The following is a 57,671-nucleotide window of genomic DNA, read 5'->3' on the forward strand; positions in this document are numbered from 1 at the left end:
ACGTAATATCTTTTTGGTTGGGCCTATGGGCGCTGGTAAAAGCACCATTGGTAGACACCTAGCAGACGAACTTCACCTAGACTTTTATGATTCCGATCAGGAAATAGAGCGCCGTACTGGGGCTGATATTGCCTGGATTTTTGATCTAGAAGGTGAAGACGGGTTCCGCAAACGTGAAGAAACCGTTATCAATGACCTAACCGATAAGCAAGGTATTGTGCTTGCTACTGGTGGTGGCTCGATTGTAACGAAAGCCGTGCGCAATCGCTTGTCTGCTCGTGGTATTGTGGTTTACCTTCAAACGACTATCGACAAACAAGTTGCTCGTACACAGCGTGATAAGCGTCGTCCATTACTGCAAAATAACGATCCTGAACAAGTACTTCGCGATCTTGCAGACCTTCGTAACCCTTTGTACGAAGAAGTAGCAGATTATGTCGTGGATACCGATGACCAATCCGCTCGCGCTGTTGCGAACCAAATCATCAGTAAAATTGGTCTTTAATTAGCTAACAAAAATATTTTTAGGAGGTGCTGCGCCCATGTCAACCTTAACTGTGGAACTTGGAGAACGTAGCTATCCTATACATATTGAGGCTGGGTTGTTATCGCAATCCGGCCTTTTTGCGTCGTACATCAAAGGGCCTTTAGCCGTCATCGTCACAAACGAGACGGTTGCGCCTCTCTATTTAGAAAAAGCCAAACGCGCTTGCGGTGACGTTCGGGTTGAAACCATCGTGCTTCCTGATGGCGAACAGCACAAAAACCTCGCTCAGTTTGAAGTGGTCATGACGCGATTACTAGAACTCAACGCTGCCCGCGACACCACGCTTATAGCCCTTGGCGGCGGTGTTATAGGGGATCTTTGCGGTTTTGTGGCAGCGACCTATCAACGCGGCGTGCCTTTCATCCAAGTTCCCACCACCTTGCTATCCCAGGTCGACTCCTCTGTAGGCGGGAAAACCGCAGTCAATCACCCGTTAGGCAAAAACATGATTGGCGCCTTTTATCAGCCGGTGTTTGTGGCAATTGACACAGACTCTTTAACGACCTTACCCGAGCGAGAGTTTGCCGCCGGCATGGCTGAGGTGATTAAATACGGAATTATTTACGATGCCCCATTCTTTGCATGGTTAGAAGCGCACATCGACGCATTAAAAGCGCTAGACACCCATGTATTAAGCGACACCATTAAACGTTGCTGCGAGATAAAAGCAGAAGTGGTAGCCAAAGATGAAAAAGAAGGTGGGCTGCGCGCAATTCTAAACTTAGGTCACACTTTTGGTCACGCCATTGAAGCTGAACAGGGCTATGGCAACTGGCTTCATGGCGAAGCGGTAGCAGCTGGTACTATCCTTGCTTGTTTAGCTGCAGAGCAGTTAGGTTGGTTTACATCGTCAGAAACCCGTCGCGTACGTACCTTGATGAGTGCATTTTCGTTACCTGTTGAAGGGCCATCCAATATGGGCATGGACGACTATGTTAAGCACATGAAACGGGATAAGAAAGTAGAGGCGGGAAATATTCGCTTTGTACTTCCTAAAGGCATGGGCACTGCCGTAGTCACAAAAGACGTGACCAACGACATACTGGCCAACATTCTCTAATTCAAGCCTAGCGCTTGAATTAGCGCACTTTTTCTAAGGTTAGCACTTGGCTAATGAACAACGGGGCTTTACGACATGCAAAGTGAACTGCATGAACGTCTTGAATATCTGGTTAACTATTCATCACAACTGATTTTTATCAGTGGTGATTCTATTGCTGAACAGCAGAAAACCTTAGAAGCCTTCGTTTTTCAACAACACGACGATACAGAAATTGCCTACCTCACCGCCGACGCAGACATGGACATTTCTGACTATCGTCGCCAACTGTGCCGTCAACTACTCGGCCAGGTGGTAGGAAGCTTTGTTCGCCCATTGAATGAATTGCTTTCGTCACTCAATGATTTCGACGGCCCCATATTGATTGCCATTACACAAGCACAGCACATCCCTGACAAATTGCTGCAAGAGCTATGGGACCTGGTCTTGCAAAGTCGCTTTGCGGGCAACAAACAGCATTTGAATGTTCTGCTATTTGCCCAAACCCAGTGGGCAGAAAAAGCAAAGCAATGGCTACCCGCCAAAAACACCCAAACACCCTTGTTAATTAGCAGCCAATCCATTTCGTTAGAAAAACCCGCGTCTGAACTAGATCAAATGATGGCTGAGCGACGAGCGGCCTTTCAAGCGCATTTAGATAAACGCAAGATCCCCTTGGCCGCAGCAACCAAAAATCCGCTGTCATCCCCTTGGCTATATATTGCGTTGGGCATTGTTTTTTTACTCACTTTTGGCGGGCTAGTGGCCTGGCAATATGGCGGTGCAATTTCCTCTTTGTTTGAGCCCATCGAAACCACGTCGTCGCCTAAAGCTCCTATGGTGGCTCCCGGTTCCGCTTATGATAAATTAGCCCCCCTTGCGAATGATGAGCTCGATGAAGTCAATCCCCAAGCATCGGAAACCACAGACGGTTCACCTTCACAGCCGGCATCCCCGTTAATTACTGACTGGCAGCAAGCGCTTGGCAACCTAAATGCTCAAACTGAAAGCTCAACCACAGAAATAAAAGGTGACGAGCAAGTTACCTCGGATACGCAAGAAAACCCAGCCTCTACGGCTAGCGCTCCAAAGACGCCAAAGGTTACCTCTTTTGAAGAACCATCAGACATTGTCGCTGGCGACAATGATAATAGCGCTACCCATAGCGCTCAGTACCCGTCGATAGTCCAATGGCTTAAGCCCGAACACTACGTGGTACAAATGATGGGAATGGCTGACAAAGCGGCCATAGAAAACTTTATTGACGCGCACCAACTTACTGACATTACCCATGTCTACACCACACAACGCTACGGTGGCAACTGGTATGTGATGATTTTTAATCGGCCATTGAATAGCCTTGCTGAAGCCAGAGAATCCATGAGAAACCTGCCTGATTACCCTACCAAAAGTGACGCCTTCATTAAGGGTGGCGCACAAGTGCTAGAAGAAGTTGCTAAAAGCACTCAAGGTAGCAATACGCCATAATTGCACTCGATGTCATCGACTTTAGAACCCGCCTTAGATAAAAGAAAACCCCTCTCGAACGCTATTCTAGGTTGTTCCTAGTAGCGCGGGAAGATACAATCTATGTTTAGCGTGGCACTGCCAGATTTGGCGCCATTCCTCAGAAATTCGCCAATCTAGGCATGAAACGGAGAGACCTTTCGTCGATTTCCGTGCAGGTAGTAACGTTTTAGCATGATGCAGAAGAAAAACCGGGCATTTTTAAAGTGGGCCGGTGGCAAGTACAGCCTGGTAGAGCATATTCAGGCCAGGTTACCGCAAGCTAACAAACTCATTGAACCGTTTGTGGGCGCGGGATCCGTGTTTCTAAATACGCAATTTTCGCGCTATTTGCTAAATGACATCAACCCAGATCTCATCAACCTGTACAATTTATTAAAAGCGCAGCCTGACGCGTTAATTAACGACATAAGCACGTTTTTCTCTCCCCGTTACAACGAAGAGGCCATGTATTACAGCTTGCGTGAAGAATTCAACGCCACTCAAGACGAATATTACCGCGCTATTTTGTTTGTTTATTTGAACCGACATGGTTATAACGGCTTGTGTCGCTACAGTCTTGCTGGCAAGTTTAATGTTCCCTTCGGGCGATATAAAAAACCCTATTTTCCCGAACACGAGATGTTTTTCTTTGCCGAAAAATCTCAAAAGGCCACCTTTACCTGCCTGCCTTTCGAAAAAGTATTTAGCCGTGCCCGCAAAGGAAATGTTATTTATTGCGACCCTCCTTATGCGCCTATTAGCAAAACGGCCGCTTTTACCAGCTATGCCGCACTAAGTTTTGGGCAGCCATCGCAAGAAAAATTAGCTGAACTGGCGTTGCAAACATCGAAAAAGCGTGGCATTCCCGTACTTATTTCAAACCACGACTTACCTTTTACTCGCCACCTCTATAAAGGGGCAGACTTCAGTATGTTGTCGGTAAAGCGCTCAATCAGTCAAAACGGTGCTACCCGTAAGCCGGTAGATGAAATACTCGCATTTTTCCCGCCAAGCGCAATGAAAACCGCCGGTAATCCCGTAGGAAAAGTAAAATCAAAAAATGCGATAAAAGTGATGGGACATCACAAAAAAGAACAAAGCATTAAGCCCTAACCGAGTCAAGCTTGGGATACGTGTGCTAATAAAAAACTAGCCGCTAAAAACAAGGGAATCTAGGCACCAACCAGCCACTTAACCAAGGCAAGTAAACCTACAACAAAAAGCGCAACGAGTATTACGCCTATCACAACAAAATGAATGAACCGCCCCTGAGAGAAGTCTCGTTGGTAGTTCGCACTACTCTGTACACCGAATAAACTCGCAAGCACACTGACAAACGTATTCACATACCCTGTAGATGACTTGGTCAGGTTCGCCATTTAGTTGTCGCTAGACGAGGAAGAGAAATCGCCAGCACCATCATCATTATGAAGAAGTTCTAGCAAATCCAAAAAATGAAATTGAAAAGAGGGAGATTTACCCGCTACCCAAGAGAACCAACTGACTTCTGTAACGCCTTCTCTAGCCCGGGCGCATTGGTTTTGAATGTGACTAGCAGGCAACTTGGGGTTAAATTCAGTAACAGGCTGAAATTCACACACAGAAGCATTGACGCTGCCGCGAGGCGACAAGGCGACACTTAATAAAGCAACCACGCCACATAGTGCGAAAAAAGGGATAACTTTCATCCTGAAATCTCTAAACCCGTTTAAAATTTAATCTCATTATAACCAAAGAAACATGAGTAACAAGTAAAAAATGCCTAAGGTGACGTTCACCTTAGGCATTGTACTCAACGTTAATGGTTAAAGGTAATAAAACCCTTACAGTTCGAAGTCTACTGCGTAACCCACGGTAAACTTGATTGAATCGTTGTCGTAAGCATCAGCACCAGAGTCATCTAAGTCTGTACCTGTAATCGCGAAGCTGAAACCGTCTTTCGATAGTGATACACCGTAATCTACATAGCCATCTGGTACACCGTTGAAGTCTTCAGCGAAATCACCTTGATGGTAGCCAGCGTGAATACCCACTTCTGCACCATTAAGCACTGGGAAGCCATAATCTACAGAGATGTAAGACGCTTGACCGAAACCATAGTCACGACCTTCGCCTTCATCAGCTTCTGTGTGTGCAAGCAATGAAAGTGTGACGCTTAAGCCGCCAAAGCCGACTGAGCCATAGACTTCCGCGAAATCGAACTCTGCTTCAGCATCGTAGTTGTAGTATAGGTAACCTACGTCATAGCTGATATCGCCAGACTCACCTGAGAAACCAAAATAGAGGTCGTGCTCGTAAGAGTAAACATCGTCGGCACCATAGTTTACGTTTGATACCCAAGTACCTGCGTAAAAGCCGCTTTCGTTTGCGTAGTCGATACCGCCTTGAACCGCTGCATCGTTTGTTGTTTGTGTAAGACCACGCCAGATATAGTTGCTTGTTACACTTGCGTTAGCCGTAATTTCTGCATACGAAGGTGCAGCAGCCGTTAAGCCTGCTGTTGTTAATGCTACTGCGATTAAGGCTTTTTTGAATGACCCTTTCATGTGTGTTCTCCAGTCTATTTAAACTTGTTGTTGACGTTTTTCTGTCTTGTTTTTCTTATATTTAGCTAGAGAAGAGCAAATCTGATGCCCATTTATGGCGCTTAGACCAGTTTGTTAAAAATAATGTTAAACAATTGAATTTACGGCATTATTATTATCGGTCAAATAGAGACTTCGGAAATAAGACGCAAAATGAGTGCATAAAAATGCACCATAAATGAGCGCGCTCACCATCTTAGGGCAGGCTTTCTCTGTGCCACAAAGTAAACCTAGAGCTATAGGAATGATGCGAGGCAAAACAAAGGAAAGGAATAAAAGCCTCTCGTTTACTTTTTTCACTGCAGGTAATTCGGTAAACTCCCCATTCTTGTTACATCGTCGTGTGCACCATGCACTAAGGAATAAGAATGAAACCCTATTGGATAGCGCCTTCTATTTTATCTGCTGACTTTGCGCGCTTGGGCGAAGAGGTAGAAAATGTGCTTAACGCTGGTGCAGATGTTGTGCACTTTGATGTAATGGATAACCACTATGTGCCAAACCTCACTTTTGGCCCTATGATTTGTGAAGCACTACGTAACTACGGCATTAAAGCCCCTATCGATGTTCACCTTATGGTAAAACCCGTTGATGATCTTATTAGCAAATTTGCTGATGCCGGGGCCAGTTTTATTAGCTTCCATCCAGAAGCTTCAGAACATATAGACCGTTCTTTACAACTTATTTTAGATGCTGGGTGTCAACCTGGGTTAGTCTTTAACCCCGCTACCCCCCTTCATTATTTAGATCACGTCATGGATAAACTGCATCACATTCTCATTATGTCTGTGAATCCGGGGTTTGGTGGGCAAGCATTTATTCCCAGTACCCTAGACAAAGTGAGAGCCGTTAAGCAGCGAATTAACGAAAGTGGCAGAGACATTCGAATAGAAATTGACGGTGGCGTAAAAGTCGATAACATTCGTGCCATAGCTGAAGCGGGTGCAGATATGTTTGTGGCAGGCTCTGCCATTTTTTCCCAACCCGATTATCGCCGCGTGATTGATGACATGCGCGCAGAATTATCTTGCCTTAATAAGGCCTAATTTTTTACAGGTAAATGTTATGAGTAATAAACCCGTTGTATTGAGTGGCTGTCAGCCTTCTGGACAATTAACCCTGGGCAATTACATGGGTGCACTTAAACAGTGGGTTTCCATGCAAGACGACCATGAATGCCTTTACATGCTCGTTGATTTACACGCGATTACAGTAAGACAAGATCCTAAGCAGTTATACGATGCGTGTTTAGATGGCCTCGCGCTTTACCTCGCTTGTGGTATCGACCCACAGAAAAGTACCCTGTTTGTCCAGTCTCACGTGCCCGAGCATGCACAGTTGTCATGGGTATTAAATTGCTACGCGCAAATGGGCGAACTTAACCGCATGACGCAGTTTAAAGATAAATCAGCCAAAAACGAAAATAACATTAATGTGGGGCTATACAGCTACCCCGTATTGCAAGCCGCAGATATCTTAATATATCAAGCGAACAAGGTGCCTGTGGGTGAAGACCAAAAACAGCATTTAGAACTCACCCGGGACATCGCCACGCGCATGAATAACCTTTATGGCGACGTGTTTACCTTGCCTGAGCCTTACATCCCAGAATTTGGTGCGCGCATCATGAGCCTTCAAGAGCCAGAGCGTAAAATGTCTAAGTCGGACACTAATCCCAATAACTTTATTGGTTTGCTCGAAGATCCTAAGAAAATCACCAAGAAGATTAAACGTGCGGTGACTGACTCAGATGAACACGCTAACATTTACTTTGATCCAAAAGAAAAAGCTGGTGTTTCAAACCTATTAACCTTGCTCTCTCTATCGACGGGTAAATCTATCGATAGTTTGGTGCCAGAGTACGAAGATAAAATGTATGGGCACTTAAAAGGCGATGTTGCTGAGGCGGTGGTTTCTCTTATTACCCCAATTCAAGAAGCTTATGCCGATTTACGAAACAACCGCGATTACCTAAACGAGGTGATGCGAAGTGGCGCTGAGAAAGCATCTGCCCGTGCAGAAAATACCTTAAAGCGGGTTTACGAAGCAGTAGGCTTTATTCCTAAACCTTAATACGCTGATTCATAAAGCTCGTTGTAGGCTAGACGCTCTTGTTGCTTTTAATAGATAACTTCGATTCATTTACACATAACCTAGCCAGGTACTTTCGAGAACTTGGCATTGACGTCAAGGTTGAGCGCAACAATGCCCTCAACCTTGCTGATATAGAAGCCTTATCGCCTAGCCATATTGTTATCTCTCCTGGCCCCTGTACGCCCAACGAATCTGGAATTAGCTTAGATGTGATTGCTCACTTTCAGGGGCGTACGCCTATTTTAGGGGTGTGTTTGGGGCATCAAGCGATCGGCCAGGTGTTTGGCGCAACGGTCACGGGGGCGAAGGAAATTAAGCATGGCAAGGTGTCTCGCTTATATCACAGGCAAACGGGGTTATTTAAAGGCCTGCCAGGCGATTTCTCTGTCACCCGCTATCACTCATTGGTCTTAGCCCCCGGGACATTCCCTGATTGTTTATCGGTAGATGCGTGGTGCTTAACGGAAGATGGTGAACGAGAAATTATGGCCTTATCCCATAAGACGCTGCCAATCTGGGGGGTACAATATCACCCAGAGTCCTTATTAACCGAATATGGTCACGCCGTGCTAAAGCACTTTCTTGAGGCCACCTAGGTGTATTCGTATTAGCTGAACATACCCTGGTGTCATTTCCGATAAATTAATGCATTAAGTTGTGCGCTATCCTGCCGATAAAAAATTACGCGCTAAATTCGCATTTCCGGTTGTTTTTGTTTACTTTTTATAGATATCAGTGTTGATATCGAAACCAGTGCATTAACCGCCTATTTTCGTGAACCTATAATGAGACAAAGGTGAGTTGAATGTACGTCAACCGTGCACAGACGCATGAGCAACATCGAAGCAGGAGCTTTTTCAATATGACGATGCCGTCAGCGCCGATTTCCGTCGAGGAACGGTTCGAGAACCTTCTCATTTCTCCAGAGCGCGCAATAAAACTGCTGGGTAAACGGATGCCCGGCGAAATTAGTTTTGAACAATCAGAACAGGGCGACGCGCGACGCCAACTTTTACATGTTGAAAAGGTTGCTATTGAAAACAAGCGCTTACAGGCGTTGTCTGAAGCATCTTATATTGATAGCGTGAGCCACTACTTACACGAGGTAGTGCTTAGCGAATTAACCGAGCAGCTAAGTTTTCCGGATGAATTATTTTCGAATGTGCTTAATTTAGGTGACGACACAGGCACCTTGTTAGATGCGCTTTCTGTTCGAGCGGCCTCCATCTCGAAATTAGAGCCCTTAGCAGCCAGCCAACCTTGGCTTTACGACGAGCTTATTCAAGTGGTGAATACACCACAATTTAGACGTCGCGATTCAAAAGGGCGCACCATTGTGGTTGAAACCCTTCGTACCGCATTAAGTTTTCTCGGTATCGAAAACCTTCGGCTTCTTATTCCCTCGCTAGTGGTTAAGCGAGCCATGCCGCAAATTACCGATCCCTTTCCTTGTATTAAATTGAAATTGACGCAATACAGCCAGGGAACAGCAGTCACCGCAAAACATATCGCCCCCTTATACAAAGTGCGCGCCCATGATGCCTTTGCCTTCGGCATGCTAAGCCAACTCGGCCGCTGCGCTATCATACGTTTGTATTTCAAGTTGTTCGACAAGGTGCACCTACATCTACTGCAAGAAAGCCAAAGAGACAAAGAACGCCAGCGCCATGAAGCATTATTAAAAATAGCGCCCTCAGCAAACTATCTCATTGCTTTACAGGAAGAGTTCGCTGACAAAGTCGCTGCTGATATGCTTGAGCACATGATGCTGAAACGTTTGTTTTTAGGTAACGCTATGCGCAACTGTGCTGATAATTTACCCGCAGAACAGGGCAGCCTGCACAATATACTGGAACAAGCACGTACCTATACAAAGGTGAGAATGCTCCATTCCACTAAGCTCGTTAGTATTGCCGATGTAAAACCGGTATTTAAGGCGCAGAATTACCCAGAGCGCGCGCTGGAAAAACTAAAATCTGTTGATATTTTCACCCTTCCGATGTCAAAAGAAGAAGAATTTAGTTAAATTTTATTGGATATTCATGCATCTGAGAAGCAAACTTTTAACCCTGACTAGATGCATGCCGCCCTCTTTTCTCCCTTATTATCCCTTCGCATAACGGCGTGTTCACCGGCGGTACCAAGCTATTCCTAAAGAGTATGGTTTAGCATTAAATAGTTATTCACTTTTCCTGCAAAATAAGCCACAGTCCTTATAAATAAAGGGCTGCAGCCCTTTTCAAACAAGACATTTGGTACAATAAATGTCATACTAACCCGCAATTCCGATTATTTTTTGCGCCTTTTCCTACTCTTGACCAAAGGCGCCTAATGCAGAGGTAACACAGATGAAAGTAACTCGCGCAACGTTTGATGATGTGATGGTGCCCAATTATAACCCCGCTGGTATGGTGCCTGTTCGCGGTGAAGGCTCTCGCGTCTGGGATCAGGATGGTGCGGAGTATATCGACTTTGCAGGCGGCATTGCAGTCAACGTGCTAGGCCACTGTCATCCAGAACTGGTGAATGCACTTAAGGAACAAGGTGAAAAACTTTGGCACCTAAGCAACGTATTCACCAACGAGCCGTCACTTCGTTTAGCCAGCAAATTGGTTAACGCCACGTTTGCCGATAAGGTGTATTTCGCCAACTCTGGCGCAGAAGCCAATGAAGCTGCCTTGAAACTGGCTCGCCGTTGGGCACTCGATAAACATGGTGAAAATAAAAACCAGATTATCGCATTTAACAAAGGCTTCCACGGACGCACATTCTTTACTGTTACCGTAGGTGGACAAGCCGCCTACTCTGATGGATTTGGTCCTAAGCCCGGTGCTGTAGATCATTGCGACTATAATGATTTGGCCGCTTTTGAAGCATTAATTTCAGACGATACCTGCGCTGTAATGATGGAACCGCTACAAGGTGAAGGGGGCATTATATTACCCGATGCCGACTTCGTTAAAGGCGTACGTGCACTGTGTGACAAACATAACGCGTTGCTCATTTTTGATGAAGTGCAATCGGGCGTTGGCCGTACCGGGCACTTATACGCATACATGGGCTTAGGCGTGACGCCGGATATTCTAACCACAGCCAAATCCCTTGGTGGCGGCTTCCCTATTGGTGCCATGTTAACCACCACTGACATCGCCGCGCACCTGAAAGCAGGCACCCATGGCAGTACCTATGGCGGAAACCCTTTGGCATGTGCTGTAGCAGAGCGCGCATTAGACATTGTTAATCAGCCAGAAGTACTTGAAGGCGTAGTGAAAAAAGAGGCGCTGTTTAGAGAATATATTAGTGCGATTAACGAAAAATACGCTGTTTTTGAGGAAGTTCGAGGTCAAGGTATGTTATTGGGCTGCGCGCTTAATGAGAAATATCAAGGCCGAGCACGCGACTTCATGATGGCCGCCACTCAGGAGCACCTCATGTGTTTAGTGGCAGGTGCTAACGTCATCCGTTTCGCGCCTTCTCTTGTTATCCCAGATGAAGATATCAAAGAAGGTTTAGCGCGCTTCGAGCGTGCAGTAGCAGCGGTTGTAAACGCTGAATAACGCCATCACTAGCGAGCAAGCGAACATGAATGTCATTCGCCCAATCAAACAAACCGACTACCAGGCTCTCCACGATATCGCGGTAGAGTCGGGTATCGGCTTTACCTCGCTCCCAGTGAACGAGGAACTGTTACAACGCAAAATTACCAGAGCAGAGCACGCATTTAATAAAAAAAGTGTTACTGCACCTGGTGACGAATCGTACCTTTTTGTTATGGAAGACAGCGCCACTCAAGAAGTGGTTGGCACTACCGGCATTGAAGCCGCTGTGGGTATTGAGGACGCGTTTTACCATTATCATTTAAGTAAAGTGGTGCACGCCTCGCGGGAATTGAATATCCACAATACCGTGGAAATTCTTACTTTCTGTAACGACTACACTGGCGTTACAGAAATTTGCACACTGTTTTTACGGGAAAAAGCGCGCGGCGGGATTAATGGGCGATTTTTATCTAAAGTTCGCTTTCTGTTTATGATGGAACACAGAACAAGATTTTCTGAAACCGTCATTGCTGAAATGCGAGGCGTCAGCGATGAAAAAGGGCGTTCTCCCTTTTGGGAATGGCTAGAAACCCATTTTTTCTCCATGGATTTTCCCACCGCAGACTACTTAACTGGTATCGGAAATAAGGTATTTATTGCTGAGCTTATGCCGAAATACCCGATATACGTCAATCTGTTGAGCAAAGAAGCGCAGGCAGTTATTGGTCAAGTACATACCAAAACCCGCCCGGCATTGCAGTTATTGGAAGAAGAAGGCTTTAGCTGTAGAGGCTATGTGGACATTTTCGATGCAGGCCCAACGGTAGAAGCTAATTTAAGCCACATTAGAACGGCCCAATCAAGCCTTAAGTTGCCCATAGTGATTGATGACGCCACGGCGGCACAAGGGCAAACCCACTATATTATAAACACCTCTGTTGCTGATTTTCGCGCGGTTGCCACCGAAATGGCCGTAAGCGAAGAACAGCAAGTGGCCGTATTGACCCGCCAGGCCGCGGCAGCGCTTAATGTAAGCGAAGGCGAGTATATTCGCTTTGCCCCAGTTAAATTCAGAGACTAATCAAAGGACACCCTCATGCTTCACACACATTTTATTAATGGCGAATGGGTAGCCGGTGAAGGTCACGAACTTTCATCTATAGACCCAGCAAAAAACGTTTCGATTTGGCAGGGTAAATCCGCCACATCAGCGCAAATTGATGCAGCGATTAACGCAGCTCGCAATGCGTTACCTCAGTGGAGCATGATGTCGGTAGAAGCCCGCCTTACCATTATTAAAGCTTATGGTGAAAAACTCGCCGAAAACAAAGAATACCTCGCAAAAGTGATGGCACAAGAAACCGGTAAGCCTGAATGGGAAACTGCCACAGAAGTAGGCGCCATGATGGGTAAAATTGGTATTTCCGAGAAGGCTTATTTTGAGCGTACAGGAAATGTTGAGAACCCCATGCCTGTAGGTAAAGCCTTTATTCGCCATAAACCCCACGGCGTTGTAGCAGTATTCGGTCCATACAACTTCCCTGGGCACCTTCCTAATGGCCACATAGTACCGGCATTAATTGCAGGCAACACTGTGGTGTTTAAGCCTAGCGATCTCACGCCTATGGTGGCACAAGAGATGGTTAAGTTATGGGCGGCAGCTAACCTGCCTGCTGGCGTTTTGAATTTGGTTCAGGGTGAAGTTGAGACTGGCAAGGCTTTGGCCTCCCACAATGACATAGATGGATTGTTTTTTACGGGGAGTTCACGTACAGGAAAAATACTGCACGAGCAATTTGCTGGGCACCCCGGCAAAATTCTCGCCCTCGAGATGGGAGGGAACAATCCACTCATCGTTAAGGGTGTTGCCGATACAGATGCGGCAGTTCATGACATCGTGCAGTCTGCTTTTATTACCTCAGGTCAGCGCTGTACCTGTGCACGACGATTGTTTATCCCTGCGGGGCAGCAAGGTGACGCATTGTTAGCCCGCCTTGTTGATGTTACCAAAAACATTAAAATGGGTGACTATGATGCTCAAGAGCAACCTTTCATGGGTGCCATGATTTCGGCGAATGCAGCAAAAGGCATGGTAAATGCCCAGTCTCAATTGGTTGGCCTTGGCGCCAACGTGCTGCTAGAGCTTACTCAGCCAGATGAAGAAAAAGGCTTTGCTACCCCAGGCATTATTGATGTCACAGATATATTGACGTCATTACCGGATGAAGAGCATTTTGGCCCGCTGCTAAAAGTGATTCGCTATACCGACTTTGATGACGCTATTCGCGAAGCAAATAATACCAGCTTTGGCTTATCAGCAGGTTTGCTTGCTGACAGTGAAGAAGATTACCACTATTTCTTTGCTCGAATTCGAGCAGGAATTGTCAATTGGAATCGCCCTATTACCGGCGCCAGCAGTGCCGCACCTTTCGGCGGCGTGGGAGACAGCGGCAATCATCGTGCTAGCGCTTTCTATGCAGCAGACTACTGTGCTTACCCTGTGGCGTCTGTTGAATTAGATAAAGTGACGTTACCCGGCAAACTTAGCCCAGGTTTATCTTTGTAAACGGAGAAGCGACAATGCACACTAATATTGATAGCTTGTTTGCGCATTTGTGGCAAGACTACGTATCTATTACGCCATCTGCGCATAAGATTCATGCCCTGTTAGCGGGTGAAAAAGAAGCGCGAGAGATTGTTAACGACCATGTCGCCTTTCGAACTTTTGCGCTGGATAAAACCCGTTTAAATACGTTAGCTGCACACTTTCTCGCATTAGGTTACGAAGAAAAAGGCGACTACAACTTTGAGGCGAAAAAGCTTAGCGCCAAACATTTTGAGCATCCTGATGACACCCAGCCTAAGGTTTTTATCAGCGAGCTGAGAGTTAATGAGCTTTCAGAAAAAGCACAAACCATTATTGAACGTCTCGTTGACGCTATGGACGCGGATGCCGTACATGCCGATAATTTTCTCTATTCTGGTCGCCACTGGGCAATCAGCAAAGAAGACTATGATATCTTATTGGACGAGTCGGAATATGCCGCGTGGCTTGCTGCATGGGGATTTAGAGCCAATCACTTTACCGTGAGTGTTAACCACTTGAATCACATAGACACCTTGAGCGACGTGAATGAACAGCTTAAGTCGGCGGGCTTTGTGTTAAACAGTGCTGGCGGTGAAATAAAGGGCGGCCCTGAGGTATATTTAGCGCAATCCTCAACAATGGCAGATAAAGCTGAAGTAGCCTTCAGTGATGCAGCGGCCGTCATTCCCAGCTGTTTTTATGAGTTTGCTCAGCGTTACACCATGCCCAATGGTGAACGCTACCAAGGTTTTGTCGCCGCCTCCGCAGACAAAATTTTCGAAAGTACCAACGCGAAATAAGCCAAAATCCAAAGCGCGTAATCGCGCTTTGGATTATCATTTAATGATGCCGTTTTCTGCCGTAGATGCCTAAGCAAATTCCACATTATGTTTGGCAAGAAATTGGTCGTAGGGCATTGGCTTGTCAAAGTAAAACCCCTGCATTAAACCTATGTCAGCTTCTTTCATAAAAGGAAGGTAAGATTCTTGCTCAACACCTTCAACCACAATTTCAATCTCTAAGCTGCTTAGCATGGCCACTAGCCCAGTGAAAAGCGCATGAGCTTTACTGTTTTGATGGATATCTTTCACTAAACTTCTGTCCACTTTGACCACTTCGAACTGGAAGCTTCGCAAGTAACTCAGTGATGAAAATCCACTGCCGAAGTCGTCTAGTGACAACCTAAAGCCAGCGTCCCGCAAACTGTTAAGCGACTGAACAGCGGCGCGCTCATCTCGTATAAATATCGACTCTGTTAATTCTAATTCAATCATGGAAGGGTAAACGTCACTGGCTTTGCATATGGCTTTCGCTTGTGGAGGGAAATCGGGGTCAAGCATCTGGTTTACGCTGATATTGATGGATAAGGGGACCGCCGTCCCCTGTTGCGATTCCATCATTGAGATATAGTCGCACGCAGCTTCCAATGCTTGCAGTCCAATGAGATGATCTAAATTATGCTCCTCAGCAAGAGGGATAAATACCGCGGGCGAAATAATGCCATGAAGCCCAGATATCCACCTGCATAATACTTCCCCTCCTTTAAGCTTGCCGTTAAGGTCGTATTTTCCTTGGACATAGTAATCTAGCAGGTGGTTTTCTGTGGCCCGACGCAAATCGTTGACCATGCTCACTTGCTGCGTCATGCTTTCATAGAGGCCTTCTTTATAAATGAAAACTTGACCTTTCCCCAGCTTTTTCGCTTGATACATGGCTGCATCAGCGCACTGTATCAAGCTTTCCACACTGTCTCCATGCTCTAAAGAGTGCGCCACACCAATACTCGCCGAGAGTATCAACTCAGTTTGATGAACAGGTATGACTTTCGCTTCAATCTTCTGTATTAACGAATTGGCAATTTGTATTGCTTGGGCAATGTCAGTATCTGGCAATACTGCAATAAATTCATCGCCTCCCCACCGTCCCACTTTACCGGTTTGACCGAATGAATGTATCAGTAAGCTGGCAACACGCTGTAATTCATTGTCACCCTTTTCATGCCCAGCGGTGTCATTAATTGCCTTAAACCCATCGAGGTCAATGAATACCAATATGAATGACGATTGCCCTTCGTAAATGTCTTCTATATACCCACGAAGGGCGTTACGATTGCTTAAGCCTGTAAGGTCGTCATATAGCGCTAACTGCTTTAGTCTATCCTCGTTTTGCTTTCTATCACTTATATCTCGCATAGTTGCAATGAGGTATGAAGACGTTTGCATGTAAGTTTCAAAAAGGGCGATAGAGACATCGACGGGAATTTCCTGTTTCGCGAGGGTGGTCACTTGAGATTCGAACCGCAACTGCTTATGCGCTGCTAAATTTTTTTGCTCCACCCTTTTCGCACTTAGAAGCTCGTTAAAATTTAGGCCCAGGCAGGCGTCTTTAACAGGGGCTTCTATCAGCCGAATAAAGGCTTCATTACATTCGGTAATCAGCAAGGCGGATGACAAAACCAGCATGGGTTCTCTGGAGCTGGCAAACGCAGAGGCCATTAAATGGAAAGATTGTTCGGCTTTACGTTGCTGAGTAATGTCTTTTGTTGTGCCAACAATGCGCAACGCCTCTCCTGCGCTTTCTCTATCAAGCACTCTCCCTCTTAGACGGACCCATTGATAGCCTTGTTGAACGTTGAGCCGAAAAGACAACTCAATTTTATCTCTATTCCCATGCAGTGCCATTGACCAATGAAACTGTAAACTCTCTAAGTCGTCCTCGTGAACTCGGGACATTAAGTCGATGAGAGTGCCAGACCATGTCGACACTGAATCGGCATGCAATGAAAACGCGCGGATATCCATCATGTCGGTATCTGCTTGCCATTGCCAAAATGACTCTTGAGACGCCCATAATGCAAGCTCTAGATTTTTTTGTTCCTGTTGGCTTTGCTCTAGCGCACGATAAAGCCCTGACGATTTTTCAGAAAGTAATTGCTCTGCGTTAATGCGCCCAGCTTTTTCTCGCTTTAACCGCCGTTCAAGTAGCGCGAGTTGTGCTTGCCAATCTTGAGGGGAATGAGTCACCACGCACCTACGAAATAACCTTTAGACTAAATTCATAGGTGTGTGGTGTGTCGAGTTGATGAGTCTCCCGCTCGAGCTCGCAATCAAAATAATGGGCAGCTCCATCCATAAGGCCTTCAGCCAGAGGATAAAGCTCACGTTCTGAATAATAACGCAGGCGCATTGTAGAGTCGGTACGGGATATAACGGTAAAACGAGGCAAATCAGCGTCAGGGTAAAGCTTTCTTACCTGAACGTGAATATCACCATCTAAATACTCAAGCATATGCAGCACATCATCTGCACCGGCTAGCACATCACCATGCACAGTAGACAGTTTCCCGAACAAGTAGTAACCGAAATCCCTAAGTAAGTCATTGGCCGACTTACCGGTTTTCTGTACCAAAATACCGACTATTTTTTGCATTTCTTCAAACGGGTAGTAGCCCACCGCGGTGTAGGCACCGTCATTAGTGAGATTGGCTTCTACAATAACTTCGTCAGCAAATTCTGGCGACACCTTGTCTTCAAGCATATCAATTAACGAAGTAAAAACGATCCCTAACATATCAACTCCTTATGGCTGAGTAGAAAGTGTAGTTCAGGTAAGCGCAACAACAACTTAAAAGTGAGCTTATTCGCCGAAAGGCTAAGCCAAACTTAACTTAATGGCTCACTGTCTGACGTACCTGTGCTGTTTTCAATTTCAATGCTGTCTACCCGTTGCAAACCCCGAGGGAGTTTATTACCTCTTCGTCCTCGCTCTCCTTGATAATGGGTAAGATCATCAAACGTTAGCGTCATATTGCGCTTACCCGCTGAAATTTTCAGAGATGCGCCGTCAGGAACAATAGACAGTACCTTTACATACTCTTCGCGGCTTTGCGCTTTTGCTGAAGGAATACTCATTAATTTATTACCCTTCCCTTTGCCTAGACTCGGCAGGTCTTTTAATGGGAATAACAACATGCGGCCTTCATTTGAAATGGTCAAACACCAGTCTTTTTCTAAATTTGTGACCGGTTGTGGTTTCATCACCTTTGCCCCTGAAGGCAATGACAAGTAGGCTTTACCCGCTTTGTTCTTACTTATCATGTCTTTGAAGGTACCCACAAAACCATAGCCTGCATCTGAGCCCAGCAGGAACTTGTCGTCATCTGCGGCCATAATCACATGCTCAAACGACTCGCCTCCTACAATAGCAAAGCGACCAGTCAAAGGTTCTCCCTGACTTCTAGCAGAGGGCAACCCATGGGCATCACACGCAAAAGTTCGCCCTGACGTATCCATAAATACGGCGGGCTGATTACTTTTCCCTTCGGCACTGGAAAGAAAGCCATCTCCGGCTTTATAGCTTAATCCTTCGGCATCAATATCATGGCCTTTCGCACATCGTGCCCACCCTTTTTCCGACAGCACCACAGTTACAGATTCGGCCGGTACCAACTCTTTTTCTGAAAGCGCTTTGGCTTCGCTACGTTCTACAATAGGCGAGCGCCTATCGTCACCATAATTCTCGGCATCGGCTAGAATTTCTTTTTTGATCAAGGTTTTTAATCGGCGATCAGACCCTAATAAGGTTTGTAACTTATCCCGCTCTGCGGCAAGTTCATCTTGCTCACCACGAATTTTAATTTCTTCCAGTTTGGCTAAATGACGTAGCTTTAACTCTAAAATGGCTTCCGCTTGTTTGTCGCTTAACGAAAAACGCTGCATCAATTCAGGTTTGGGCTTATCGTAAGTGCGAATAATCTCAATCACTTCATCGATATTCAAAAAGGCAATGAGTAAACCTTCTAAAATATGTAGTCGTGCCAGCACTTTGTCTAATCGATACTGTAGGCGGCGGGTGACCGTTTCTTTTCGGTATTGCAGCCATTCACTTAAAATAGTACGTAAATCTTTTACCTTAGGCCGTCCATCTAGGCCTATCATGTTTAAATTCACACGATAATTCTTTTCAAGATCTGTGGTAGCAAACAAGTGCTGCATGAGTTGCGCAGTGTCGACCCGATTAGAGCGTGGCGTTATCACCAAACGTGTGGGGTTTTCATGGTCTGATTCATCCCGTAAATCGCTCACCATGGGAAGCTTTTTAGCCTGCATTTGCGCAGCAATTTGTTCGAGTATTTTGGCGCCGGACGCTTGGTGAGGTAAAGCAGTTACAATGATATCGCCGCTTTCTTCATGAAAGACCGCGCGCATTTTGATAGACCCTCGTCCGGTCTCGTACAATTTGCGAATATCAGATTTAGGGGTAATCACCTCAGCTTCTGTGGGGTAATCGGGCCCGTTTACGTGTTCGAGCACATCCTGTAAATCCGCTTTACTGTTATCTAGCAATAAAGCACAGGCGTTCGCTAACTCTCTCACATTATGCGGCGGGATATCGGTTGCCATTCCCACTGCAATGCCAGTAACGCCATTTAATAAAATGTGCGGTAGGCGTGCAGGGAGCATGCTAGGTTCTTGCAGGGTGCCATCAAAGTTTGGGACCCAGTCGACTGTGCCTTGCCCTAACTCATTAAGTAGTACTTCTGAGAAGCGTGATAACTTTGCTTCCGTATATCGCATGGCCGCAAACGATTTTGGGTCGTCAGGCGCGCCCCAGTTCCCTTGCCCATCCACCAGCGGGTAACGGTAGGAAAATGGCTGAGCCATGAGCACCATCGCTTCGTAACAGGCAGAGTCACCATGAGGGTGAAACTTACCGAGGACATCACCCACGGTACGAGCCGATTTTTTGTATTTCGCGTTTGCGCTTAATCCTAAATCGGACATGGCGTAAATAATACGTCGTTGCACCGGCTTTAAGCCATCTGCGATATGTGGCAGGGCTCTGTCCATAATGACATACATGGAATAATTCAGGTACGCATCTTCGGTGAACCGTCTCAAGGGAAGCTGTTCAACACCGTCGCGGTTTATTATGATCTCGTCGCTCATGATAATTTTTCGTTTTGTTATTTGTACTATCGAACGTTAACCGTCAAGTTAACGAGCGGTGTAATGAGAAGAAGCCAAATTAGCACACTGCAAGCACCCCTTCATCGTGGTACTGCTTTTGTATTGTGAGGTAAAGCGAAGACTTGTGCAATAACACTCACCCGTGATGCGCGTGTACGCCATGATTTTGCGCACCCTTTGTACATTCTGTAATGAAGTGGTTTAATACCCTGAGAATATCAAGAAATAGTAATCTCATGCGCGTTTGCCAATCGTTATTTATACTCTTTTCGCTGTGCTCTGTGCTGCTGTGCCCTGCTTTTGCCCAGCATACTCAGCAGCTGTTTGAAGAAGATACCAGTATCGAGTTATCTAAGTCTCTCTATTATCTGCATGAGACAGACCTGCCTCTTACCATTGGTGATGTAAGCAACAGACGCAGCGATTTTCGTATGCACCCCCATGACAACCCTAACTTTGGCTTCCGCTCACAAGGTATGTGGTTACTTACTTCTTTTGCAAATATCACCAACGAAGAAGATTGGGTGCTCACCATCAATTTCAGCCAACTCGATAAAGTGGATTTTTACCTCGTTCAAGATGGCAAGGTCCTTAGCCAAAGCCATCAAGGTAAATCCCAGCAAGAGCAACGCTTTCGCGTCCCCACCTTCAGAGTACACTTACCCAACCCCGAGCGGGTTGACGTGTATATCCGTATAGAAAGCCAGTCATCTAGCCTGATTACTCCCCTCAAAATCCAACCGGAGCCATTACATAGTACCTATTTTCAGTGGGACAGCCTGCTTTGGGGGCTATTTTATGGTGGGTTACTTATCTTAGCCGTTTACAATTTGGTGCTTTTCTTTGGCGTGAAGGAAAAGAGCCTAATTGCCTACATCGGCTATATCTTGGCCGTTATCCTCTGGCAATTTGTATGGGGTGGACATATCCACTTTTTCTTTCCCTCAGGTATACCTACCTGGTTGGTGGGGCATACTGAACTTATTTTTGTGATTATAGGCATATGCTCTGGTTTGTTTACGGTTAGCTTCCTAGAAACCAAACAAAACGCGACCATGGCACACCCCATAATTATGCTGCTTCTTTTCGTGCAGGTAGCTGTTGGTGTAATTTGCTTTACTGATGTACTGCCGTCCATATGGAAAAACAACTTAGTTTATGGTGTGGGGTTAATCGCCATATGTAGCTATATCTACGCTGGCTTTGAGGCTTTTTTCAATCACTTTAAGCCCGCACGTTATTTCATGATTGCATGGTCTATGCTGGCGCTGGGTGCCATTATTGGCATGCTAAGTTTGATTGGCGTATTGCCATCTAATGACTTCACCACCTACTGCTTTCAGGCCGGCGTATTTTTTGAATCTGGCTTGTTTTCATTGGCGCTTATGGAGAAAAGCCGAAGCCAATTGGAGCTCGAAGTTGCGCAAGCCACTGACGATTTACGCAACAATATGGAGCTAATAGAAGAGCAAAACGCCAGGCTGGATATTGCCCGCAAAGACGCCATAAAAGCCAGCAATGTTAAATCACAGTTTCTTGCCAATATGAGCCATGAAATCAGAACTCCGCTGAATGCTATTTTAGGGTTTAGCCGTGAGTTAACTAATGCCGCTTTACCTACCGAGCAACAAGAACAGGTGCGTATCATCGATACCGCAGCAGACAACCTACTCACTATAGTGAATGACGTTTTAGACTTTTCTAAAATTGAAGCTGGCAAGCTACAAATTAACAACCAGCCATTTTCACCTAACAAGCTGTTAGAAGAGATGGTCACTCTCATGGCAAAGTCTGCGCACAGCAAAAAATTAGAGTTTGTCCTTGATGTAGCGCCGTTACCAGAAAAGCTGATTGGCGATGTATTTAGAATAAAACAAATCCTTAATAACTTGCTGAGTAACGCCCTTAAGTTTACTTCATCAGGTACTATCACCTTGGCGGTATCGGGTCGCTCTTTGCCCCATGGCATACATGAAATCAATATTGTGGTAGAAGATACTGGCATTGGTATAAGCCGCCAAGATCGCAAAAAACTCTTTAGTGCCTTTTCACAGGTAGACGATGCGCTCAACCGAAATTATCAAGGGACCGGCTTAGGTTTAGTGATCAGCCGAGAGCTCGTGCGCTTGATGCGGGGAGATTTAACCCTAAAAAGTATACCCGGCTTAGGCTCAACCTTTAATGTGACGTTAAGAACAAACCATTTAAGCCAAAAATATGCACTGAGTACCGACCCTGACTGGCAGAACAAACATGTGGTTATCTATGACCCCATACCCGCCACACGACGAGCAAGTGCAGCTATGTTGACTCGCTTGGGCGCAAAAGTTACCAGTGTAGAGTCGTTAGACTATCTTTCCAACCTAACGATATGCCCTGACTTTTTCATGGCTACCGCCCCTGTGAGTAAATTGAACCAGCGAGATACCTTGCTTAGCCGGTTTGTACAGTTTCCAGCGAAAAAACGCATTTTATGGTATTCAGGTCCAGAGCCTTTCACACAGTATCCAAGCTTAACTCAGCATTTTAATACGCAACTTAGAATGCCGATGACCGCCACTAAATTAGATGGCTTAGTACACAGCAAGAAAACGCAGACGCGTAACCCGTTGCAGCAGAAAATTAATGCCCTTCCCAAAGCGCGCATATTAGCGGTGGACGACATGGACATGAATTTAAAACTGCTCCATACCTGGTTAGACGGTTCTCCTGTCACCCTTATTACTACCAACAGTGGGCAGGATGCGGTAAGCCGCTGTCAAACCCAAGAGTTCGACCTTATTCTAATGGATGTTCAAATGCCAGGCATGGACGGTTTACAAGCATCTAGAGGGATTAGACAAACGCCATTGAACTTAGGTACCCCCATTATTGCGGTTACTGCTCACGCCTTTAAAGAAGAGCAAGAGCGGCTTCTCGCCTCAGGAATGGACGACTACTTACCTAAGCCCATTGAACTCGCGCAGCTCATCGACTTAATTCGTTCTTGGTGCCACCAAGTTGAACCGGCACACATTACGCTACCGAGTATAGATTGGCAGCTTGCCCTCAAGCGGGCAAACCAAAATCACGACGCCGCGAAGGAATTGCTGACGGACTTTATCGAACTCCTGCCCGACGCTATCGTCACTATAAGAACACTGTGGGAAAAACGCGATTTCAATGGTTTAAAAGCGGAGATACACAAGCTTCATGGTGCCTGTTGCTATACTGGGGTACCTCGCCTGCAAAACCTGGCAGACGAACTAGAAACGGCCCTAAAGCTGGGCCAGCACTTTATTGTTGAAGAGCACATTCCTACCTTCCTGAATGAAGCTCAGCAAATGGTGATAGACAGTAAAAAATCAATTATTCATTGATAGATGATTGTGTCTCTAGCTTTAATTGTGCACGTGCTTGCTGGCACTGTGCAATTAACGCAGCAAATTCGGTTGGGGTGCGATCTATATCGGACGTGGCAATATACACATCAAAACCAAGCCTACGCCTAAGTTCAACCATGCGGTTTGCCAGCATAGCTTTCACCCCAGTGAGGACTGTGCCGTCACTTAGCGTAAAGTGCTTGTCGTCGAACATAGACTGCTCATAACAACTGCCCGTGGCGCAATTATCCTCTGAGTTTTGCAATAAAAGAGGCCGTTGCTCCATCAGTAAGTGGGTGGCTAACCGGGGCGAAATAGAATGCAAAAAATTGCGGTAGTCTTTAAGCTTAAACCCCACCGTTTCTAACTCTACGTGGGTGAGACCCGCTCTCACCTTTGGGCAATCAGCCCGCTGCAGGTTGTCCCAATCGATTTGCCAACGCCCTAATCTATGGCGATAAATAATATGCTCTGGAGTCATCTCTAAACTAAATTCGGGCTCACGAACTTTGAAGTAGCCTATCAACAGGGCGATTAAAGATGCGCTGGTAATAAAGATACCCGCCAATACCAACCAAGATGGCAACAATACAAACCAAAGTGCAGAAACAAATAGCCCGACCAAGCCAATGACAATAGAGGTAATGCCGTTACTTTTAGACGCAGCACGAATATAAATGGGTTCAGCGTTATCGCCAGACATAAAAATACACAACCATCATGATGAGGCCCCAGACCACGTAAAGGCGAAGCCGAAAACAGACAGGGCAATGTGTTTGCCACCAGCGCCGCGGCGATGAATGCTGCTGAAGCTTTTTGTTCATAAAACCAATACGTGCGTGTTAAAGCAATAGTTTACCCTGTAAATGGGTGTTTTGTTAACGGCTAACACGATAACGATAGCGTTGAAATGCTGCCACCACAGTAGGCGTGAAAACCAAAGACAAAATAACAGAGAAGCCTACCCCACCCGCTAGTACGACCGCCAGGGGTGGCCAAAAGCTACCTTCGCTGAATAATAATAGTGGAACCAAGCCGCCCACGGTGGTGAATGTAGTTGATAAAATATGTCGGCTACACCCCATGGTTTCCTTAACAATTTCCCGAGTATCCCCCTGTTTGGCTTTGGGGTTTGCATTAATTGCGGCGATAACCACTATGGAGCCATTGATAGCAACGCCAATAAGCCCGGCGCACCCGAGTAACGGATTAAAACCAACGGGCAAACCTGATAACCAAAGGCTAAACATACCCAAACCCACTGAAAGTATTGCCACAAGCGCGATAACACCTGCCATACGTAAGCTACTGAATGTGAGAATAAGCGTGGTGATCATGAGCACAAGCAGGACGGGCGCATAGGTTCCTAACTGGCCTAAGGCTTGCTGCTGCTCATCGGCATCCCCGGCTAAATGGATACGATACCCTTGAGGTAAGGATAATTGCTGAGCCAGCTTTTCCCTAAGGGCATTACTGGCGTCTACGGCGGGAACACCAGGCAATAAAAACGCTTGTACGCGATTAACCCTTTCTCCGTCCTGCCGCGTGATACTGCTAATGGCAGGTGCTAACGTTAACGAAGATATTGCACTTAACGTGGACCACATTTGCGCATTTTCAACGGGCAAGGGCATTGCACCAAGGCCTGACACATCTTCTCTGAAATCGGCAGATAACCTTACTTTCACGGGGATTTCTTCGGTGCTTTCTAGCACCGAGCCGCCCGCAAGACCTGAAAAATTCACTTGCATCTGAGTGGCGAGATCGGACAACGACATACCTAAATAAGACAAGGTATCGCTGTCGGCTTTTACTTTGAGTTCTGGCTCGCCAATGGTAATACTGGCAATCGACTGGGAAACGCCCGGCACTTCAGAAATCAAATAGCGTACTTGCTGCCCCAGTTCGTTTAGTACCTCTAAATCGGGGCCAAATATTTCCACTTCTACAGGGGCGGCAATGGGGGGGCCTTGACCAAAGGCCCTGACGACCACTTGTACATTAGGCATTTGCTCATCAAGTGTTGATTGTAAAGTAGCAATAAGCTGTGAAGCATGAGCAACGGTTTCAGTGGTTACTACGGCATTGGCGAAATTAGGCAAATTATCGCGAGTCATAATTTGGTTGTAATACACCGAGGGAGCAGACCCGCCCACTAACCAGCTAACTTGCTCTACACCAGAGCGCTGGCGGATAATAGCATCTGCTTCTATAGCCGCCGCTTGGGTATGAGTAATACTGCTGCCGTCTTTGGTCCAAAGGTACACTTCAAACTGGTCTCTATCGGCACTGGGAAAGAACACATTGGCCAATGTACCCGACAAAATAAAGCCAGAAAGGCAAAACACCAGCACGATAGGAATGACCCACCATGGCTGCCTAATCCAGCGTCCTAGCTGCAGACTAAAACTGTGTGACAAATTAGGGGCTTGTAAGCCAACTTGCCACCAGGATTTCACGGCAACACTGCCACTCTGTGCACCTTTTGGTAAAAAGCGCGCAGCAAGTGCAGCAATGATAGTTAATGAAATGAATAACGAGCCAATTAACGCCATGACCACGCTGATGGCAATGGGCCCAACAAAATCTCCAATATTACCGTTAAGCAAGAATATCGGCATGAAGCCTAATACTGTGGTCAACGTAGAAGCCAATAAAGGGGCAAATAAATGAGACACGCTTTTCGCCATAGCCCCTACTCTGGTAAGGGCTGGATCTTGCAGATTGATTCGTATTTCATCTGTAATGACAATGGCATTGTCTATTAATAATCCGATGGCGATAATCATGCCGAAAATCGACATTTGATGAATTTGCTCGTTATAGAAGTTTAACGAAAACAAGGCGAAGGCGGCGCATAGGGGTAAAGCTAGACCCACAATCCATGACGCTCTAAACCCCATGAATAAAAAGATAACCAGCATCACCACGGCACAACCCATCACCAAATTTTCTGATAAATCAGCCAGTCGTTTTCCGGTATATTTATTCTGTTCGAAGGTGGTATGTGCGGTCACCGTACCTTTAAAATCTTGATTGAATTGGTCTACCACCGCAAGGGCGTTTTTCGTCCACACATCAGCCCGCAGGGAGGTCTGCATACGCGCTGCTACAAATATGACTTCCTCGCCGTCAACCAGGGCAATGTCGGCACGAGGGGTGGTATAGCCGCGCGTGACATCCGCTATATCGTCCACCCGTAAATAACGACCTTGCTGGTTAATGAGGGGGATGGCTGCAATAGTGGCGATACCATCCAACCCTTCTGCCACGCTAAAACGTAAGTTATTCCGCTTTGTATCTAACACCCCCGCAGGAAGCTTTGGATCAGCAGCTTGAATAACACGACTCACTTGTTGCAGGGTAAGCCCTGTAGCCGCCAGCTTTTGTGGAGAAATACTGACACTAATTTCCTCCTCAGGCGCACCATAAATGCGAACCAGTTCTGTACCGTTAACATTGCGCAGGCGATCGGTGAGTTCTTCTGCAAGTCGACCCACCAATGTGAGCGGTGTGTTTTCAGGATACTCAGCGGAAAGACTGAGTAATAGAGTAAACGCGGTGGCGCCCCGCTTTTCATCAAAAACTGGGGCAGCAACCCCTTCAGGAAACGTTTCTGCAACGGCGTTAATGCTGTCTCTTATCTCGCTAAATAGCTGTTCGTTACTGCTATTATCAATCCAATCTTGGGTTTCAATATTGATAACAGAGATACCCGCACGAGACGTAGATTTCACCTCTTTAATTTCGTAGATTTCCCGTAACTCATCTTCAATCACGTCGCTCACCAAGGCCTCTACTCGGGCCGCCGATGCGCCCGGATAAGCGGTAATAACGAGCGCATTGCGGGTATCAATTCTTGGGTCTTCTAGTCGAGGTAGCGCAGACAATGCAGAGAGGCCTGCCACCATGAGGATCACCAAACTTAAAATAAGTAGGTGTCCATTACGGTAAAACAGGGTGTACCAGGGGTAATCTTTACTTTCTTCGACAGGGATAAATTTCATTGCCCAGCACCTGTGGTAATGGGCGAAGAAGAGGACACCCCCACGGTTTGCCCCGGCGATAATTTGTGGGTACCACTGATGACAAATTGCTGCTGATCACGTATGGCGCCGCGCACAAATGCTCGCTCTCCATTAGTGTAGAGTACTTCCACAGCCCGCCCTTCTAACGTCTGCGTTTGTGGATTAACCACAAAAACACGCCACAAACCTCTCAAGCCGTTACTGAGCGCCCCCACTGGCAGCCAAGCGCCAGTTTCGGCATGTCTTTTTTCGCCACGTACTTTTGCCATATCACCGGGCCGCAAGCCATCGTCAGCGTTCACGGAGACCAAAACATCAATGGTGCGGGTTTGTCGATTCCGTATAGGGAGATGTTGCAGTACCTTTCCATTTAACTGACCATTTTCAAACTCAACAGAGACCATTTCACCCAGCGCAAATATAGACAGCATGTCGGCGGGAACGGCTAAGCGAATTTGATATGCCTGTTTGCTGGTTAATGTAAACAGAGGAGCCCCTGCTGCCAGCACACCCCCCTCATCGACATAGCGAGCACTGACAGTACCTGAGAAGGGAGCCAGCAATCGGGTTTTGTCGCTGTCAACGGCAAGGCTGGCTAGCGTAGCGTTGATTTCTTCAACTTGCGCCTGTGCGGATGCTTGAGAGGCATTAGCTTCATCGAGCTGTTGTGAAGAGATGAGCTTTTTATCCACCAAGGTTTTCACCCGAGACAAAGTCATGTTCGCAAGCGCTAAGTCTGCATTTGCCCGTGCTAATGAGGCTTCTAGTTCAACTTGCCTTGCTCGCAAACGCTCAGCATCAAGGGTGGCCATTACCGCGCCTTTTTCAACCCAATCACCTTCCTCGTTGAAAATAGCCGTGACTTGCCCTGCACTATCAAAAGATAAATCTGATGCATTCGGTGACTCAACGAGACCGTACACATAGACAGAGGTCACAAAACCTTCTTGAATATGGAGAGTATCAGTTTCAACTCGGGTAGCTGGAGCATCACTGGCCTGTTGAGGCGCACCATTAAGGCCAGCTGCAAACATTAACATGACTAATACTAAGGCAAATAACCCGATAGCAGAGTAAAGCGATAGCGTCCCTTTTATAGGGTAGTGAGAGGTACTATTCATGACTGACATCCTTAGCAATCGCCGTCCAATTTGGCATTCTAGTGCTGATATGCTAATTTATAAATACTAGACCGTCCAGTTTGATATTAATATTTTTTTAATGAGAGGTTAATTTGCCTGTGACAGAACCCCGTCGCCAAGGGCGTCCAAAGAGTGAAGAGAAGCGACAAGATATTCTTAGAGCCGCATCAACCCTCTTCCTGAAGGAAGGCTTTGCCAATACCTCCATGGATTCGGTAGCTAAAGCCTCTGGGGTGTCGAAACAAACGGTTTATTCTCACTTCTCCAGTAAAGATAGCCTTTTTAAAGCGGCAATTGGTTCTAAATGCCGCTCGTACCAACTCGATGCGTTGCAGATTGAAGACGACGCTAAAGCCCAACCTATGCCCAAGTATCTCACCAAGGTTGGCACGCAATTTATTAAACTTTTGCAAGACCCTGACGCTATAGCACTGTTTCGCGTCATTATTGCTGAGGGTGGAAATAACCCACGTGCTGCCCAGCTGTTTTATCAAGCCGGTCCTTTAGCCACATTAGATACACTTGGCGCAGCTTTTAAGCGCTACGGCAGCCCTACTCTCAGCACTGAGTTAGCCCATAAGTTAGCCTTTGATTTTTGTGCATTGCTGAAAGGTGAATTTCACACCATGCTTTTATGTGGCCTTCGTCAACCCATGACAGATTCAGAAATTAGCGCTCATGTAGCGCCAGCAGTAGAAAAAATTACCACCCTGTTTAGGGCATATTGCACGAAATAAACCCCACGTAGTGGTATGGCATTTAGCCTAAATTACACTGCCAATATATGACCGATAAGGATTACATAGCCTTAGCTTTGTTATACACTACGCACGTTTTCGTTGATGATTGAGTGCCCTATGTCAGACTTTACTGGTAACCATATTCTTTCGGTTAATCAATTCGATCGCGATGCTATTGAGAAAGTCTTCTCCGTCGCTCATTCCATGCAGCCTTACGCTAAACGTCAAAAACGCACCACCGTGCTAGAAGGCGCTATTTTAGGTAACTTATTTTTTGAACCTAGTACCCGTACCCGTGTAAGCTTTGGTACGGCTTTTAACTTATTGGGCGGGGAAGTACGTGAAACCACCGGCATGTCGAGTTCGGCATTAGCCAAAGGGGAATCACTTTACGATACAGCCCGAGTATTAAGCGGCTATTCTGACATTATTGCCATGCGTCACCCTGCCGCAGGTTCAGTGGCAGAGTTCGCCGAAGGCAGCCGTGTCCCCGTCATCAATGGCGGTGACGGAGCCAATGAGCACCCTACCCAAGCCCTGTTGGACTTATTCACTATAAAACGTGAACGGGAATACAATGGTGGTAGCATTGATGGCTTACATATCGCCATGATTGGAGATTTACGTTACGGGCGAACGGTACATTCACTGTCTCGCCTGTTGTGTTTGTTTATGGATATTCATTTTACCCTTATTTCACCTAAAGAGTTGGCTATGCCCCAACCCGTGATTGATGCTATTGACAATGCGGGACACCGACTCACCATTACAGACACATTGGAAGGGAACATGGATGCAGACATTTGCTACCAAACCCGTATTCAAGAAGAGCGCTTCCCGTCGCAAGAAGAAGCCAATAAATATCGCGGTAAGTTTCGTTTAAATCAGTCTATTTATACCCGTCACTTTCAATCAAAAACAGTGATCATGCATCCACTTCCTCGCGACTCGCGTATTGAAGCTAACGAACTCGATAACGATTTAAATTTAAACCCCAACCTTGCCATTTTCCGTCAAACCGATAACGGCGTGTTAGTTAGAATGGCGCTGTTTGCCCTTACGTTAGGGGTAGAAAACGTGGTCAGTAAACACGAACGTGAAGTGATTTGGTACAGCAATAAGAGTAAAGAATTAAATGCAAAAATCTGAAGCCCTTTTTTCTCGCGCGCAGCAAACTATCCCTGGCGGTGTTAACTCTCCTGTGCGTGCCTTTAAAGCCGTAGGTGGCACGCCGCGCTTTATTACTAAAGCTGACGGCCCGTACATTTGGGACGCCGACGGTAAACAATACATCGATTATGTTCAGTCGTGGGGCCCTATGGTCCTTGGCCACAACAATGAGAAAATACGCCAAGCGGTTATCGACGCCTCATACAATGGTCTTTCCTTCGGCGCGCCTACAGAAGCCGAAGTCATCATGGCTGAGAAAGTCAGTAAATTGGTGCCTTCTATGGAAATGGTACGTATGGTTAACTCTGGCACAGAAGCCACGATGTCAGCCATTCGGTTATCGAGAGGTTACACTGGGCGCAATAAAATTGTTAAATTTGAAGGCTGTTACCACGGCCACGCAGATTCTCTGTTAGTTAAAGCTGGGTCGGGCGCGCTGACATTAGGGGTGCCTAGCTCACCAGGTGTCCCTGAGAATGTAGCGGAGCATACCCTCACGGTAGAATTTAATAATCTTGATAGTGTCAAAGAAGTGTTTGCCGCTCACGGTGACGATATTGCCTGTATTATTGTAGAACCTGTTGCGGGAAACATGAATTGCATCCCGCCGGTTGACGGTTTTTTACAAGGCCTTAGAGACGTTTGTAACCACTATGGCAGCTTGCTGATATTTGATGAAGTGATGACTGGCTTTCGAGTGTCTCGGGGCGGCGCACAAGAGCGATATAGCATTACTCCCGACTTAACCTGCCTAGGCAAAGTGATTGGTGGCGGTATGCCTGTGGGCTGTTTCGGTGGTAAGCGAGATATTCTTACGCATATAGCCCCTACCGGCCCCGTTTATCAAGCAGGTACCTTGTCGGGTAACCCTGTCGCCATGGCAGCGGGTCTTGCTGCATTAACCCAAATTGAGCAAGATGATCTTTATGACAGCATATTCGACAACACGAAAGCTTTGGTTGAGGGGATGCAAGCGTTAGCTGATAAACACGGTATACCATTTACAACAAACGTGGCGGGCAGTATGTTTGGACTGTTTTTCACCGATGTAAAAAAGGTGACCAACTACCAGCAAGCTATTAACTGCGATACCGAACGTTTTAAAACGTTTTATCACGGAATGCTTAATGAGGGAGTATATTTAGCACCTGCGTCTTACGAGGCCGGCTTCGTGTCTAAACTTCACGATAAAGACATTATTGAAAAAACCTTACAAGCAGCAGATAAAGTATTTGCTACTTTGTAGGTCGCAGGCTGACGCATTGTTTGGGCGGCTTAGCCGCTCATTCAATGATTTTGGCTTGTTCGCGTATAAATTGAATAGAAGGCGCAAAAAACGCAGCGCCTGTTTCAGCACTCGTAAAATCTAGCCACCTGTCGTAATCGCCTTCCCCGTTGCCGTAAATTTGGCTATGAAGCATGGCCTTAAACGCCCTCGCGGTGGCCGAACACGAAACAAAAAACATCCCTTGAGACGCCATGTCCCCATAAGGCATGCCTTGCTTTATTAAACTAGGCTCACCACTTTCAGTGGTGGCGATGCTTGCGCGAATACTGTGGGATGATTCTGACTGTTCTGGGCTTACTAGGTTATGCTCTTGGGTTGTGCCCATCACCTGCTCTTTTTGCCGAGTGGACAAGGAATCCCAGCGTCTTAAATCATGACGATAGCGCTGAACGTGCAAATAACTGCCCCCCACAAAGTCAGGGTCGTTGTCACCAACAATAGCCACTTTCCTTCGCTTCATGCCTCTGGGGTTATCTGCACCATACAAGTAGCCATTAAGGTCTCGGCCATCTAAATAACGAAAACCACGCACTTGCTCCACAAGCTCCACGTGCAGCCGCAACAAGTTCATCACCTCAATGCCAATGGCATGGCATATATCTAGCCGGTCTGCGCGAATTTGTATGAACAGATCACAGGGCATGGTAGGCGCACTGCGGTCTTCGCTTTGCATGTCGGGAAACGGGGCAAGTTCAACGGGGATCAAGCCGGGGTATATTTCCATCCAATAACCCGTACCTATTGCCACAACCCCCGTTACCATAGCCTCGTAGTGCTCATTCTCAAAATGTTCGAATACATCAAGTACCCGTGACAGTTTGGCGCGTACGGCTTCACTATCATCATCGATAACATTCAGTAATAGATATTGCGCATGCAAATTAGGCTCTGCACATATGCCTTTTTGTGGTTGAGTCATGGGCGTACTTTATTGTTTTATTTCACCATGTCGTAGTCATTTGCAAGTGTGTATTAATACCCTGCGGCTTGTCCATCTTTTCGGCTCTCAGACGCACCAATATACACCTTTTTTTGTTTATCCCAAGCAATGGCTTGGTAGCCACCAAACACCCCAACTTCCCGTTGTAAAGTATGGCCACGCTTCATCAGTTCACGCTGCACCTCTTCGGAAAAACCTGACTCCAAGCTCACATAGCCACCATCCCTCATTAACGCGCCGGTAGGGCTGCTCGAACCGCTATGAAGAATACGGGGTGCATCGCCCGCTTCCTGTAAATTCATGCCAAAATCGAGCAAATTCACAATGATTTGTGCATGCATTTGGGGTTGAGTGCCACCGCCCATCACGCCAAAGCTTAGAATCGGTTCACCGTTACGGGTTACAAACGCAGGAATAATCGTGTGAAAAGGCCGTTTACCGGGTCGAAATTCATTAAAGTGGCCCTTTTCTAACGTAAATAACTCACCTCGGTTTTGAAGCACAAAGCCCAAACCCGGCGGTGTCATACCCGACCCCATTCCTCGGTAATTACTTTGGATAAGCGAGACCATGTTGCCCTCTTTGTCGGCCACAGTCAGGTAGACAGTATCGCCTTCATAGCGGCCAGCATCCACCCGCGTAGCCGCTTTCTCGTTGTCTATAAGGGCCTGACGCTCTCGGGCATAGTCCTTTGATATAAGCCAGTCCACGGGAATGGCGTTAAATTCAGGGTCGGCGTAAAACTTGGCTCTATCTTCAAATGCCAGTTTCTTTGCCTCAACAAAGGTGTGAATGTAGTCTGCCGAATCAAACCCCATGCCTTCAATATCATAACGTTCCAATATATTGAGTATTTGCAGTGCCGCTATGCCTTGCCCATTGGGTGGGAGCTCCCACACGTCGTAGCCACGATAATTTGCAGACACGGGCTCAACCCACTCTGACGTATGAGATGATAAATCTTGATACGAAAGGTATCCCCCTTGGCTTTTCATATATGCGTCAATAATTCTGGCGATATCCCCTTTGTAGAAGGCATCGCGGCCGCCAGTCGCAATTTTCTCATAGGTGACGGCGAGGCCGGGGTTTTTAAATATATCGCCCTTTTGAGGCAACTTACCATTAATCAAAAAGGTTTCAGCGAACCCTTCGTAGTGCCCAATGCGCTCTGCATTGACTTGCCAATAGTAAGCAATGAGTTCAGAAACAGGAAAACCATTTCGCGCGTACCGGATGGCAGGCGTGAGCAGGGTCGACATAGGTAACGTGCCAAATTTGTTGTGCAATTCAAACCAACCGTCCACCGCACCTGGCACAGAGACCGGCAAGGGGCCAAATTTGGGAATCTGTGTCAGTCCTTTTTCAGTAAATACGTCGGCGGTGAGTTGTCGAGGAGAGCGGCCTGATGCATTTAGCCCGTACAGCTTATTTTCTTCAGCATACCAAACCATAGCAAAGAGATCGCCGCCCACACCTGAACCCGTGGGCTCTACCAGGCCCAACATGGCGTTAGCAGCAATGGCCGCATCTATGGCATTGCCGCCTTGCTTCAAAATGTCCAACGCCACTTGGGTGGCGAGTGGCTGGCTGGTCGCCACCATACCATTTTGCGCAATCACCTCAGACCGACTTGCAAAGGGCTTTCCAGTAATTCTGTCGTAGCCATTTGCAAAATGACTGACAAACAGGAAGAACACACTCACAACTAAGCACACTCGAAACAACATTTTCTATTCCCTGTTATCAACCTCTTTCAGCGATTAAGAGGTAAAGATATTTTTATATTATGCGCAACGCACCAAGACTAACGTCAGAGTCCATACACACTAGGTGCTTTGCATCCTACACTAGCAAGTCGCCACGGTCTCTCCTAGTGTAGACTTATTTGGTCAAGGTGAAAAACGAAAAAAGCCCTGCAATTGCAGGGCTTAAACTTGGTGATGAAGGCATTATTATTGTATTTTAATTTGCCTCTCGGACTTTCTTACGAACGACCGCCAGTGAAATCAGGATAAGCTTCCAATCCACATTCACTCATATCTACGCCGTCGAATTCTTCTTCTTCGCTTACACGGATACCCATGATTGCTTTAAGCGCTAACCAAACAACCAAGCTGGTTACAAATACCCATACGAAGATGGTCACTGCACCTAAAAGCTGACCGGTAATGCTTGAACCAGGGTTAGTGAAAGGCACTAGGATTAGACCTAAAAGACCTACCACACCGTGAACAGAGATAGCGCCTACTGGATCATCAATCTTAAGCTTATCAAGGGTTACAATGCTTAGTACAACAAGGATACCACCTAGGCCACCGAATAAAGTTGCTTCAAGGGGGGTTGGTGTTGAAGGCTCAGCAGTAATAGCAACTAGACCTGCAAGTGCGCCGTTTAATGCCATTGTTAGGTCGGCTTTACCGAACATGATACGTGCGACGATAAGCGCTGCGATAGTACCGCCAGCTGCAGCTGCGTTTGTATTCATAAATACGATAGCCACTGAGTTTGCGCTTTCTACAGTAGCCGTAGCAAGTACAGAACCACCGTTGAAGCCAAACCAACCCATCCAAAGAATGAATGTACCTAGTGTAGCTAGAGGTAAGTTTGCACCGGGGATTGCGTTAACTTTACCGTCAGCAGTGTACTTACCTTTACGAGCACCAAGTACAAGTACGCCAGCCAATGCAGCCGCTGCGCCTGCCATGTGCACGATACCTGAACCCGCGAAGTCAGAGAAACCTTCGTCGCCAAGCGTGTACATGCCGAAGACCGCTTCGCCGCCCCATGTCCAAGCACCTTCCATTGGATAGATAAGGCCTGTCATTACCACTGCAAAAGCAAGGAATGCCCATAGCTTCATACGTTCAGCGACAGCACCTGATACAATTGACATTGCCGTTGCAACGAACACAACTTGGAAGAAGAAGTCAGCAGATGGCGCATAGGTTGCTGCGTCTTCAGCAACACCAGTCGCACCGTCGCCCATGATGCCGTCTAGGAAGATACCGCCGCCGTACATGATGTCATAACCGCAAATCATATACATTGTGCAAGCAATAGCAAAAAGTGACACGTTTTTAGTTAGAATTTCTGTGGTATTTTTCGCTCGAACCAAACCGGCTTCTAGCATTGCAAAACCTGCAGCCATCCACATGACTAGTGCACCGCAGATTAAGAAGTAAAAGGTATCTAGCGCATACCCAAGTTCAAAAGTGATTTCCATTATGGTTTTCTCCGCAAATATATCGTAGTGGCTTACAGCGCGTCGCTATCCGACTCACCAGTTCGAATACGAACAGCGTGTTCAAGGTCGTAAACAAACACCTTGCCGTCCCCAATCTTGCCTGTTTTGGCTGCGCCAACGATGGCTTCAACCAGGCGTTCTACTTGATCATCCTGAACTGCAATTTCCAGTTTAACCTTAGGTAGAAAATCCACCTGATATTCCGCCCCGCGGTAAAGTTCAGTGTGTCCTTTTTGACGTCCGAAACCTTTCACTTCGGTAACGGTTAACCCGTCAATTCCGATTTCTGAAATGGCTTCACGAACATCATCTAGCTTGAAAGGCTTGATGATAGCTGTGACTAGTTTCATGAGTTGCTCCCAGTATGTAATGGTTATATGGCACATAGTGTGTCTTATGGGATTGTTAAACCAAGAGATGTGCCACAAATTCTTATCTATAAAAAACAACCACTTAGGTAAAACGGTAAACAAAAACGCAACATTTAATGCACTATTTCTGTGCAACTGCATTGCGCTGCCCACAATTGGAGCAATATGAGGTAGATAAACTAATTAATACGATAAATATAGGACGGAACTTTTGTATGTATAGTGCGGTCTGTATCTGTTGATGACAGCGATAACCCATTTTATCCAAGATACACCGGCACATATTTACGTTCCTAAGCGCAAGCCTTGGGGACGCGCCCTTGTTGTGTCTGGCTTATTGCACGTGATGGTGGTGCTGGTGATAATATTGGCTCACCCGCATATCATTGAAACTCGAGAAACCGTTTTAAAACCAACAATAAAAGCCCAGCTATACTTCCCGTTAGTCAAGGCGCCCACAAAGGTGGAACCACCCGCTCCCACTATTGAAGATGCGCCGGAAATGCCGCCCGTAAGCGCGCGCCAGACACCAGTAACGCCAAACAAAACGGCAGACACGTTACCAGCCCACATCGAGGATGAAAGCGCACCAGCTTCACAAGAGAAGGCTGCTGAGCCACCGGAAACTTTGCCCCTAAATGAAGCAAAAAAGTCGGTATCTACTGATACAATGACACAAAATGCAGAGCAGCCCTCCAAACCCTCAGTAAGCGCCCAAAATCAACGAGCGGGCAAGTTAAACCTGTCACCTCGGGTGGGTGCACTTGATTATTTATCTAGTCAGCACGAACAAGCGATTGAAGAAGAAAGTCGTCGAGCAGCAAAAGAATTTAGAGAAAAAAAGAATAGCCCAGATATCGTGGACACGCGGAAAGGCAAAGAAGATAGAAGTTATCATGAACGCCCTAAAAAACGAATTAACTGCTCTTCAACGATGAATAAGTCCTTTGCTATGGTTGCGACGTGGACTGGGGGGACACTTGAATGTACCAATACCGGCGAACACGACAAGTTTATTGAAGCCCGTATCAATAAAGAGAAAGTTAACTAAGTGAATAGTGACACCCACCGCCCACCGTGACGCGCGCGTTCTTTTGACACTATATATTTCTCTTTAAAACAACAAATCGCATGAACAACGCAGGCAATGCATTACTCATTAGCGCCCCCACCAGAATAAAAGCAATAGCCAGGCCTACCGCGGCTGAAAGGGCGCTCATTCCAAAAACATACAGCGCAATACTGGAAATAACAGGCGTAGCAAAACTTAAGCTTGCTAACAAAGCCTTATTGCCAAATTTCAGCCCTGCATCCCACAAATAAAATGCCCCTCCCACGGGCCCTAAGCCAAGCATGATCGCACTTACCCATGCCTGGTAAGAAAATTGCCAGTGGTTTTCTTCAAGCAATAGGTGAGCAACAAGTGCTAACACCGCCACCGCACCAGAAATCCAGCCAATATCTTCGACATGGCTATTGGTGCTCGACATAAACCAAGAATATCCCGACCAAATAAACGCACATACCAGGGCAAGGCTGTAGCCTAAAACGAACTCACTTTTAAAGTTAACACCTTCACCGCCAGTGACTAAAATTCCGCAGCCGATAAAACCGAATATGCCGCCAGCAAAGGCGAAATAACGCTGATGGGCATTGGCCACAGCAACACCTAATAAAAGCGGCCATAAGTAACCAATAAGACTGGCCTCAATGGGCGGAGCAAACCGCAATGCCAAAAAGTAGCAAAAATGAAACCCGAATAACCCTCCTATGGCAACAGCCCACTGGCGTGGCGTTAAATGCGGCTTCCGCAAGACCGGCTCTTTTTTAACCAGCCGTTTGATAACCACCAAAGAGCACGAAACGGCAAAACAAACAAACAGTAGTTGGAATGGAGGAATGTCGGCTGAATAGACGCTTAGCACTGCAAGCAATCCCCACATCAAGATTGCAATTATTCCGCAAAATGTTGCCACTTACGCCTCCAACTGGGTTATTCATATGAAATATTCAAAATAAACAGTAAGTGATTTTACACGTACATTCTTTGCAGATTAGCCGAATTTCTTGTTTGGTTAGGCGTCGTTAAACCGACTTTCGATGGTAATACTTTGGCGGCTTCCCAAAATAATGGGTAAACCGGCGGGTGAACGCTGACACATCGTCATAACCCACTTGGGCTGCCACTTCAATAATAGGCGTATCGGTTTGGCTTAATAGTGCCCGCGCTTTTTCCATTCTCAGCTTTATCAAATAACGCCTAAGCCCCATCCCTGTAGCGTCAGTAAATTTCCCTTTAAACTGTGTCACGCCCATACAGGCCGCTTTTGCGAGGTCGTTAACCGTGTGTTTCGCCGCAATGTTTTGATGAACGCGACTTAAAATAGGTGTAATACGCCTATCTAGTTGCTTCCCCGTGGGCTGAGTGGCCAACAGTTGGGTGAATAAGGCGACCATGGAAGACTGCAGATCATCGCTGTAACTGTGGGTTAATTGCACCTCAATATAATTGAGTAACGACTGTAAAGGCGGGGTAATTCGAAATAACGGGCTTGGCGCGGTTTCTATGTTGTGAGGAACTTCAGTTAAATCTGCCACCACAAACCTTGCTGCTTGTTCTGCATTAAACTGATGTAGCATGTTAGGCCCAATGCAAATGCCCTCACCCACTCCCACATTGCCATTGAATTGCGCCACCTGAATGGCGATATGCCCGTTAAGGGGGAGCACTAATTGATAGAAATTGTGGGAATGCTGTTGCATCGCCTTGGTGTATGAGCGGACAGAGAGTGCAGCTAACATAGTTATCCTTCGTAGAGCCAATGACCAAGAGTAGTTACCGTAAATAGACTAGTTTGAATCATAATAACATCGCAAATATAGCAGGTTACCGTTGCCAATTGAGGTATTCGCAACGTATGCTGCATTTTTCAATTTAATAAGGACATACACAGGTGGCAGCTGCAAATTTACTCGCATTGCTTGATGATATCGCAACACTAATGGACGACATCGCCGTTATGTCTAAAGTCGCCGCCAAGAAAACTGCCGGCGTTTTAGGCGATGATCTTGCCCTTAATGCTAACCAAGTCAGTGGCGTGAAAGCGGATCGAGAGCTTCCGGTTGTATGGGCCGTCGCCAAAGGCTCTTTGCTCAATAAGGTTATTTTGGTGCCAGCCGCATTGTTGATCAGTGCGTTTGTGCCAGCGCTAATTACGGTGTTACTGATTATTGGTGGCCTTTACCTGTGTTTTGAAGGCGCAGAAAAGCTGCTTCATAAATACCTGCCTCATGAAGACGAAACCCACAGTAGAGAAGAAAGACTCGCAGCAATTAGCCACAGTGAAACCGATATGGTGGCGTTCGAAAAAGATAAGATAAAGGGCGCTATTCGCACCGATTTCATCTTGTCAGCCGAAATCATTGTCATCGCGTTAGGCAGTGTTAGTACCGCTAGCTTTACAACACAAGTTGGCGTGTTAGTCGCACTTAGCATTGCAATTACATTGGGCGTTTACGGTATTGTCGCCGCTATTGTGAAAATGGATGATGTGGGCTTGTATTTACTGAGAAAGTCGCTAACTGGCTCTATGAATACTACCCAGCGTTTCTTTGGTCGCGGTCTACTTATTGCGGCACCGTTATTGATGAAAACCCTAGCTATAGTGGGCACCATTGCCATGTTTTTAGTCGGTGGTGGAATCCTCACTCATAACATTGAGTTTGTGCATCATAGTGCAATAGTTGCCAGCAACTTAATTCCTCAGATTGAGCCTGTAGCAGCGATTATTGTTGATGGCATTGTCGGGTTCGTTGCAGGTAGTATTCTCACCGTTACGGTTACGCTAATCACTAAATTGAAACAGTAAGCGCACGAATACATAGCGAGGCGTAGCCAGCACCGCCTCGCTTTTTACTCAGTATTTTTACACCCTATGTTTGGCTTCTGACTCCCCTCAGGTGCTCCCACCAATTGCCCTCCAAAACCGCATTAGCGTTATTGACCACTTCAGTTGTGAATATCACCAACTTTTAGTAATCAACAAACACAGCATGGCAGGCACCTTGTTCCCCATAAAAATATAATTCAATAAAATCAAGAATTTACAAAAACAATCAAGAATGGCACGCCCCTCGCTATAGCTAAGGTACCAAGTACAAAAATAACGAATATCTTCATTATTCATGTTTAAACCATTTGTACTTAGACCACGACTTAACTAATAACTGCAATGCAGTACTGAAGATATGCAGTTTGTAGCGTTTAATTAAAGGAGCTAACTATGTTTACGAATTTCACAAACCGCACTGCTATTTCAATGACTGCATTAACCTTGCTAGCCACGAGCGCGTTCGGCGCGCAAGCCAATGAGCCAGAAAACGAGCTGGGCCGATACACAGACTACCTTGTAAGCTCGGCGGTCGCCCAAGTGAAGCAAGAAATATCGTTGGATATTACCCACGAGGTCCTCACGGCGAGCCATATTTTCGAGCCAACCATTGAAGAAGACAATTCATTAATGGCCGACATCACTATCACGCCAATGACGCAAGATAGTGTGACCAAAAAAGACGATGTTTGAGAGGCTACCATGTTAACGACAAGTGCTTTGTTCATGCTCGTATTAGGCCCCGTATTCGCCTTTGCCATTAGTGCGCTGATATTTTCTACCGCACGGTATGTTTTGAATCAGACTTAAACTTAGATGTAAGCCTACTCCCTGGGCGTTTTTCCAGCGAGGCACTAGAAAGCTCCCTACTAGGTGTTTTCTAGTGCTCAGCTGGCTTTTTTATTCTCCAAACCAACGTTCCCACCAGCTCTTTTTATCGCCTTTTTCCTGCTCTTGTTTACTGCGAACAGGTTTGCCCGCGCAATCTTGTTGCGGCGGAGGAAGCACATCAAGTATGGCTGGCACACTTAAGCTTCCCGCACAGCCTGCCACCACCACAGCGCCAGTCTTCGCATCAAAATGCGCAATGCCAAGCCCTTCCGGAAAACGCCTAGATAAGGATTTAGGCGCTTGGGATTTCATATAGTTAACGAACACAGGTAATGCACCTGATGCACCGGTTAATCCCACAGGTTGGTTGTCGTCATTCCCCACCCATACAGTCACCACATTGTTGCGATCGAACCCGCTAAACCAACTATCACGATAATCGTCAGTTGTGCCTGTTTTACCCGCCATATTTGTGGTGCCAAAGGTGGCGCCAACACGTTTCGCTGTACCCTGCGTGGTGACTTTATAGAGCGCGTAATTCAACAAATAAGTGGCAGCTTCATCGGTACGTTGTGAGAAGAATTCTGCCTTTTGCCATAATAAGCCATTGTCTGCCGTTACCACCGCTGACACTGTGTGCAGTGGGATGTAGCGCCCCCCATTTGATAAGGTTTGATACATTTGGTTAGTATTAAAAGGCGTAAGCTCAAAAGCGCCTAACGTGAGCGATGGCACTTGTTCAATAGCTGCCCCTACCCCTAACTTTTCTAGCGTATTCACTACCGCATCTAAACCCACCTGCATGCCTAAGTTAACAGTAGGGATATTGAGAGATTCCGTGAGTCCTTGTAGCAAAGACACTTGGCCTCTGAACGTTTTGTCATAGTTTTGTGGTGACCAGGTTTTCCCCCCTTTGCTTTCCAAGGTAATAGGTTCATCAGCTAAAGGCGTGGCCAAGTTAAACTCGGTAGGATCCTCGAGCGCGGTCAAATAGACCGCAGGTTTCACCAAGGAGCCTATGGGTCTTTTGGCGTCAAGTGCACGGTTAAAGCCTTTAAATGACACGTCTTTACCCCCCACAATCGCGCGGACTTCACCCTTTGCACTGTCAGTGACTATCATCGCGCCTTCTAATGGCACGGTTCGATTTTTTTGCAGCGCATTTAACGTGCTTGAAAGTGCTTTTTCTGCTCTGCGCTGCGCCACAATATCAAGGGTTGTAAAAACCTTTACCCCTGAATCACGTAAGCTCGGTTCGGCTAATATTTCATTTAATTCACGCCTTACCTGCTCCATGAATGCGGGGTGTTTACCGCTGGCTAAACTGGCACCCGATGCTAACCCTAAAGGCATAGATACATACCGTTCATACTGAGAGCGATCAATTTCGTTTTCGTCAAACAACATGCGTAAGACTAAATCTCTACGTTCTTTAACGCGCTCGGGGTAACGCCTTGGGTTGTAATAGGATGGGCCTTTGATCATAGCGACCAAGGTGGCAATCTCAGGTACACTTAATTCATTGGCGGGGCGGTCAAAATAGAAATAGCTGGCAAGGCCGAATCCGTGCACGGCCATATCGCCATTTTGCCCTAAAAACACTTCATTTAAGTAGGCTTCCAATATTTCCGATTTACTGTAACACGCATCAATAATTACCGCCATAATGGCTTCTTTTGCTTTGCGTACGATAGAGCGTTCGCGGGTTAAGAACATGTTCTTAACCAATTGTTGGGTAAGCGTACTTCCCCCCTGAACGGTTCGCCCTGCCGCTATATTTGCCATTAATGCACGAAGAATAGATAAGGGCGCTACCCCGTGGTGATTATAAAAATTTCTATCTTCAACTAGTGTCAGTGCCTTTGGTAGCATGTCAGGCGTGGTATCTATACTCACTAGCATGCGGTCTTCGTGGCTACCGCTCACCATGCGAGTCACAAGCCAAGGTTCTAATTTCACTGAGCCGAAAGCGCGTCCCTGACTAACATCTTGTATCTCTTTAATTCTGCCACCTTGCCAACTGATCACTAAATGTCGCTGTGGCTCAGCGCCTTCTGGGAAGTGAAACGCCCGTCGCTGAACGGTTAAAACACCATTTCGGTAACTGTATTCACCACTACTGTCTGCATCAGTCACCTTTCGATAACCGAGTAAAGATAGCTCATCGAGGACTTCTTGAACGGTGATTTCTTCCCCTTTGCTAAGTCGTAATGGGCGGGCAAAAATCTGCGCGGGCACTTCCCACTTGTTGCCCGAAAATTCGTGCTTTATTTGCGCATCAAGATAAAAGGCATAAGCACCTAGCACCACTAAACCAACGAAGAAAAGTCGCCAGAATAATTTAAATAAGAAAGAAGACTTCTTTTTGGGATTACTTTGCTTTTTTGCCACGGGAGACGCCACTTAGATGATGAGTATTGATTCTTGCAGTCACCAGCGCTTTTGCGCCAACGATGCACCTTTCGTTTGCGAACCCTATCACTGCTATAGACAAGCAACAACAAGAATAATTCTTCGCCCTTTGATAAATCGATAATGAGGATTATGCCGTAGCAAGAATAGCTTTATCAACAAATGGGGTAAGTTTATGTCTTCTCAATCCGTTCCACATAGTATTGCCAATATGGAAGGGCTACAGTCATCAATTGTTCGCGGCGAGGCTGACCGCGTGGTGGAATTGCTTGGTAGCCAAAAACTCGATGAACTGCAAAAAAGCTACTTGCTGGAACTTGCCGAACTCAATGGTAATGCCGAGGTCATAAAGGTTATTAAGCAAGCCCCAACCAAATAATAGGCTGACAATTTTACTCGCGTTAGCCAGTCAGTATGCGATAGCATGTAGTCGGACAATACAGGAATTATACTATGGGTTTTATGAGTAGAGGCACGCAGTGGGTTGCCGCTTTATCGTTGCTAAGTGCATGTCATGTATCAGCATCGGACACCTTTTCCGTATGTACGGCAGAATTGGCTGAACAAGCACTAGAACAGGGCGTGAGCCAAACCACCGTCGACGCTATCTTCCCCAAACTTGAGTATCAAGCCAGAGTCATTGAACTTGACCGTTCTCAACCTGAATTTGTGCAAACGTTTCCGGGCTATTTTAGTAAACGCGTCACCGATTGGCGCACCACTAAGGGCCAAGAGATGTTAGCAAAGCATGAAAAATTACTCGATGCACTAAATGATAAGTACGGAATTCCTCCCCATTATTTACTGGCCTTTTGGGGGCTAGAAACGAATTTTGGCGGATATAAAGGTAAAATGTCAGTGCTCGATTCGTTGGCAACCTTGGCCTGTGACCCACGCAGAAGCACCTACTTTACGCAGGAGCTTTTGGTGGCAGTTAAGCTATTAGAGCGCGAATCGTTAACCAAAGACGAAATGGTAGGTTCGTGGGCTGGCGCCATGGGGCATACCCAATTTATGCCTTCTGCCTACACCCATTATGCCGTTGATGGTGACAACGACGGGCAGATTAATCTGTGGAACAGTGAAGAAGACGCGTTAACCTCGGCGGCAAACTTTCTCAAAAGCTTGGGTTGGAAACCGGGTTTCCGCTGGGGCCGTGAAATTACATTACCAGAGGGCTTCAACTTTCAGCTCTCCGGCTATAAAAATCGGCGTAGCCTCAGTGAGTGGCATGAACTAGGTGTGACGAAAGCCGATGGCAGCCCCCTAGGTGAAGACGACACGACCGCCTATGTGATTGTACCGGCAGGGCACGCTGGCCCGGCGTTTATTGCCTATCCTAATTTTCGCGTGATCATGCGGTGGAATAATTCTGAGTTCTACGCTATTGCCGTGGGCGTATTGGCCGACAGAATTGCCGGCGCACCGGGCATTAAAGCCACCCTGCCAGATTTGCCCGCGTATAGCAGAACAGACATTATTGCCTTACAACGCAAATTAAACCAACTGGGTTACGATGTGGGTAAGCCTGATGGCATTATTGGCCCCGCCACTCGCGAAGGCATTCGCAATTATCAAATTGCCAATAAGATGATTGCTGATGGATTCCCTGGCTTAGATGTTATGGCTGCATTAAAGGTCACGCCAAGCCAAAACGCCAGTTAAACACATTAGTTTAAATACTTAGCCGCTAAGCCTGATTACTTGCACGCGTAACTTCGTGTAAGCCTAATTACTTAGCGGCTTGTCTATCCATTGCCTTTTTCGTTTTAGTGGTGGGTATGGCGTTGGCAGGGTCATCCGGCCAAAAATGTTTTGGATATCGCCCTTTCATTTCTTTTTGCACTTCTTTATAACTGCCCTGCCAAAAACCCACAATGTCTTTCGTGGTTTGCAGTGGCCTGCCCGCAGGTGACAATAATTCATAGGTAATTTTCACCTTGCCATCGGCAACCACATAAGGGCTAGATAGCCCGTATAGCTCCTGCATTTTGACGGATAGCACCACATCCCCATTTTCGCGGAAATCTAAACTGACTTTGCGCCCCGTGGGAATAACTACGCTGTCAGGCAAGCTTTGGCTAAGGGCATCTTGCTGAGGCCAGCTTAACGCACTGGTTAATATTTTGCTCCATCCCAGCCCATGTAACGACTGTAAGTTCTTGCAGGTGCCCAGAGACTGTGCCAATTGCTCTCGTGCCTGAGTAAGTAATTCGCTTAAGGATGTAGGCCACGGGTCAGGCGTATCGTAGGCTTGAGGCTGCGGCAAATTTAGCTGTGCCGCCAGCTTCACTCTATACCACCAGCGCCAATTGGCCTGTGATAAAGGCCATTGCTTCAACGGCAATGCATCTAAGTAACGCAACCATGCCGAGGCGGTTTCCTGTAAGTAAAACTGGGGGTCATCCGCTCTTTCACTTTTCGATAAGGGCGACGAGGCTAATTCTATGGCATAAAAAGAGGTCACCTTCCTTGCTTCCATCACCTGGGACTCTTTATTAAATTGCACCTTGGGCGATGAGGTAAATTGATTAGGGTAAAGCGCTTTTAGGTGCGCCTCTGCAATGGGCTGCGCCAATCGAATTTTTACGCTGTTACCGATATGCTGCCCTTGCAATACCGCTATCCATTGCGGCGGGTTAACAAGGCTTATATCGGCGCCTTTCCCCCCCGCTAATTTATACGAGGCAGACGTTTTAAACGCCACCTGCCTGGGAAAGGCTATGGCAATACACAGCCCCAACGCCTCATCATCTAACGCGCTTAAGTCTAATGCCTGCTCACTGAGCCCCACGAATTGCGCATAGCGTTTGGCTTGTTTGGTGATGTCGTTGCGCTGAGCGGGCGTGAAGTGCAACAACGCATCGCTAATCAACACATGTTCACTTTGAAGTTGCGCTTGGGCTAGTGCCACGATAAAAGGCGCGGCGGTTTTTATTGCGTGTTTTTGTGCGTCGCTGAATTGTGCTACCGCACTGATATTTTGTTTTGCAAACAGCAATAAATGGGCAAGCTGGGGGTGGCAAGGTATCTGCGCTAGCACTCGTCCATAAGCCGTTAAATCCCCTTTTTCATTCACTGCGCCAATTTCCTCTAGCGCCTTTATGGCAATGGCACTTTGCGCCTTTGAAGGCTGAGTTAGCATGGCGAGGTTTGAAAAATGGGTACCCCAATTCAGCGTTTCTAATAATAACGGCGCTACGTCTTCACGTAAAATTTGCGGCGCACTATGCTCGGCAAAGCGCTCAAAGCTTTCCTTTGCACTTAACCTGTAGCACACCCCTTCACTTACACGTCCAGCGCGGCCGGTTCGTTGAATGGCAGAGGCTTTTGAAATACGAGTTTGGGTTAATTGGGTTAAACCGCTGCTGGGGTGAAATTCTGCCGAATTCTCCCATAAGCTGTCTATCACTACCTTTACGCCTTCAATGGTTAAGCTGGTTTCGGCAATATTGGTAGCCAGAATCACTTTACGCTGTCCTTGAGGGTCGGGAGCAATAGCCGCTTGTTGGGCTTGTTTACCCATGGCGCTGTAAAGGGTATGAATAATATAGTCGTTTTGCTGCTGATGCGCCGATAAGCGAGACGCGACGGCGTGTATAGCACCGGCACCGGACAGAAACACCAAGATATCCCCCTGATGATTTGTCACAGCGTTCATAATGACTTCAACACAATGAGGAATAACCTCGTGCGCCAACACCTCTTTGGTGTAGTTCACCGTGACTGGAAAACTGCGGCCTTCGCTAGCCAATTCTGCAGTAGGAACTGGGCTATGCTGGGCAAGCAGCGACGCAATAGGCGCGGTGTCTAATGTGGCAGACATAATCATTAAGCGTAAGTCGTCACGCAATCCTGCTTGCACCTCCAACGCTAGGGCTAAACCAAAGTCGCTGTGAATGCTGCGTTCGTGAAATTCATCGAAAATAATCACCGCCACCCCATCAAGCTCAGGGTCGCTTTGGATCATGCGAGATAAAATCCCTTCGGTAATAATTTCCAGTCGGGTACTGGCCGACACCTTATTTTCCCCCCGTATGCGATAACCAACGGTGTCACCCACTTGTTCACCTAATACACCAGCCATGTATTGCGCCAAGTTACGCACCACCACACGCCGTGGCTGCATGAGTAAAATTTTGCCTTTGATGTGGGTATTTAATAAGGATAAGGGCAGCACCGTGGATTTACCCCCCCCCGGCGGCGCACCAATAATCATATTCTGATTAACAATGGCTTGCAGAAGGGGCTCAACCAAGGAAAACGCGGGTAAATGAGATAAGGGTTGCAACATACTTACAGCACAATAAGAAAACCTGTCATGCTATTGTACCTTAAGTCGATAACAGGGCCACGAGTAAAGTACTCTGGCCCCTTTTTTTGACCTCTTTTTGCTGAAGCCAGTGGCTAGCAAGACACGAGAATAGAACTATCTCTGCAATAAGTGCCTTCATCTTTGGGCGTTGTGCAGATGTTGTAAGTAAGGCGTACTGCGCAACTGCTTCCTAGCCCTCCCGTGCCAGGGTAGCTAGAATCTGGCGGAATGCCGTCACCGACATCACTGCCACCACCCGTGGTGATCACTTCTGCGCTCCCCATTTCAGTTAAGTTCTCAATTAAGCACTCTGACAGTTCAGAGTCAGTCAAATCGTTTGTGCCGCTAATGACAATAAACTGATCTAGAGCTAAACCATCCATGCGAGATGACCCCATCCGTAGGCTGGTCGTTAAATTTAAATCTGATTCCCCGTTAATGACCGATCTACCTTTTAGCGTGACCTCAAAAACTAACTTATTATCACCTAGTGTTTGGCTTGGGTAACTAACGGTGGCATAAACCTTTTCGTTCGAGTGGCTCCAAGTTACAGATATACCCGCAGAGCCTTTACCAATTTGAAACCCTAGACCAGTAAAATCAGTATCTTCACGAAAATCTGCCCAGCTTTTGTTGCCGAGTTCTTGTGTTATGTAATGCCTTATTTCTCGTTTTACCGACTCTCTCACCGCCACGCTTTTAAAATAATTAGATGGATGGGCATCACAGGTATCGAGAGACGATGTTGTCGTTGACGTTGCCACGCCCTTATTACTAGCCTGAACCGCTGAAGGTGCCCCCACAAGCGTAGAGACGTTCGATGTGTTATGGGAAAGCGAGGTATTGGCCGCCAATGCGTAAAAGTCATTATGAATTTCATACAAGCGCTGTAATAATTCTATTTCAACAAGGCTTAATGGTTGCTCTTGCGCCTCTATTTGCAGGGTATCACCGTGATTATTTTGATTGGTCGCAGTCACTTTAAATTTGTAAGAGCGATGGGTAGAAGGGTTTGCAACAATAACGTCTTTAGGCGCCGCTTGGCACGAATTGCTAGCCTCAGAAGCGAAAGTGCCACTTCCTCCGTTGCCTTGCCATTCACAATCGGGCAATAGGTAATCTTGCTTAGCCAACGCAACGGCGTCATCGTAATCACACCACTCGCATACTTTCGTTTCAATATAGTGGTCATCTGCAACAGCATTGCTTCCGACAAAAAGCGTACTAAAAAGCGCACTTATAAGCACCAATGCCAATATTGGCCCTTTGTTACCATTATTGTTATTTTTCCTTTTCTCTCTCATCATCATAAATCCCTTATAAAGCAAACAAAATTATCAAGTCCACAGCCACTACCCTACATGTGCTGTTCAAAAAACGTAGCACATTGTTTTTTTTTATTGTAAAACGTTTTTCCTTGATGCCATTTTGACGCGCTTCATTTTGTTATCACGACACCCTTGTAGCTGTTTATTTGTTCTCTGTTTCCTTACGCGCTTTTATGCCAAAATAATACACTCTTCGAACGTATAGGGAGCCAGTTTATGCGCTGTTTTCTCGGGTTAGATTTAGCGGTAAGTGAAAAACTCGCGCTGGACAGCTGGCGGCAACAAGCTTTACCAGAAATAACATCTAGAATGCCCTGCTATCACGGGGACAGGAAGCTCGGAAACGGAAAACTCGCAGGCAAAAAGGGCAAACAAAAAACGGGAAGCCGAGAATTTACCAATACAGCACCTTATGCGGTAGACCCAGCGAATTATCATATTACTCTGTGCTTTTTAGGGCAAATTACCCCAAGGCAGCACGAAGCATTAATGAATGAGTTGGATAACCTAGCACATTCACCGTTTTCTGTTGACCTTGATAGCAGTGGCATTTGGAATGGCCCCAAAATTTTATTTGCCGCGCCATCGTCGCCTCCCAATGAACTCATGCAGCTTGCTCGCAGTGCGCGAAAAGCGGCACGTCGTGCAGCGATAGAGGTGGACGGTCGCGAATACAAACCTCATGTGACTGTAGTACGTAAAGCCACTGCGGCACTGCCCATGCCTTTGTACGCGCCCCATGTTGATGTACAGGCCTCGGCGTTTCACTTGTTTGAGTCAGTGTCTACCCCACAAGGTGTGCGTTACCCCATCCGACAAAGTTGGCCATTGAAGCATGCTATGACCGTGCGCGAAAAGTTACGTAGGGGCATCACCGACGAATAAATTCGAAGCAGGGCGTAATCCACTAAAAAGCCACGCTATTAAATATAGCAAAGCGAACTACGGGATTACCGTATTTTTACGCTAAAGCCCTTTACTTAGCGGGCGGGGATGGGTAAAAAGGGTGCCTGTTTTTTGAACCTGCTCATATTCATGCAACAAACCTATAGATTAGTTATCGACTGCCCAGATCAAGTGGGCTTGGTCGCCAGTGTTTCTCAGTTTTTAGCTAGCCACAATGCCAGTATTGTGGAAGCAAGCCACCACACCGATTTACAAACCGGTCGCTTTTTTATGCGCCATGAAATAGGCGCTGATTCACTGAAGCTAGACCATGAAAGCTTTGTAGAAGCCTTTACGCCACTGGCCAGCGAATACCAGATGAACTGGAAGTTTACCGCGTCCTCGAAAAAGCAGCGAGTTGCTCTTCTCGCTAGCCTTGAATCCCACTGTTTAGTTGATTTATTACATCGCTGGCACACGGGCGAGCTACACTGCGATATTCCAGTGATTATTGGTAACCACCCGCAAATGAAGCAATTTGCTGATTGGTACAAAGTGCCTTTCCATTGGGTCGACTTTAAAGCGTTAGGCAAAGACGCCGCCTTCGCGCAAATTTCTACCTTGTTAGATGAGTACAAGATTGATCTCATCGTACTTGCTCGCTTTATGCAAATTTTGCCAGACTCGCTATGCCAGCAACTTGCCGGCAAAGCGATTAATATTCACCACAGTTTCTTACCCAGTTTTGCGGGTGCTAAGCCGTATCAACAAGCTTATGACCGCGGCGTGAAGTTAATAGGTGCCACCTGTCACTATGTCACCAAAGATTTAGATGAAGGCCCTATTATTGAGCAAAGTGTAAAACGTATTAGCCACAGCGACAGTGCTGCCGATATGGTTCGCAAAGGTAAAGATTGTGAAGTGACAGCCCTCGCCCATGGCGTTCGTTACCACTTAGAAGATCGCGTGATTATTCATCGCAATAAAACCGTCGTGTTTGCCTAACGTAAAAACGGGCACAGGCTTGCTGAATGATTTAAGCGATAAATTAGCTTAAATAAAAACCCGAAGGTAACCTTTCCCTTCGGGTTTTCTTTTTTGTCTTGGGATTGCCTTTAAGCCGTGGCCGCTACATTGCTTTGTATTTTGGCAAAGGTGTCCTCACCTAAAAGTTCGTGCAGCCGTGCTTTAACTACACTGGTTTTATGTGGGTATTGAAAGTCAAAGCCCTGACCGTTGTTATCCAATATGACCCCTAAATAGTGATGTGAAAAATTAAGGGCATAGATAGCGTCGATGTTCACCTGCAAAGGCTTTTTTTGAACGCCGTGAAGATAATGAAACACTAGCGTGTCCCCATCCTTCTCAATGAGGGCATCAATGGGGTATTTTTTGCTAAATCCTCGACTTCTCATGTAAGAAATAAAGCCAAATAAAATGCCAACACTCGCGATGGCTGTGGCCGTCGACAACTCGTCACTGGTGGCCATATTGGCGAAGAAAAGAATCAATAGCAGTGTCGGCACAGCAATAAATAAGGCTTTATCAAATTTGCTTTTACGCATTAGCGTTCCCTGTGGTTTGATTATCGATCCCTTAGTTGACTCTCAATACACCACAAAAGGGCTTTTCAAACAACGTTTTATTACAAAACGCTATACATGGCTTACCTGCATAGCACGTCTAAGTTTTACGTAATACCATAGGTTAGAGGCAGCAAATAACGCTTCGGTTATTGCTAAGCCCCAAGTTTGGGTAATCAAGCCATAAACAGTAAAATTAAACGACCCCACGATCATACATACACGCAAGCCCGCTTCTTTACAGTGAAGTTCCCCAAAACGATAGGCCATAAACGTAAACGCTGGCATGGTTTCAAGCAAAGAGGTCTTCCCTGTAAAGTGATTCACAGTTAACACTAAGCACATCATTAAGATAAGTGTCACGTAGGTGGCGACGCGGGAAAGCAGCTTTTGAGTAATGAGTCGGTAACTTGTACTTAGTCCTGCTACGGTAACCACGATGGCGCCTCCCCATGCTTGCTCGAACATCAGTAACGATGCCACGGCTAAACACAGCGCCAAATTGAGGACCAATAATTTACGTTCGGTATTCGACCAAAAAGAGGCTAAAGCACAAAAAACCGGAAAGGCGTTGAGTAAAAATTCAAACATGAAACTTCACTTAATAATAAGAAAAATGCTCAAAAGCATAGGAAAAAACAGTGACGACATTTAAGCCATACCCCATGGCGTCGAAGTGTAAGTTTGGATACAGGATATGCCAACTCAAAGTTGTGGATTTTCGATGAAATGCATACAAGCTAGATGCAACGCGCTGCGTCTTTGTATAGGGTCACGTTACTGCAAATTACGGTAAAGGGCATTTCACTTGAATTTACATTCTAATAAGATACCTAAGCATCTTGTAATCTAAGCCGTATCATTTAGGTGAATGTATTACACCTTTTTATTGCGTTCTTTTATTACAATAAAAAGTATTCATAACAAGAAAAGACAGGAAATAATATGGGTAAACTCAAAACGTCACTTACCGCCTTAGCCGTGGTGGTTGCATTAAGTGCGTGTTCAGAACAAAAAACAACATCGTCACCTAGCGCAGAATCAGAAAATGCGTCATCAGCGTCACAAGCAGGCGAAAACAATATTTTACTGCAAGCGTTTAAGGGCCCCTATGGCGGCGTACCGGCATTCGATAAAATGTCGCTGTCTGACTTAGAGCCAGCCTTTGAAAAAGCCATGGCAATCAATTTAAAAGAAATTGAGGCCATTGCGAATAACCCCGCGCCGCCGACATTTGAAAATGTGATTGTGGCATTAGAAAAAGCAGGGGCAGAGCTTAGCCGTGTATACACTTACTATGGTATTTGGCGCTCAAACAAATCAAGCCCTGAATTTCGCGAAATTCAAGGTAAATTGTCGCCTAAGCTGTCAGCATTTAGCACGAAAATCATTCAAAATGAAAAGTTATTTGCCCGCGTAAAAGCCGTGTATGAATCTGACGAGATGAAGCAGCTTACGCCAGAAGAGCAGCGCGTAACCTGGATGCGCTACAACCGCTTTGCACGCAATGGGGCTACCCTTGATGGCGAAGCGAAAAAACGCTATGCAGAAATTAACCAAGAATTGGCTACCTTACACACGCAATTTTCAAATAACGTGCTGGCGGATGAAGAAAATTATGTCACTTACATTACTGAAGATCAGCTCGACGGATTACCGGCTTCTTTTGTCACCGCAGCGAAAGCCGCAGCCGACGCTCGGGGCGAAAGTGGGAAGTATGCAATTACTAACACCCGTTCTTCTATGGATCCATTCCTCACATACTCTACAAACCGGGAACTAAGAGAAAAAGTATGGCGTACCTACTACAACCGTGGGGATAATGGCGATACCTTTGATAATAATGACATCATTAAACGTATATTAACCCTGCGTGATGAACGTGTGGCGCTACTTGGCTATGACAATTATGCCCAGTGGCGACTTGAAGATCGTATGGCTAAAAACCCTGAAAATGCCATGGATCTCATGATGAAAGTCTGGCCTGCCGCTATTGCTCGAGTGGAAGAAGAAGTGGCGGATATGCAAGCCATTGCAGACGCTGAAGGTGCCGACATAACTATTGCACCTTGGGACTACCGTTTTTACGCTGAAAAAGTAAGACAAGCAAAATACGACTTAGACTCTAACGAAGTTAAGCAATACTTGCAGCTGGGTAAATTACGTGAAGCGATGTTTTACGTGGCCGGTCGCTTGTTCAACTTTAACTTCACTCCGGTTGAAGCGGGCAAAGTCCCGGTCTTCCATGAAGACGTAAAAGTGTGGGAAGTGACAGACAAAACCTCGGGCGAACATATAGGCCTTTGGTATCTTGACCCCTTCGCGCGCAAAGGTAAGCGCTCTGGCGCTTGGGCAACCACTTACCGTTCTTATACCACCTTCGACGGTAAGAAAACCGTGTTATCGTCAAACAACTCAAACTTTGTTAAAGGTGCAGAGGGAGAGGCAACCCTCATTTCTTGGGATGATGCTGAAACTTACTTCCACGAGTTTGGCCATGCGCTTCACTTCCTTTCTGCCAATGTAAAATATCCGTCATCACATTCTGGTGTGCGAGATTACACTGAATTTCAATCACAGCTGCTAGAGCGCTGGTTAACCACTGACGAGGTGATCAATCAATTTTTGGTGCACCACGAAACGGGAGAGCCCATTCCTGCACAACTGGTTGAAAAGATCAAAAAGGCTTCAACCTTTAATGAAGGCTTTAAGACCACAGAATACATGGCTTCAGCGATTATGGACCTGAAGTATCACACCACAGATCCTAGCAAAATCGACCCAGACACGTTTGAGCGTGAGCAACTGGAGCAGTTAGATATGCCCGAAGAAATTGTGATGCGCCACCGCTCACCACATTTTGGCCATGTATTTTCTAGCGAAGGTTATGCTGCAGCGTATTACGGCTACATGTGGGCGGAAGTGCTTACTGCTGACGCCGCAGAAGCGTTTATGGAGGCACCCGGCGGCTTTTATGATGAAGAAGTGGGAGAGCGTTTAGTGAAGTACTTATTCTCAGTTCGAAATGCCATGGACCCTGCTGAAGCCTACCGTAAGTTCCGAGGGCGCGATGCAAAAGTTGACGCGCTTATGCGCGACAGAGGATTCCCCCTTCCGGAAAACAAAAATTAACGACTTAGATAACTTTTAACACATTAATTAACATAAGCTGGGCAGATTTACACGTCTGCTCAGCTTTTTCTTGACCTTTTAGTCAAAATTGCCTCACTATTAATTTTCGCTGTAAACCTAAACAAAAGTATAAGTAATTAGTTAGGTTTGCCGATAATAATAAATGTGCTTATAAGCACCAGCGTTCCTCTCATACCAATATTAATATCGAGTGACTCTGCGTGATGTACACGTTTATTCCGGACGTTGCTGTGCCTGCAATGCCACGTCATACTCTTAGAATCAACTTACGTGGTCGAAAGTCATGACTTTCAGTATTAAACAAAAAATAATCCTAGCATTGATGTTTGCTGTTCTCGCTGCCGCAGTGCTTGTAGGATCGATAAGCCAATGGATTGCTAGAGACTTAGTTAAAGACAATATGGAGCAACTGCAATTGCCGGCATTGCTCAAACAAATCGGCAATCAAGTAGACAGAGAAGCCAGCGTCATGCTGACGGTTGCCCATGGTGTGGCATCAGATCCCAACATTCTTGCTTGGTCCGACGCAGGCGCCAATGCCGATGGCGAACGAAAACTCATCAACTACCTTAACGATTTAGTGCGCTTTAACGACCTTACCGTTGCATCATTTGTTGATAGGCAAACCCATAAATACTGGAATCAAGACGGCTTTTTGAGAACCCTCAAAAATGACGAGTTCGATGGCTGGTTTTTCGCTTATAAAGACAGTGGTGAACCCATATCATTAAGTTTGTACAACGAGCCAGGACAGGGCTATCGCTTATTCGCGAATTACCAGCAAGTTAGCGGCCGCGGCATGTCGGGTGTGGCTAAGTCTGTGGACGAACTACTGAGCATTATTAACGACGTAAAAATTGCTGAAACCGGTTTTGTTTATCTTGTGGATGGCTCGGGCACCATCATTGCCCACCCCGATACATCACTATTAGGGAGCGCACACTTGTCATCAATTAGCGGCAGTAACGCTGCTAACCGCTTGTTGGTTGAACGTGAGTTTGCCATGGCAAGTAATGAAAACGACGATGGCAGTATGCTTTACGCCAGCACCTATGTGGATAAGGCCGGCTGGTACGTAGTCGCGCAAGTACCAGAACATGAGCTATACGCATCGTTAAATGAAGGTAGCCAACAAATTATTATTTGGGCGCTCATTATTGCCGGCATATTTGCTGTGCTAGGTATTTGGTTAGCGGCCTCCTTAACTAAGCCCATCGAATCACTCGCTGACATTTTCCAACAGCTAGGGAAAGGTGAAGGTGATTTGCGTACCCGTATTCACGTTCCAGAACAAAAAGAAACAGCGCGGCTAGTTGAAGGCTTCAATGGATTTATTGGCCACTTACACAATACCATTTCCTCGGTGGCCCAAAGTAGTGAGGCGCTTAAGCTGTCTGCCTCTGATGTAGCCAAGCAATCTCACAACACAAAGAACTCTACCAGTCAGCAACAAGATCAAACTATTCAGGTAGCCACTGCACTGACCGAGATGGGAAGCACGGTATCAGAAGTCGCTCAATCTGCATCAAAAGCAGCAAAAAATGCCAATCAAGCCGCAACAAACTCATTGGAAGGACGAAAGGTTACTCAAAATGCCGTGCAGGCGATTAACCATCTGAATATGCAAATAGAAACCGTATCTACGGTCATTCAATCGCTAGATGACCATACCTCAGCCATTGGCGGCATATTGGAGACTATCAGAGGTATTTCAGAGCAAACCAATTTGCTGGCGCTTAATGCGGCGATTGAAGCCGCCCGAGCAGGTGATCATGGCCGCGGCTTTTCCGTGGTTGCTGATGAAGTGAGAACCCTCGCCCAACGCGCAGCTGAAGCTACAGATGAAATTCAGGTTAAAATTGATAAGTTCCAACAGGACTCTAAAGACGCCGTAAGTCAAATGTTAGATAGTAAGTCGCAAACCCAAAAAGTGGTCTCGGCAACGGATGATATAGATAACCTTTTAGTACAGATTACGGAAGAAATATCACTCATCAACGACATGAATACACAAGTGGCAGCGGCCACTGAAGAACAAGCCACCGTGGTAGAAGATATCAGCAGAAATATCAATGAGATCAGTATTTCAGGTGACCATACACTAAGGGCAACTGCCGCATTGGTGGCAGTAAGTGAAAAGCTTGATGAACTTGCCTTGGGATTATCCTCACAGGTTGATCAGTTCAAGCTTTAAGCGTTACGCTATTACAGGAAAACAATAAAAAAGCGGTAAGGTTGTGTTAGCCTTCACCGCTTTTTCTTTGCGCTTACTTAATTGTTGCGCGGGTTAAAGAAGCTTTTCTTAAGTCAGTGGCTTCTTCAGAAAACCAATAGTCACCCTGCTTGTCCACACAGATACCTTCCACCTGTTTATATTCATCAAGCGGCCACACTTCAATTGGGGTAAAGCTGGTGTCGAGTTGAGCTAAAAACGTGGAGAAATTTCCAAAAGGATCTGACTTATAGCCAACCACCACATACAGATTTCGCATTTCATCAAAGTCTGCTCCAGTAATCACACCGGGCAATCCGGCTATTTGTGCGATGGGCGTCAGTATTTGCAGCGTTTCGCTGCCGACTTCATAAACATTCGCAATGCCTGTGCGCCAACTTTTCGAAAAAATGAGCAACTTCCCTTCGGCCAACACCATTGCCTCAGCATCAAAATCATGGGCATACGGAAAATTGTCGCTTGGTGTATTCCCTTGGTATTGAATGGACACGGAAGAAATTTCATCGTAGTGACGTCGGCTTACTTTGTGTATCGCTAGATTTTCCCGCTTTCCCTTATTGTTTCCAATATCCGCAATATACAAAAAATTATCATCACCGGTAATCGCTTCCCAATCTAAATTTTGCAATGCCAGTGTATGGGTTTGTTTCACTCTGGCACCATAATCAAGCTCAAATACCGTCGCCTCATTACCCGAATCATTGATAGTAAAAAGCCCATCGTCGGTACAATAAAGGCCTGAGGTTTCCTCTAACTGCTGAGAAAGCACACTCAGTGGCGCTAGCAAAAGAGACTTTGTAGAAGGCGGATATTGGGCTGCACAACCACTCATTAGTGCTACTGCGGTGGTAAAAATAGAAAACAAGCCTAACTTCAACAAAATATAT

At 46.3% G+C, this 57,671-nt stretch carries 46 protein-coding genes (1 of these 46 only partly in view); 25 read left to right on the forward strand and 21 right to left on the reverse strand.

The features are described 5' to 3' along the window. The 4 genes from aroK to IUA53_RS17950 all read left to right on the forward strand — a co-directional run. On the forward strand, nt 1-505 hold the 3' portion of the coding sequence (gene aroK, locus IUA53_RS17935) for a shikimate kinase AroK (RefSeq protein ID WP_044055780.1). The gene continues 11 nt to the left of window position 1, outside the view; only the last 505 of its 516 coding nucleotides appear in the window; its start codon lies off the left edge, out of view; the stop codon is at nt 503-505. 37 nt (nt 506-542) lie between these two features. Then, on the forward strand, nt 543-1,607 hold the full coding sequence (gene aroB, locus IUA53_RS17940; protein ID WP_044446045.1) for a 3-dehydroquinate synthase: 1,065 nt from the start codon (nt 543-545) through the stop codon (nt 1,605-1,607). Between the two features lie 75 nt (nt 1,608-1,682). Beyond that, entirely contained in the window at nt 1,683-3,074 is a 1,392-nt protein-coding gene (locus tag IUA53_RS17945) for an SPOR domain-containing protein (protein ID WP_044446044.1), read from the forward strand. A 213-nt stretch (nt 3,075-3,287) separates the two neighbouring features. Then, nucleotides 3,288-4,208, forward strand: a complete 921-nt coding sequence (locus tag IUA53_RS17950; protein ID WP_044446043.1) for a Dam family site-specific DNA-(adenine-N6)-methyltransferase — start codon at nt 3,288-3,290, stop codon at nt 4,206-4,208. Between the two features lie 59 nt (nt 4,209-4,267). Here the strand turns inward: IUA53_RS17950 and IUA53_RS17955 are convergent, their stop codons facing one another. From IUA53_RS17955 to IUA53_RS17965, 3 genes are all read right to left on the reverse strand, one after another. Continuing rightward, complete coding sequence (locus IUA53_RS17955; RefSeq protein WP_044055777.1) at nt 4,268-4,474, reverse strand: DUF2970 domain-containing protein; 207 nt, start codon at nt 4,472-4,474, stop codon at nt 4,268-4,270. Further along, nucleotides 4,475-4,783, reverse strand: a complete 309-nt coding sequence (locus IUA53_RS17960; RefSeq protein WP_044055776.1) for a hypothetical protein — start codon at nt 4,781-4,783, stop codon at nt 4,475-4,477. Between the two features lie 135 nt (nt 4,784-4,918). Beyond that, nucleotides 4,919-5,641 carry a TorF family putative porin gene (locus IUA53_RS17965; protein WP_044055775.1) on the reverse strand — a complete coding sequence of 241 codons (723 nt, stop codon included), beginning with the start codon at nt 5,639-5,641 and terminating at the stop codon, nt 4,919-4,921. A 407-nt stretch (nt 5,642-6,048) separates the two neighbouring features. Between IUA53_RS17965 and rpe the strand changes: the two genes are divergently transcribed. The 8 genes from rpe (at nt 6,049) to IUA53_RS18005 (ending at nt 14,700) form a co-directional block, all read left to right on the forward strand. Continuing rightward, nucleotides 6,049-6,726: a ribulose-phosphate 3-epimerase gene (gene rpe / locus IUA53_RS17970; RefSeq protein WP_044055774.1), complete on the forward strand. Its 678-nt coding sequence runs from the start codon at nt 6,049-6,051 to the stop codon at nt 6,724-6,726. Between the two features lie 19 nt (nt 6,727-6,745). Further along, nucleotides 6,746-7,753, forward strand: coding sequence for a tryptophan--tRNA ligase (gene trpS, locus IUA53_RS17975; RefSeq protein ID WP_044446042.1), 1,008 nt, complete (start codon nt 6,746-6,748; stop codon nt 7,751-7,753). 38 nt (nt 7,754-7,791) lie between these two features. Continuing rightward, nucleotides 7,792-8,370 carry an anthranilate synthase component II gene (locus IUA53_RS17980; protein WP_044055772.1) on the forward strand — a complete coding sequence of 193 codons (579 nt, stop codon included), beginning with the start codon at nt 7,792-7,794 and terminating at the stop codon, nt 8,368-8,370. Nucleotides 8,371-8,636: 266 nt separating this feature from the next. Next, nucleotides 8,637-9,800, forward strand: a complete 1,164-nt coding sequence (locus IUA53_RS17985; RefSeq protein WP_044055771.1) for an HDOD domain-containing protein — start codon at nt 8,637-8,639, stop codon at nt 9,798-9,800. 322 nt (nt 9,801-10,122) lie between these two features. Then, nucleotides 10,123-11,331: an aspartate aminotransferase family protein gene (locus IUA53_RS17990; protein ID WP_196897508.1), complete on the forward strand. Its 1,209-nt coding sequence runs from the start codon at nt 10,123-10,125 to the stop codon at nt 11,329-11,331. Between the two features lie 25 nt (nt 11,332-11,356). Beyond that, nucleotides 11,357-12,394: an arginine N-succinyltransferase gene (gene astA / locus IUA53_RS17995; RefSeq protein WP_044055769.1), complete on the forward strand. Its 1,038-nt coding sequence runs from the start codon at nt 11,357-11,359 to the stop codon at nt 12,392-12,394. 15 nt (nt 12,395-12,409) lie between these two features. After that, on the forward strand, nt 12,410-13,879 hold the full coding sequence (astD, locus tag IUA53_RS18000; RefSeq protein ID WP_196897509.1) for a succinylglutamate-semialdehyde dehydrogenase: 1,470 nt from the start codon (nt 12,410-12,412) through the stop codon (nt 13,877-13,879). Between the two features lie 14 nt (nt 13,880-13,893). Further along, nucleotides 13,894-14,700: a DUF1338 domain-containing protein gene (locus IUA53_RS18005; protein ID WP_044446041.1), complete on the forward strand. Its 807-nt coding sequence runs from the start codon at nt 13,894-13,896 to the stop codon at nt 14,698-14,700. 69 nt (nt 14,701-14,769) lie between these two features. Here the strand turns inward: IUA53_RS18005 and IUA53_RS18010 are convergent, their stop codons facing one another. The 3 genes from IUA53_RS18010 to parC all read right to left on the reverse strand — a co-directional run bounded on the left by IUA53_RS18010 (nt 14,770) and on the right by parC (nt 19,848). Beyond that, nucleotides 14,770-16,923 carry a putative bifunctional diguanylate cyclase/phosphodiesterase gene (locus IUA53_RS18010; protein WP_231401188.1) on the reverse strand — a complete coding sequence of 718 codons (2,154 nt, stop codon included), beginning with the start codon at nt 16,921-16,923 and terminating at the stop codon, nt 14,770-14,772. A 7-nt stretch (nt 16,924-16,930) separates the two neighbouring features. Continuing rightward, complete coding sequence (locus IUA53_RS18015) at nt 16,931-17,470, reverse strand: heme NO-binding domain-containing protein (protein ID WP_044055765.1); 540 nt, start codon at nt 17,468-17,470, stop codon at nt 16,931-16,933. A 92-nt stretch (nt 17,471-17,562) separates the two neighbouring features. Next, nucleotides 17,563-19,848, reverse strand: coding sequence for a DNA topoisomerase IV subunit A (gene parC / locus IUA53_RS18020; RefSeq protein WP_044055763.1), 2,286 nt, complete (start codon nt 19,846-19,848; stop codon nt 17,563-17,565). A gap of 257 nt (nt 19,849-20,105) precedes the next feature. Here parC and IUA53_RS18025 point away from each other — a divergent pair, with 257 nt between their 5' ends. Next, complete coding sequence (locus IUA53_RS18025) at nt 20,106-23,228, forward strand: hybrid sensor histidine kinase/response regulator (protein ID WP_196897510.1); 3,123 nt, start codon at nt 20,106-20,108, stop codon at nt 23,226-23,228. On the opposite strand, the gene IUA53_RS18030 is transcribed toward IUA53_RS18025, so the two are convergent. The 3 genes from IUA53_RS18030 to IUA53_RS18040 form a co-directional block, all read right to left on the reverse strand. Next, nucleotides 23,218-23,934 carry a DUF2982 domain-containing protein gene (locus IUA53_RS18030; RefSeq protein ID WP_044055761.1) on the reverse strand — a complete coding sequence of 239 codons (717 nt, stop codon included), beginning with the start codon at nt 23,932-23,934 and terminating at the stop codon, nt 23,218-23,220. The two genes, IUA53_RS18025 and IUA53_RS18030, sit on opposite strands and share 11 nt — an antisense overlap. A gap of 175 nt (nt 23,935-24,109) precedes the next feature. Further along, nucleotides 24,110-27,238 carry an efflux RND transporter permease subunit gene (locus tag IUA53_RS18035; RefSeq protein ID WP_044449240.1) on the reverse strand — a complete coding sequence of 1,043 codons (3,129 nt, stop codon included), beginning with the start codon at nt 27,236-27,238 and terminating at the stop codon, nt 24,110-24,112. After that, nucleotides 27,235-28,380 (reverse strand): efflux RND transporter periplasmic adaptor subunit, encoded by a 1,146-nt coding sequence (locus IUA53_RS18040; protein ID WP_196897511.1) that lies wholly within the window; start codon nt 28,378-28,380, stop codon nt 27,235-27,237. Before IUA53_RS18040 ends, IUA53_RS18035 begins: the two co-directional genes overlap by 4 nt. Nucleotides 28,381-28,499: 119 nt before the next feature. Between IUA53_RS18040 and IUA53_RS18045 the strand changes: the two genes are divergently transcribed. From IUA53_RS18045 to hemL, 3 genes are all read left to right on the forward strand, one after another. Further along, nucleotides 28,500-29,138 (forward strand): TetR/AcrR family transcriptional regulator, encoded by a 639-nt coding sequence (locus IUA53_RS18045; RefSeq protein WP_156141726.1) that lies wholly within the window; start codon nt 28,500-28,502, stop codon nt 29,136-29,138. A gap of 120 nt (nt 29,139-29,258) precedes the next feature. Then, entirely contained in the window at nt 29,259-30,290 is a 1,032-nt protein-coding gene (locus tag IUA53_RS18050) for an aspartate carbamoyltransferase (RefSeq protein WP_196897512.1), read from the forward strand. Continuing rightward, a complete protein-coding gene (gene hemL / locus IUA53_RS18055) occupies nt 30,277-31,557 on the forward strand; it encodes a glutamate-1-semialdehyde 2,1-aminomutase (RefSeq protein WP_044055755.1) in 1,281 nt (426 codons plus the stop codon). Before IUA53_RS18050 ends, hemL begins: the two co-directional genes overlap by 14 nt. A gap of 37 nt (nt 31,558-31,594) precedes the next feature. Here hemL and IUA53_RS18060 read toward each other — a convergent pair whose 3' ends face one another. The 4 genes from IUA53_RS18060 to glnK all read right to left on the reverse strand — a co-directional run bounded on the left by IUA53_RS18060 (nt 31,595) and on the right by glnK (nt 36,133). Then, nucleotides 31,595-32,518 (reverse strand): Dyp-type peroxidase, encoded by a 924-nt coding sequence (locus IUA53_RS18060; RefSeq protein ID WP_044055754.1) that lies wholly within the window; start codon nt 32,516-32,518, stop codon nt 31,595-31,597. A gap of 53 nt (nt 32,519-32,571) precedes the next feature. Next, nucleotides 32,572-34,266, reverse strand: coding sequence for a gamma-glutamyltransferase (ggt, locus tag IUA53_RS18065; protein WP_044055753.1), 1,695 nt, complete (start codon nt 34,264-34,266; stop codon nt 32,572-32,574). Between the two features lie 257 nt (nt 34,267-34,523). Next, entirely contained in the window at nt 34,524-35,762 is a 1,239-nt protein-coding gene (locus IUA53_RS18070) for an ammonium transporter (RefSeq protein ID WP_044446038.1), read from the reverse strand. A gap of 32 nt (nt 35,763-35,794) precedes the next feature. Next, on the reverse strand, nt 35,795-36,133 hold the full coding sequence (glnK, locus tag IUA53_RS18075) for a P-II family nitrogen regulator (protein ID WP_012516988.1): 339 nt from the start codon (nt 36,131-36,133) through the stop codon (nt 35,795-35,797). A gap of 262 nt (nt 36,134-36,395) precedes the next feature. Here glnK and IUA53_RS18080 point away from each other — a divergent pair, with 262 nt between their 5' ends. Then, nucleotides 36,396-37,205 (forward strand): hypothetical protein, encoded by an 810-nt coding sequence (locus IUA53_RS18080; RefSeq protein WP_052806569.1) that lies wholly within the window; start codon nt 36,396-36,398, stop codon nt 37,203-37,205. A gap of 49 nt (nt 37,206-37,254) precedes the next feature. Here IUA53_RS18080 and IUA53_RS18085 read toward each other — a convergent pair whose 3' ends face one another. Both IUA53_RS18085 and IUA53_RS18090 read right to left on the reverse strand, forming a co-directional pair. Next, on the reverse strand, nt 37,255-38,130 hold the full coding sequence (locus tag IUA53_RS18085; RefSeq protein ID WP_044446037.1) for a DMT family transporter: 876 nt from the start codon (nt 38,128-38,130) through the stop codon (nt 37,255-37,257). 109 nt (nt 38,131-38,239) lie between these two features. Continuing rightward, the gene (locus tag IUA53_RS18090) at nt 38,240-38,956 is read right to left on the reverse strand and encodes an AraC family transcriptional regulator (protein ID WP_044446036.1); all 717 of its coding nucleotides are present in this window, start codon (nt 38,954-38,956) and stop codon (nt 38,240-38,242) included. 152 nt (nt 38,957-39,108) lie between these two features. On the opposite strand from IUA53_RS18090, the gene IUA53_RS18095 reads away from it, so the two are divergent. Both IUA53_RS18095 and IUA53_RS18100 read left to right on the forward strand, forming a co-directional pair. After that, the gene (locus IUA53_RS18095) at nt 39,109-40,023 is read left to right on the forward strand and encodes a DUF808 domain-containing protein (protein ID WP_044055748.1); all 915 of its coding nucleotides are present in this window, start codon (nt 39,109-39,111) and stop codon (nt 40,021-40,023) included. A gap of 414 nt (nt 40,024-40,437) precedes the next feature. Beyond that, nucleotides 40,438-40,737, forward strand: a complete 300-nt coding sequence (locus tag IUA53_RS18100; RefSeq protein WP_044446035.1) for a hypothetical protein — start codon at nt 40,438-40,440, stop codon at nt 40,735-40,737. 207 nt (nt 40,738-40,944) lie between these two features. Here the strand turns inward: IUA53_RS18100 and mrcB are convergent, their stop codons facing one another. Beyond that, nucleotides 40,945-43,266 carry a penicillin-binding protein 1B gene (gene mrcB / locus IUA53_RS18105; RefSeq protein ID WP_082052963.1) on the reverse strand — a complete coding sequence of 774 codons (2,322 nt, stop codon included), beginning with the start codon at nt 43,264-43,266 and terminating at the stop codon, nt 40,945-40,947. Between the two features lie 196 nt (nt 43,267-43,462). Between mrcB and IUA53_RS18110 the strand changes: the two genes are divergently transcribed. Then, a complete protein-coding gene (locus IUA53_RS18110; RefSeq protein ID WP_044055745.1) occupies nt 43,463-43,666 on the forward strand; it encodes a hypothetical protein in 204 nt (67 codons plus the stop codon). A gap of 74 nt (nt 43,667-43,740) precedes the next feature. Continuing rightward, on the forward strand, nt 43,741-44,952 hold the full coding sequence (locus tag IUA53_RS18115; RefSeq protein WP_044055744.1) for a lytic murein transglycosylase: 1,212 nt from the start codon (nt 43,741-43,743) through the stop codon (nt 44,950-44,952). Nucleotides 44,953-45,019: 67 nt separating this feature from the next. Here IUA53_RS18115 and hrpB read toward each other — a convergent pair whose 3' ends face one another. After that, on the reverse strand, nt 45,020-47,581 hold the full coding sequence (gene hrpB, locus IUA53_RS18120; RefSeq protein WP_196897513.1) for an ATP-dependent helicase HrpB: 2,562 nt from the start codon (nt 47,579-47,581) through the stop codon (nt 45,020-45,022). A gap of 113 nt (nt 47,582-47,694) precedes the next feature. Further along, nucleotides 47,695-48,912 carry a hypothetical protein gene (locus IUA53_RS18125; RefSeq protein WP_156141725.1) on the reverse strand — a complete coding sequence of 406 codons (1,218 nt, stop codon included), beginning with the start codon at nt 48,910-48,912 and terminating at the stop codon, nt 47,695-47,697. A gap of 234 nt (nt 48,913-49,146) precedes the next feature. On the opposite strand from IUA53_RS18125, the gene thpR reads away from it, so the two are divergent. Both thpR and purU read left to right on the forward strand, forming a co-directional pair. Further along, a complete protein-coding gene (gene thpR, locus IUA53_RS18130) occupies nt 49,147-49,815 on the forward strand; it encodes an RNA 2',3'-cyclic phosphodiesterase (RefSeq protein WP_044446032.1) in 669 nt (222 codons plus the stop codon). A gap of 150 nt (nt 49,816-49,965) precedes the next feature. Further along, nucleotides 49,966-50,820, forward strand: a complete 855-nt coding sequence (purU, locus tag IUA53_RS18135) for a formyltetrahydrofolate deformylase (protein ID WP_044449235.1) — start codon at nt 49,966-49,968, stop codon at nt 50,818-50,820. A 110-nt stretch (nt 50,821-50,930) separates the two neighbouring features. Here the strand turns inward: purU and IUA53_RS18140 are convergent, their stop codons facing one another. Both IUA53_RS18140 and IUA53_RS18145 read right to left on the reverse strand, forming a co-directional pair. Beyond that, nucleotides 50,931-51,380 carry a hypothetical protein gene (locus IUA53_RS18140; protein ID WP_044055739.1) on the reverse strand — a complete coding sequence of 150 codons (450 nt, stop codon included), beginning with the start codon at nt 51,378-51,380 and terminating at the stop codon, nt 50,931-50,933. 90 nt (nt 51,381-51,470) lie between these two features. Further along, nucleotides 51,471-51,989 (reverse strand): YgjV family protein, encoded by a 519-nt coding sequence (locus tag IUA53_RS18145; protein ID WP_044446031.1) that lies wholly within the window; start codon nt 51,987-51,989, stop codon nt 51,471-51,473. Between the two features lie 354 nt (nt 51,990-52,343). Here IUA53_RS18145 and IUA53_RS18150 point away from each other — a divergent pair, with 354 nt between their 5' ends. Both IUA53_RS18150 and IUA53_RS18155 read left to right on the forward strand, forming a co-directional pair. Further along, the gene (locus tag IUA53_RS18150; RefSeq protein WP_044446030.1) at nt 52,344-54,530 is read left to right on the forward strand and encodes a M3 family metallopeptidase; all 2,187 of its coding nucleotides are present in this window, start codon (nt 52,344-52,346) and stop codon (nt 54,528-54,530) included. Between the two features lie 304 nt (nt 54,531-54,834). Beyond that, the gene (locus IUA53_RS18155; protein WP_044446029.1) at nt 54,835-56,745 is read left to right on the forward strand and encodes a methyl-accepting chemotaxis protein; all 1,911 of its coding nucleotides are present in this window, start codon (nt 54,835-54,837) and stop codon (nt 56,743-56,745) included. Between the two features lie 73 nt (nt 56,746-56,818). On the opposite strand, the gene IUA53_RS18160 is transcribed toward IUA53_RS18155, so the two are convergent. Further along, nucleotides 56,819-57,616 (reverse strand): hypothetical protein, encoded by a 798-nt coding sequence (locus IUA53_RS18160; protein ID WP_044449233.1) that lies wholly within the window; start codon nt 57,614-57,616, stop codon nt 56,819-56,821. Nucleotides 57,617-57,671: the final 55 nt, after the last annotated feature.

It is taken from the genome of Alteromonas sp. B31-7 (assembly GCF_015767655.1).
GTDB lineage: Bacteria > Pseudomonadota > Gammaproteobacteria > Enterobacterales > Alteromonadaceae > Alteromonas > Alteromonas australica.

Excerpts from the sequence above, each read along its gene's own strand:
- aroB (WP_044446045.1), top strand. The coding sequence starts at position 543 with ATGTCAACCTTAACTGTGGAACTTGGAGAACGTAGCTATCCTATACAT.
- IUA53_RS17945 (WP_044446044.1), top strand. The coding sequence starts at position 1,683 with ATGCAAAGTGAACTGCATGAACGTCTTGAATATCTGGTTAACTATTCA.
- IUA53_RS17950 (WP_044446043.1), top strand. The coding sequence starts at position 3,288 with ATGATGCAGAAGAAAAACCGGGCATTTTTAAAGTGGGCCGGTGGCAAG.
- IUA53_RS17955 (WP_044055777.1), bottom strand. The coding sequence starts at position 4,474 with ATGGCGAACCTGACCAAGTCATCTACAGGGTATGTGAATACGTTTGTC.
- IUA53_RS17960 (WP_044055776.1), bottom strand. The coding sequence starts at position 4,783 with ATGAAAGTTATCCCTTTTTTCGCACTATGTGGCGTGGTTGCTTTATTA.
- IUA53_RS17965 (WP_044055775.1), bottom strand. The coding sequence starts at position 5,641 with ATGAAAGGGTCATTCAAAAAAGCCTTAATCGCAGTAGCATTAACAACA.
- rpe (WP_044055774.1), top strand. The coding sequence starts at position 6,049 with ATGAAACCCTATTGGATAGCGCCTTCTATTTTATCTGCTGACTTTGCG.
- trpS (WP_044446042.1), top strand. The coding sequence starts at position 6,746 with ATGAGTAATAAACCCGTTGTATTGAGTGGCTGTCAGCCTTCTGGACAA.
- IUA53_RS17985 (WP_044055771.1), top strand. The coding sequence starts at position 8,637 with ATGACGATGCCGTCAGCGCCGATTTCCGTCGAGGAACGGTTCGAGAAC.
- IUA53_RS17990 (WP_196897508.1), top strand. The coding sequence starts at position 10,123 with ATGAAAGTAACTCGCGCAACGTTTGATGATGTGATGGTGCCCAATTAT.
- astA (WP_044055769.1), top strand. The coding sequence starts at position 11,357 with ATGAATGTCATTCGCCCAATCAAACAAACCGACTACCAGGCTCTCCAC.
- astD (WP_196897509.1), top strand. The coding sequence starts at position 12,410 with ATGCTTCACACACATTTTATTAATGGCGAATGGGTAGCCGGTGAAGGT.
- IUA53_RS18005 (WP_044446041.1), top strand. The coding sequence starts at position 13,894 with ATGCACACTAATATTGATAGCTTGTTTGCGCATTTGTGGCAAGACTAC.
- IUA53_RS18015 (WP_044055765.1), bottom strand. The coding sequence starts at position 17,470 with ATGTTAGGGATCGTTTTTACTTCGTTAATTGATATGCTTGAAGACAAG.
- parC (WP_044055763.1), bottom strand. The coding sequence starts at position 19,848 with ATGAGCGACGAGATCATAATAAACCGCGACGGTGTTGAACAGCTTCCC.
- IUA53_RS18025 (WP_196897510.1), top strand. The coding sequence starts at position 20,106 with ATGCGCGTTTGCCAATCGTTATTTATACTCTTTTCGCTGTGCTCTGTG.
- IUA53_RS18030 (WP_044055761.1), bottom strand. The coding sequence starts at position 23,934 with ATGTCTGGCGATAACGCTGAACCCATTTATATTCGTGCTGCGTCTAAA.
- IUA53_RS18035 (WP_044449240.1), bottom strand. The coding sequence starts at position 27,238 with ATGAAATTTATCCCTGTCGAAGAAAGTAAAGATTACCCCTGGTACACC.
- IUA53_RS18040 (WP_196897511.1), bottom strand. The coding sequence starts at position 28,380 with ATGAATAGTACCTCTCACTACCCTATAAAAGGGACGCTATCGCTTTAC.
- IUA53_RS18050 (WP_196897512.1), top strand. The coding sequence starts at position 29,259 with ATGTCAGACTTTACTGGTAACCATATTCTTTCGGTTAATCAATTCGAT.
- hemL (WP_044055755.1), top strand. The coding sequence starts at position 30,277 with ATGCAAAAATCTGAAGCCCTTTTTTCTCGCGCGCAGCAAACTATCCCT.
- IUA53_RS18060 (WP_044055754.1), bottom strand. The coding sequence starts at position 32,518 with ATGACTCAACCACAAAAAGGCATATGTGCAGAGCCTAATTTGCATGCG.
- ggt (WP_044055753.1), bottom strand. The coding sequence starts at position 34,266 with ATGTTGTTTCGAGTGTGCTTAGTTGTGAGTGTGTTCTTCCTGTTTGTC.
- IUA53_RS18070 (WP_044446038.1), bottom strand. The coding sequence starts at position 35,762 with ATGGAAATCACTTTTGAACTTGGGTATGCGCTAGATACCTTTTACTTC.
- glnK (WP_012516988.1), bottom strand. The coding sequence starts at position 36,133 with ATGAAACTAGTCACAGCTATCATCAAGCCTTTCAAGCTAGATGATGTT.
- IUA53_RS18080 (WP_052806569.1), top strand. The coding sequence starts at position 36,396 with ATGACAGCGATAACCCATTTTATCCAAGATACACCGGCACATATTTAC.
- IUA53_RS18090 (WP_044446036.1), bottom strand. The coding sequence starts at position 38,956 with ATGTTAGCTGCACTCTCTGTCCGCTCATACACCAAGGCGATGCAACAG.
- IUA53_RS18100 (WP_044446035.1), top strand. The coding sequence starts at position 40,438 with ATGTTTACGAATTTCACAAACCGCACTGCTATTTCAATGACTGCATTA.
- IUA53_RS18110 (WP_044055745.1), top strand. The coding sequence starts at position 43,463 with ATGTCTTCTCAATCCGTTCCACATAGTATTGCCAATATGGAAGGGCTA.
- IUA53_RS18115 (WP_044055744.1), top strand. The coding sequence starts at position 43,741 with ATGGGTTTTATGAGTAGAGGCACGCAGTGGGTTGCCGCTTTATCGTTG.
- hrpB (WP_196897513.1), bottom strand. The coding sequence starts at position 47,581 with ATGTTGCAACCCTTATCTCATTTACCCGCGTTTTCCTTGGTTGAGCCC.
- IUA53_RS18125 (WP_156141725.1), bottom strand. The coding sequence starts at position 48,912 with ATGATGATGAGAGAGAAAAGGAAAAATAACAATAATGGTAACAAAGGG.
- thpR (WP_044446032.1), top strand. The coding sequence starts at position 49,147 with ATGCGCTGTTTTCTCGGGTTAGATTTAGCGGTAAGTGAAAAACTCGCG.
- purU (WP_044449235.1), top strand. The coding sequence starts at position 49,966 with ATGCAACAAACCTATAGATTAGTTATCGACTGCCCAGATCAAGTGGGC.
- IUA53_RS18140 (WP_044055739.1), bottom strand. The coding sequence starts at position 51,380 with ATGCGTAAAAGCAAATTTGATAAAGCCTTATTTATTGCTGTGCCGACA.
- IUA53_RS18145 (WP_044446031.1), bottom strand. The coding sequence starts at position 51,989 with ATGTTTGAATTTTTACTCAACGCCTTTCCGGTTTTTTGTGCTTTAGCC.
- IUA53_RS18150 (WP_044446030.1), top strand. The coding sequence starts at position 52,344 with ATGGGTAAACTCAAAACGTCACTTACCGCCTTAGCCGTGGTGGTTGCA.
- IUA53_RS18155 (WP_044446029.1), top strand. The coding sequence starts at position 54,835 with ATGACTTTCAGTATTAAACAAAAAATAATCCTAGCATTGATGTTTGCT.
- IUA53_RS18160 (WP_044449233.1), bottom strand. The coding sequence starts at position 57,616 with ATGAGTGGTTGTGCAGCCCAATATCCGCCTTCTACAAAGTCTCTTTTG.